General features: G+C 66.3%; 55 protein-coding genes (1 of these 55 running past the window's edge). 19 read left to right on the forward strand and 36 right to left on the reverse strand.

Annotated elements, in window-relative coordinates; translation table 11 throughout:
• The 6 genes from JHD82_RS00005 to accD form a co-directional block, all read left to right on the forward strand.
• Positions 1-2,569: FimV/HubP family polar landmark protein (locus JHD82_RS00005; protein WP_199135074.1), on the forward strand; the 2,569-nt coding region annotated here is incomplete at its 5' end.
• 113 nt (positions 2,570-2,682) lie between these two features.
• Complete coding sequence (gene truA / locus JHD82_RS00010; RefSeq protein WP_012207040.1) at positions 2,683-3,531, forward strand: tRNA pseudouridine(38-40) synthase TruA; 849 nt, start codon at positions 2,683-2,685, stop codon at positions 3,529-3,531.
• 32 nt (positions 3,532-3,563) lie between these two features.
• The gene (locus tag JHD82_RS00015) at positions 3,564-4,286 is read left to right on the forward strand and encodes a phosphoribosylanthranilate isomerase (RefSeq protein ID WP_199135075.1); all 723 of its coding nucleotides are present in this window, start codon (positions 3,564-3,566) and stop codon (positions 4,284-4,286) included.
• The gene (gene trpB, locus JHD82_RS00020) at positions 4,264-5,520 is read left to right on the forward strand and encodes a tryptophan synthase subunit beta (protein ID WP_012207042.1); all 1,257 of its coding nucleotides are present in this window, start codon (positions 4,264-4,266) and stop codon (positions 5,518-5,520) included. Before JHD82_RS00015 ends, trpB begins: the two co-directional genes overlap by 23 nt.
• Entirely contained in the window at positions 5,517-6,326 is an 810-nt protein-coding gene (trpA, locus tag JHD82_RS00025) for a tryptophan synthase subunit alpha (RefSeq protein ID WP_199135076.1), read from the forward strand. Before trpB ends, trpA begins: the two co-directional genes overlap by 4 nt.
• 65 nt (positions 6,327-6,391) lie before the next feature.
• Positions 6,392-7,267: an acetyl-CoA carboxylase, carboxyltransferase subunit beta gene (accD, locus tag JHD82_RS00030; RefSeq protein ID WP_012207044.1), complete on the forward strand. Its 876-nt coding sequence runs from the start codon at positions 6,392-6,394 to the stop codon at positions 7,265-7,267.
• A gap of 77 nt (positions 7,268-7,344) precedes the next feature.
• On the opposite strand, the gene JHD82_RS00035 is transcribed toward accD, so the two are convergent.
• Positions 7,345-7,902 (reverse strand): YggT family protein, encoded by a 558-nt coding sequence (locus JHD82_RS00035; protein ID WP_043782705.1) that lies wholly within the window; start codon positions 7,900-7,902, stop codon positions 7,345-7,347.
• Between the two features lie 90 nt (positions 7,903-7,992).
• Here JHD82_RS00035 and JHD82_RS00040 point away from each other — a divergent pair, with 90 nt between their 5' ends.
• From JHD82_RS00040 to JHD82_RS00060, 5 genes are all read left to right on the forward strand, one after another.
• Complete coding sequence (locus tag JHD82_RS00040; RefSeq protein ID WP_199135077.1) at positions 7,993-8,667, forward strand: LON peptidase substrate-binding domain-containing protein; 675 nt, start codon at positions 7,993-7,995, stop codon at positions 8,665-8,667.
• Positions 8,668-8,912: 245 nt separating this feature from the next.
• Positions 8,913-10,472 (forward strand): lysine--tRNA ligase, encoded by a 1,560-nt coding sequence (gene lysS / locus JHD82_RS00045; protein ID WP_199135078.1) that lies wholly within the window; start codon positions 8,913-8,915, stop codon positions 10,470-10,472.
• A gap of 92 nt (positions 10,473-10,564) precedes the next feature.
• Positions 10,565-11,581 (forward strand): hypothetical protein, encoded by a 1,017-nt coding sequence (locus JHD82_RS00050; protein ID WP_199135079.1) that lies wholly within the window; start codon positions 10,565-10,567, stop codon positions 11,579-11,581.
• Positions 11,582-11,692: 111 nt separating this feature from the next.
• Complete coding sequence (locus JHD82_RS00055; RefSeq protein WP_012207049.1) at positions 11,693-12,775, forward strand: diguanylate cyclase domain-containing protein; 1,083 nt, start codon at positions 11,693-11,695, stop codon at positions 12,773-12,775.
• Positions 12,776-12,883: 108 nt separating this feature from the next.
• Entirely contained in the window at positions 12,884-13,552 is a 669-nt protein-coding gene (locus JHD82_RS00060) for a mechanosensitive ion channel family protein (protein WP_013801006.1), read from the forward strand.
• Positions 13,553-13,621: 69 nt separating this feature from the next.
• Here the strand turns inward: JHD82_RS00060 and purT are convergent, their stop codons facing one another.
• The 25 genes from purT to JHD82_RS00185 form a co-directional block, all read right to left on the reverse strand.
• Entirely contained in the window at positions 13,622-14,839 is a 1,218-nt protein-coding gene (gene purT / locus JHD82_RS00065) for a formate-dependent phosphoribosylglycinamide formyltransferase (protein ID WP_016451185.1), read from the reverse strand.
• A gap of 110 nt (positions 14,840-14,949) precedes the next feature.
• On the reverse strand, positions 14,950-15,612 hold the full coding sequence (locus JHD82_RS00070) for an N-methyl-D-aspartate receptor NMDAR2C subunit (protein ID WP_199135080.1): 663 nt from the start codon (positions 15,610-15,612) through the stop codon (positions 14,950-14,952).
• Positions 15,613-15,630: 18 nt separating this feature from the next.
• Complete coding sequence (locus JHD82_RS00075; RefSeq protein WP_199135081.1) at positions 15,631-16,290, reverse strand: cold shock and DUF1294 domain-containing protein; 660 nt, start codon at positions 16,288-16,290, stop codon at positions 15,631-15,633.
• A gap of 7 nt (positions 16,291-16,297) precedes the next feature.
• Positions 16,298-17,395, reverse strand: coding sequence for a 6-phosphofructokinase (locus JHD82_RS00080; RefSeq protein WP_012207054.1), 1,098 nt, complete (start codon positions 17,393-17,395; stop codon positions 16,298-16,300).
• A gap of 111 nt (positions 17,396-17,506) precedes the next feature.
• Positions 17,507-18,598: a beta-N-acetylhexosaminidase gene (gene nagZ / locus JHD82_RS00085; protein ID WP_199135082.1), complete on the reverse strand. Its 1,092-nt coding sequence runs from the start codon at positions 18,596-18,598 to the stop codon at positions 17,507-17,509.
• 59 nt (positions 18,599-18,657) lie between these two features.
• On the reverse strand, positions 18,658-19,053 hold the full coding sequence (gene acpS / locus JHD82_RS00090; RefSeq protein ID WP_012207056.1) for a holo-ACP synthase: 396 nt from the start codon (positions 19,051-19,053) through the stop codon (positions 18,658-18,660).
• A gap of 20 nt (positions 19,054-19,073) precedes the next feature.
• Entirely contained in the window at positions 19,074-19,847 is a 774-nt protein-coding gene (locus tag JHD82_RS00095) for a pyridoxine 5'-phosphate synthase (RefSeq protein WP_199135083.1), read from the reverse strand.
• The gene (gene recO / locus JHD82_RS00100) at positions 19,844-20,614 is read right to left on the reverse strand and encodes a DNA repair protein RecO (protein ID WP_012207058.1); all 771 of its coding nucleotides are present in this window, start codon (positions 20,612-20,614) and stop codon (positions 19,844-19,846) included. Before recO ends, JHD82_RS00095 begins: the two co-directional genes overlap by 4 nt.
• A gap of 27 nt (positions 20,615-20,641) precedes the next feature.
• Positions 20,642-21,676, reverse strand: coding sequence for a GTPase Era (era, locus tag JHD82_RS00105; protein WP_199135084.1), 1,035 nt, complete (start codon positions 21,674-21,676; stop codon positions 20,642-20,644).
• Positions 21,673-22,356: a ribonuclease III gene (rnc, locus tag JHD82_RS00110; RefSeq protein ID WP_199135085.1), complete on the reverse strand. Its 684-nt coding sequence runs from the start codon at positions 22,354-22,356 to the stop codon at positions 21,673-21,675. The genes era and rnc overlap by 4 nt, the downstream gene beginning before the upstream one ends.
• A complete protein-coding gene (locus JHD82_RS00115; protein WP_012207061.1) occupies positions 22,357-22,719 on the reverse strand; it encodes a DUF4845 domain-containing protein in 363 nt (120 codons plus the stop codon). It abuts the gene before it with no gap.
• A 75-nt stretch (positions 22,720-22,794) separates the two neighbouring features.
• A complete protein-coding gene (lepB, locus tag JHD82_RS00120; protein WP_012207062.1) occupies positions 22,795-23,772 on the reverse strand; it encodes a signal peptidase I in 978 nt (325 codons plus the stop codon).
• Positions 23,772-25,580, reverse strand: coding sequence for a translation elongation factor 4 (gene lepA, locus JHD82_RS00125; protein ID WP_012207063.1), 1,809 nt, complete (start codon positions 25,578-25,580; stop codon positions 23,772-23,774). The genes lepB and lepA overlap by 1 nt, the downstream gene beginning before the upstream one ends.
• Before the next feature lie 428 nt (positions 25,581-26,008).
• Entirely contained in the window at positions 26,009-27,481 is a 1,473-nt protein-coding gene (locus JHD82_RS00130; RefSeq protein WP_043783674.1) for a DegQ family serine endoprotease, read from the reverse strand.
• 304 nt (positions 27,482-27,785) lie between these two features.
• Positions 27,786-28,502 carry a sigma-E factor negative regulatory protein gene (locus tag JHD82_RS00135; protein WP_197944086.1) on the reverse strand — a complete coding sequence of 239 codons (717 nt, stop codon included), beginning with the start codon at positions 28,500-28,502 and terminating at the stop codon, positions 27,786-27,788.
• 77 nt (positions 28,503-28,579) lie between these two features.
• Positions 28,580-29,209 (reverse strand): RNA polymerase sigma factor RpoE, encoded by a 630-nt coding sequence (gene rpoE, locus JHD82_RS00140; RefSeq protein ID WP_199135086.1) that lies wholly within the window; start codon positions 29,207-29,209, stop codon positions 28,580-28,582.
• A 38-nt stretch (positions 29,210-29,247) separates the two neighbouring features.
• Positions 29,248-29,769, reverse strand: a complete 522-nt coding sequence (locus tag JHD82_RS00145; protein ID WP_199135087.1) for a hypothetical protein — start codon at positions 29,767-29,769, stop codon at positions 29,248-29,250.
• 85 nt (positions 29,770-29,854) lie between these two features.
• Positions 29,855-31,099 carry a beta-ketoacyl-ACP synthase II gene (fabF, locus tag JHD82_RS00150; protein WP_183019849.1) on the reverse strand — a complete coding sequence of 415 codons (1,245 nt, stop codon included), beginning with the start codon at positions 31,097-31,099 and terminating at the stop codon, positions 29,855-29,857.
• Between the two features lie 39 nt (positions 31,100-31,138).
• A complete protein-coding gene (gene acpP / locus JHD82_RS00155) occupies positions 31,139-31,378 on the reverse strand; it encodes an acyl carrier protein (RefSeq protein ID WP_003058049.1) in 240 nt (79 codons plus the stop codon).
• Between the two features lie 148 nt (positions 31,379-31,526).
• On the reverse strand, positions 31,527-32,273 hold the full coding sequence (gene fabG / locus JHD82_RS00160; protein ID WP_199135088.1) for a 3-oxoacyl-ACP reductase FabG: 747 nt from the start codon (positions 32,271-32,273) through the stop codon (positions 31,527-31,529).
• Positions 32,270-33,214, reverse strand: coding sequence for an ACP S-malonyltransferase (gene fabD / locus JHD82_RS00165; protein ID WP_034398898.1), 945 nt, complete (start codon positions 33,212-33,214; stop codon positions 32,270-32,272). The genes fabG and fabD overlap by 4 nt, the downstream gene beginning before the upstream one ends.
• Before the next feature lie 56 nt (positions 33,215-33,270).
• Complete coding sequence (locus JHD82_RS00170; RefSeq protein WP_012207070.1) at positions 33,271-34,248, reverse strand: beta-ketoacyl-ACP synthase III; 978 nt, start codon at positions 34,246-34,248, stop codon at positions 33,271-33,273.
• 5 nt (positions 34,249-34,253) lie between these two features.
• Positions 34,254-35,294, reverse strand: coding sequence for a phosphate acyltransferase PlsX (gene plsX / locus JHD82_RS00175; RefSeq protein WP_012207071.1), 1,041 nt, complete (start codon positions 35,292-35,294; stop codon positions 34,254-34,256).
• Between the two features lie 113 nt (positions 35,295-35,407).
• Complete coding sequence (gene rpmF, locus JHD82_RS00180) at positions 35,408-35,590, reverse strand: 50S ribosomal protein L32 (RefSeq protein WP_012207072.1); 183 nt, start codon at positions 35,588-35,590, stop codon at positions 35,408-35,410.
• A gap of 137 nt (positions 35,591-35,727) precedes the next feature.
• Positions 35,728-36,285: a DUF177 domain-containing protein gene (locus JHD82_RS00185; RefSeq protein WP_034396686.1), complete on the reverse strand. Its 558-nt coding sequence runs from the start codon at positions 36,283-36,285 to the stop codon at positions 35,728-35,730.
• 25 nt (positions 36,286-36,310) lie between these two features.
• Here JHD82_RS00185 and JHD82_RS00190 point away from each other — a divergent pair, with 25 nt between their 5' ends.
• A complete protein-coding gene (locus JHD82_RS00190; protein WP_063328139.1) occupies positions 36,311-36,931 on the forward strand; it encodes a Maf family nucleotide pyrophosphatase in 621 nt (206 codons plus the stop codon).
• The gene (locus JHD82_RS00195) at positions 36,928-37,719 is read left to right on the forward strand and encodes an SAM-dependent methyltransferase (RefSeq protein WP_013800987.1); all 792 of its coding nucleotides are present in this window, start codon (positions 36,928-36,930) and stop codon (positions 37,717-37,719) included. The genes JHD82_RS00190 and JHD82_RS00195 overlap by 4 nt, the downstream gene beginning before the upstream one ends.
• 84 nt (positions 37,720-37,803) lie before the next feature.
• Here the strand turns inward: JHD82_RS00195 and JHD82_RS00200 are convergent, their stop codons facing one another.
• From JHD82_RS00200 to JHD82_RS00215, 4 genes are read right to left on the reverse strand one after another with little or no spacing between them, the layout of a single operon-like run.
• Positions 37,804-38,850, reverse strand: coding sequence for a S49 family peptidase (locus tag JHD82_RS00200; protein WP_012207076.1), 1,047 nt, complete (start codon positions 38,848-38,850; stop codon positions 37,804-37,806).
• A gap of 1 nt (position 38,851) precedes the next feature.
• The gene (locus JHD82_RS00205) at positions 38,852-39,220 is read right to left on the reverse strand and encodes a Rieske 2Fe-2S domain-containing protein (RefSeq protein ID WP_043782717.1); all 369 of its coding nucleotides are present in this window, start codon (positions 39,218-39,220) and stop codon (positions 38,852-38,854) included.
• A gap of 49 nt (positions 39,221-39,269) precedes the next feature.
• On the reverse strand, positions 39,270-39,956 hold the full coding sequence (locus JHD82_RS00210) for an HAD family hydrolase (RefSeq protein ID WP_012207078.1): 687 nt from the start codon (positions 39,954-39,956) through the stop codon (positions 39,270-39,272).
• A gap of 24 nt (positions 39,957-39,980) precedes the next feature.
• On the reverse strand, positions 39,981-41,042 hold the full coding sequence (locus tag JHD82_RS00215) for an RluA family pseudouridine synthase (RefSeq protein WP_034396692.1): 1,062 nt from the start codon (positions 41,040-41,042) through the stop codon (positions 39,981-39,983).
• Positions 41,043-41,577: 535 nt separating this feature from the next.
• Between JHD82_RS00215 and JHD82_RS00220 the strand changes: the two genes are divergently transcribed.
• The 4 genes from JHD82_RS00220 to queF all read left to right on the forward strand — a co-directional run bounded on the left by JHD82_RS00220 (position 41,578) and on the right by queF (position 47,601).
• Positions 41,578-44,730 carry an Rne/Rng family ribonuclease gene (locus JHD82_RS00220; protein ID WP_199135089.1) on the forward strand — a complete coding sequence of 1,051 codons (3,153 nt, stop codon included), beginning with the start codon at positions 41,578-41,580 and terminating at the stop codon, positions 44,728-44,730.
• 118 nt (positions 44,731-44,848) lie between these two features.
• A complete protein-coding gene (gene yaaA / locus JHD82_RS00225; protein ID WP_199135090.1) occupies positions 44,849-45,634 on the forward strand; it encodes a peroxide stress protein YaaA in 786 nt (261 codons plus the stop codon).
• A gap of 78 nt (positions 45,635-45,712) precedes the next feature.
• Positions 45,713-46,597 carry a 2OG-Fe(II) oxygenase gene (locus JHD82_RS00230; RefSeq protein WP_012207082.1) on the forward strand — a complete coding sequence of 295 codons (885 nt, stop codon included), beginning with the start codon at positions 45,713-45,715 and terminating at the stop codon, positions 46,595-46,597.
• Positions 46,598-46,752: 155 nt separating this feature from the next.
• Complete coding sequence (gene queF / locus JHD82_RS00235; protein ID WP_199135091.1) at positions 46,753-47,601, forward strand: NADPH-dependent 7-cyano-7-deazaguanine reductase QueF; 849 nt, start codon at positions 46,753-46,755, stop codon at positions 47,599-47,601.
• Positions 47,602-47,624: 23 nt separating this feature from the next.
• Here the strand turns inward: queF and JHD82_RS00240 are convergent, their stop codons facing one another.
• From JHD82_RS00240 to JHD82_RS00260, 5 genes are all read right to left on the reverse strand, one after another.
• Complete coding sequence (locus tag JHD82_RS00240) at positions 47,625-49,184, reverse strand: PAS domain-containing methyl-accepting chemotaxis protein (RefSeq protein ID WP_199135092.1); 1,560 nt, start codon at positions 49,182-49,184, stop codon at positions 47,625-47,627.
• A gap of 191 nt (positions 49,185-49,375) precedes the next feature.
• On the reverse strand, positions 49,376-50,707 hold the full coding sequence (dinB, locus tag JHD82_RS00245) for a DNA polymerase IV (RefSeq protein WP_199135093.1): 1,332 nt from the start codon (positions 50,705-50,707) through the stop codon (positions 49,376-49,378).
• Positions 50,708-50,749: 42 nt separating this feature from the next.
• Positions 50,750-51,688, reverse strand: coding sequence for a DMT family transporter (locus tag JHD82_RS00250; protein ID WP_013800975.1), 939 nt, complete (start codon positions 51,686-51,688; stop codon positions 50,750-50,752).
• Between the two features lie 232 nt (positions 51,689-51,920).
• Positions 51,921-52,748 (reverse strand): anti-sigma factor domain-containing protein, encoded by an 828-nt coding sequence (locus JHD82_RS00255; RefSeq protein WP_043821459.1) that lies wholly within the window; start codon positions 52,746-52,748, stop codon positions 51,921-51,923.
• 37 nt (positions 52,749-52,785) lie between these two features.
• Positions 52,786-53,370 carry an RNA polymerase sigma factor gene (locus JHD82_RS00260; protein WP_199135094.1) on the reverse strand — a complete coding sequence of 195 codons (585 nt, stop codon included), beginning with the start codon at positions 53,368-53,370 and terminating at the stop codon, positions 52,786-52,788.
• Between the two features lie 313 nt (positions 53,371-53,683).
• Here JHD82_RS00260 and JHD82_RS00265 point away from each other — a divergent pair, with 313 nt between their 5' ends.
• Complete coding sequence (locus tag JHD82_RS00265; protein WP_013800972.1) at positions 53,684-54,232, forward strand: DUF3455 domain-containing protein; 549 nt, start codon at positions 53,684-53,686, stop codon at positions 54,230-54,232.
• 14 nt (positions 54,233-54,246) lie between these two features.
• Here JHD82_RS00265 and JHD82_RS00270 read toward each other — a convergent pair whose 3' ends face one another.
• The gene (locus tag JHD82_RS00270; protein ID WP_199135095.1) at positions 54,247-55,134 is read right to left on the reverse strand and encodes a helix-turn-helix transcriptional regulator; all 888 of its coding nucleotides are present in this window, start codon (positions 55,132-55,134) and stop codon (positions 54,247-54,249) included.
• A gap of 296 nt (positions 55,135-55,430) precedes the next feature.
• Here JHD82_RS00270 and JHD82_RS00275 point away from each other — a divergent pair, with 296 nt between their 5' ends.
• A protein-coding gene (locus JHD82_RS00275; RefSeq protein ID WP_199135096.1) for a 2-isopropylmalate synthase crosses the window boundary here: on the forward strand, positions 55,431-56,264 show its 5' portion. Its footprint extends 867 nt past the window's final position; the window shows 834 of its 1,701 coding nt (coding positions 1-834); its start codon is at positions 55,431-55,433; its stop codon lies beyond the right edge, outside the window.

Raw genomic sequence — 56,264 nt, forward strand, 5'->3', positions numbered from 1 at the left:
ACCCTTTGTCGATCTGGTGATCGACGCCAGTTGGGCCTCGGGCAACCTGCAGCGCAACTACACCCTGCTGCTGGATCCGCCCAACCTGCAAAAGCTCCCGCCTGCCGTGACGGCTGCAGCCCAGGCCTCGGCACCCGAGCCTGCCGCAGCGCCGCGCCGCGCAGCCCCCTCGCAAGCCGCTGCAGGCAACACCGAGGAAAGCCGCCCCGCGCCAGCAGCCGCGCGCCGTTCCGCCCCGGCAGCCCGCGAGCGCGCCGCAGCGGCTCCCGCGCCGTCCGAAGCCTCCGAAGTCCGCATCAAGGCCGGGGACACGGCAGGCCGCATCGCCGCCGCCCACCTGCCAGCCGGCGTTTCGCTGGACCAGATGCTGGTGGCCATGCTGCGCACCAATCCCAAGGTCTTCATCAACGGCAATGTGAACCGCATGCGCTCCGGTGCCGTGCTCACCGTGCCGGACGAAGCCACGGCCCAGGCCACCTCGCCGCGCGAAGCGCGCCAGATCGTTGCCGCCCAGTCCCGCGATTTCAACCAGTTCCGCCGCCAGCTGGCCAGCGCCGCGCCGGCCGCGCCCGTGGCCTCCGCCAACCGCGAAGCATCGGGCAGCGTCCAGGCCCAGGTCGAAGACCGCAAGCCGTCCACCGCAGCACCCGACAAGCTCACGCTGTCCAAGGGCGCCGTCAAGGGCGTGGAAGCCGATGAGCGCCTGGCCAAGCAAAAGCAGTCGGACGACCAGGCATCGCGCACGGCCGAGTTGCAGCGCAACATGTCCGAGCTGAGCCAGATCGCCGCCGCCACCAAGCCCGCCGAAGGTGCTGCTGCAGCACCTGCCTCGGCAGCCAGCGGCACGGCAAACGGCGTCGCTGTGCCGGGCGCGCCGACCGTGCCTGCAGCGCCTGAAGCTGCAGCACCCCAGACAACTCCCGCGGCCCCGGCAGCGCCTGCCGATGCAACTGCTGCGGCCGCTGCGCCCACCGCTGCTCCAGACGCCGCAGCCAATGCAGCCGGCTCCGCAGCGCCCGCAGCAGAAGCCGCGCCCGCCACGCCCGCTCCGGCCGAGCCGCCGAAGCCCAAGCCGGCACCCGCTCCCGCAGCACCGATCGCCGAGCCCAGCTTCATCGATACGCTGCTGGAAGACCCCACCATCCCGCTGGCCGGTGCTGCCCTGCTGGCCCTGCTGCTGGGCTATGGCGGCTACCGCGTCATGCAGCGCCGCCGCGCCGCTGCCGCCTCCAGCGAAAGCGCCTTTGGCGACAGCCAGCTGGCAGCCGACTCCTTCTTTGGCGCCAGCGGCGGCCAACGAGTGGACACCGGCACATCGAGCCAGCTGTCCGGCACCTCCATGCATTACTCGCCCAGCCAGCTTGATGCGGGCGATGTGGACCCCGTGGCCGAGGCCGACGTCTACCTGGCCTATGGCCGCGACCTGCAGGCAGAGGAAATCCTCAAGGAAGCGCTGCGCACCGACCCCAACCGCACCGCTCTGCACCAGAAGCTGGCCGACATCTACGCCAAGCGCCATGACCGCAAGGCCTTCGAGGCCGTCGCGCAGACCCTGCATGGCCTGACCCAGGGCAAGGGCGTGGACTGGCAGCGTCTGGCCGACCAGGGCCGCATCCTGGACCCGGAAAACGCCCTCTACCAGCCTGCAGGCGCCGCGCCCCTGTCTGGTGCCGCCGCTGCCGGCGGCGCCGCAGTGGCTGCTGCCGGACTGGCTGCCGCCTCGCTGGCCAGCCGCCCCCTGGACATGGATGCGCACCGCGAAGGCCCTGCCACCCTGCCCATGGACCTGGACATGGACCTCAACATGGACCTGCCCGGCGGCCTGGCCGATGCCAGCCTGCCCGCGCAGCACGCCAGCCCCCTGCCCGCACCGGCCCCCATGCCCAGCGAACAGGACTTCGCAGCGCTGGAGCCCACGCTGCGCGCGCCGCTGGAAGCCACGCCCTCCGCAAAGGACGACACACCTCGCATCGAGCCCCACGTCGAGCCACCCGTTGCATCGCTGGACATGCCCGGCTTCCAGCCCACGGCCCACGCCTCGCTGACGGACGCCCTGAACCACAGCAATGCCATGGACGGCATGCAGCCGACCGAGATGCTGTCGCTGGACATGCCCGGCACACAGGCGGCCGACAGCTTCCCGGCCACCGAGCCCTCGCCCCTGACCAGCTCCACCACGGACGACAGCCATGCCAAGACCGAGCTGCTGTCGCTGGACGCCATGGAGTTCAACCTGGAAGGCCTGAGCACGGAGGCACCCACCCCAACGCAGGCAACGCCCCAGGCAGGCGGCGTGCTGGAGACGGCGGCCAAGGCCAAGCCCGAACCGGCCGAGTCGCTGGAATTCGACCTGGGCAGCCTGTCCCTGGACCTGGGCAACGACACCCCTGCCGTGGCAACCCCGCCCTCGGCCCCTGAAGACCCGCTGGCCACCAAGCTCGCTCTGGCCCAGGAATTCAACGCCATCGGCGACAGTGACGGAGCCCGTACACTGATCGAGGAAGTGATCGCCGAGGCCCACGGCGATCTCAAGGCCAAGGCCCAGCGCCTGCTGGCCGAGATAGATTGAAGCCCGGCGGCGCCTGCCCAGGCGCCGCACCGGTTTCGCGTGACAGGGTGGCGCAAGCCGCCATGGAAAACTGACAACTTGATGCACACCCAACCCATGCCGGAGGCCTCGCAATGCGCGTAGCCCTCGGCGTCGCCTACAACGGCCAGCGCTACAGCGGCTGGCAAAGCCAGCTGTCTGGCAACACCATTCAAGACCATCTCGAAGCGGCCCTGGGCCGCTTTGCCGCTCAGGAGGTGCACACCCTCTGCGCGGGCCGCACCGATGCCGGCGTGCACGGCCTCATGCAGGTCGTCCACTTCGACACGCCGCTGGACAGGGCCCCGTTCTCCTGGGTCCGAGGCACCAACACCTTCCTGCCGCCGGACATTGCCGTGCAATGGGCCCAGCCCGTGCCCGATGCCTTCCATTCGCGCGCCTGTGCCACGGCAAGGCGCTATGCCTATGTGCTGCTGCAATCGCCCGTGCGCCCCAGCGTGGAGGCCGGGCGCGTGGGCTGGGTGTTCCATGCGCTCGATGGTGACGCCATGCAGGCCGCCGCCCGGCACCTGCTGGGCGAGCACGACTTCAGCTCGTTCCGCGCATCGGGCTGCCAGGCCAAGTCCCCCGTCAAGACGCTGCACCGCCTGTCCATCACCCGCCGCATGGCAGGCGATGGCGCCCAGATGGCCGCAGCCAGCTCCATGCGCCCCGGCGATGCGGCCATGGAATGCTGCTACTGGCGCTTCGAGTTCGAAGGCAGCGCCTTCCTCCACCACATGGTGCGCAACATCATGGGCTGCCTGATCGCCATCGGCCAGGGCACGTATGCGCCGCAGTGGATGCAGCAGGTACTGGACGCCCGTTCCCGCGATGCCGCCGCGCCCACCTTCTCGCCCGACGGCCTGTACTTTCTGGGCCCCGTATACGATCCTTCATGGGGCCTTCCTTCGCGCAGCCCGGCCTATGATTGGCTCCCGTGAACGGACAAGCCCTCCCCCATTCTTCAGCCCCCATGCAGCGCACTCGAATCAAGATCTGCGGACTCACCCGCGAACAGGACGTGGACGCCGCCGTGGCTGCGGGCACCGATGCCGTGGGTTTTGTGCTCTACGCCCCCAGTCCGCGCGCCGTGACGGTGCAGCGCGCTGCACAACTGGCGCGGCGCCTGCCGCCCTTCGTGACCCCGGTGCTGCTGTTCGTCAATGAAAGCGCCGCCAACGTGATGGCTGCCTGCGCCGCCATCCCGGGCGCCTGCGTGCAGTTCCACGGCGACGAGTCCCCCGAGGACTGCCTTGCCGCCACATCGGGCGGCACCCGCGCCTTCCTGCGCGCCGCACGCATTCCCCTTGGTCCCGACGCCGCGCGCTTCGACCTCGTAGAATATGCCCAGCGTTACTCGAAAGCCCAGGCCATACTGCTCGACGCCCATGTCGACGGCTATGGTGGTGGCGGAAAAGCATTCAATTGGTCACTCCTTCCACCAAACGTCGCCTCTCACCTCGTTTTGTCTGGTGGACTCACGCCTGCAAACGTGACCGATGGCATCTTGCAAGTGCGCCCGCGAGGACTCTCGCTGGCCGTTGATGTCAGTTCCGGCGTCGAGGCCGATGGTCCCGACGGCAAGCCCCTCAGGGGCATCAAGGACGCCGGCAAGATACACCGATTCATCGCCGCCGTGCGCGCGGCCGATGACCAACTTTTGCAGACAAGCCATGTTCGAATACCAGTACCCTGACGCATCCGGCCACTTCGGCCGCTTCGGCGGCAGCTTTGCCAGCGAAACCCTGACACACGCTCTGACCGAGCTGCGCGATGCCTACGCCAAGTACCAGAACGACCCGGAATTCGTTGCCGAATTCCAGTCCGAGCTGGCCCACTTCGTCGGCCGTCCCTCGCCCGTCTACCACGCGGCACGCATGTCGCGCGAGATGGGCGGCGCGCAGATCTACCTCAAGCGCGAAGACCTCAACCACACGGGCGCGCACAAGATCAACAACGTGATCGGCCAGGCCATGCTCGCCCGGCGCATGGGCAAGCCCCGCATCATTGCCGAGACCGGCGCGGGCCAGCACGGCGTGGCCACGGCCACCATCTGCGCGCGCTACGGCCTCGAATGCATCGTCTACATGGGTGCCGAGGACGTGAAACGCCAAAGCCCCAACGTCTACCGCATGCGCCTGCTGGGCGCCACGGTGGTGCCGGTGGAGTCGGGCAGCCGCACGCTCAAGGACGCGCTCAACGAGGCCATGCGCGACTGGGTGGCCAACGTGGACAACACCTTCTACATCATCGGCACCGTGGCCGGCCCCCATCCCTACCCGGCAATGGTGCGCGACTTCCAGAAGGTCATCGGCGAGGAATGCCTGACGCAGATGCCCGAATTCCTGGGCGCCGACCGCCAGCCTGATGCCGTGGTCGCCTGCGTGGGCGGCGGCAGCAATGCCATGGGCATCTTCCATCCTTACATCCCGTTCGAGAACACGCGCCTGATCGGCGTGGAGGCGGCCGGCGAAGGCCTGGACAGCGGCAAGCACTCGGCCTCGCTGCAGCGCGGCAGCAGCGGCGTGCTGCACGGCAACCGCACCTTCATCCTGCAGGACGAGAACGGCCAAATCACCGAAACGCACAGCATCAGCGCCGGGCTCGATTACCCCGGCGTCGGCCCCGAGCACGCCTGGCTGCAGGAACTGGGCCGGGCCCAGTACGTGGGCATCACCGACCAGGAGGCGCTGGACGCCTTCCACTACCTGTGCCGCACCGAAGGCATCATTCCCGCCCTGGAGTCCAGCCATGCCGTGGCCTATGCCATGCAACTGGCCAAGACCATGCGCGCCGACCAGTCCATCCTCGTGAACCTGTCCGGTCGCGGCGACAAGGACATCGGCACCGTGGCCGACCTCTCGGGCGCCGATTACTACGACCGTCCCTCCATGCGCGGGCTCACGGTCAAGGGAGGAGCAGCTCAATGAGCCGCATCACCACGACTTTCGCCAAACTCCAGGAAGAAGGCCGCAAGGCCCTGATCCCCTACATCACCGCAGGCTTCCCGTTCGCGGCCATCACGCCGTCGCTGATGCACGGCATGGTGGAGGCCGGCGCCGACGTGATCGAGCTGGGCGTGCCCTTCTCGGACCCCATGGCCGACGGCCCCACCATCCAGAAGGCAGGCGACCGCGCCATCGCCAATGGCGTGGGCCTGGTGCAGGTGCTGGCCTATGTGCGCGAGTTCCGCCAGAAGAACCAGACCACGCCCGTGGTGCTGATGGGCTACGCCAACCCGGTGGAGCGCTACGACCAGATCCACGGCAAGGACCGCTTCGTGGACGATGCGGCCGAGGCCGGCGTCGACGGCCTGCTCATCGTGGACTACCCGCCCGAGGAGTGCGAGGCATTCGCCGCGCAACTGCGTGCGCGCGACATGGACCTCATCTTCCTGCTGGCGCCCACCTCCACCACCGAGCGCATGCAGCAGGTGGCGCGCGTGGCCAGCGGCTATGTCTACTACGTCTCGCTCAAGGGCGTGACCGGAGCAGGCACGCTCGACACGGCGGCCGTGGAAGCCATGCTGCCGCGCATCCGCGAGCATGTGAGCATTCCCGTGGGCGTGGGCTTCGGCATCCGCGACGCGGCCACGGCCCAGGCCATTGGCCGGGTGGCCGATGCCGTGGTCATCGGCAGCCGCATCATCGAGATGCTGGACGGCCAGCCCCACGAAAAGATCGTCCCCCTGACCATCGACTTCCTGCGCGGCGTGCGCAAGGCACTCGACGCGTAGGTCGCATAATGCAGCCCTTGCATGCGGCCCGGTGCCGCATGCCCTGCGCCTGAAAAGGAAACACCATGTCCTGGCTTGAAAAACTCCTGCCTGCCAAAATCCAGCAAACCAACCCCACGGATCGCCACCAGCAGATCCCCGAGGGTCTGTGGATCAAGTGCCCGAGCTGCGAGACCGTGCTCTACAAGGCCGATCTGGAGAAAAACCAGAACGTCTGCCCCAGCTGCAGCCACCATCACCGCATCGGCGCCCGCGCCCGCCTGAACCATTTCCTGGATGCCGAAGGCCGTTATGAAATCGGCCAGGAAGTCATCCCCGTCGATGCCCTGAAGTTCAAGGACAGCCGCAAGTACCCCGAGCGCCTCAAGGAAGCGCTGGAGAACACCGGCGAGACCGATGCCCTGGTCGTCATGGGCGGCGCCATCAAGAGCGTCAACGTGGTCGCAGCCTGCTTCGAGTTCGAATTCATGGGCGGCTCCATGGGCTCCGTGGTCGGCGAGCGCTTCGTGCGCGGTGTCGAGACCGCCATCGAGCAAAAGGTCCCCTTCATCTGCTTCACCGCCACGGGCGGTGCGCGCATGCAGGAAGGCCTGCTGAGCCTGATGCAGATGGCCAAGGCCAATGCAGCGCTCACGCGCCTGGCCAAGAAGGGCCTGCCCTACGTCTCGGTGCTGACCGATCCCACCTTCGGTGGCGTCTCCGCCAGCTTTGCCTTCGTCGGCGATATCGTCATTGCAGAGCCCAAGACCCTGGTCGGCTTCGCCGGCCCGCGCGTGATCGAGACCACCGTGCGCGTGAAGCTGCCCGAAGGCTTCCAGCGCGCCGAGTTCCTGCAGGACAAGGGCGCCGTGGACATGATCGTGGACCGCCGCGAGCTGCGCGACCGCATCGCCGCATCGCTTGCCATGCTGCAGCGCCTGCCGGCCGACGCGGTCCAGTAAAGCCTCGCGCAGACACAAAAAAGCCGCCGCAGGTTGATGCCTGCGGCGGCTTTTTCACGTCCAGGAAACCAGGGAAATCAGGCCAGCAGCATCAGGCCCGATCCCTGGATATACGCCAGCACCATCAGCGCGATCTGCAGCAGCACCAGAGCCACCAGTGCCGACAGATCGATACCGCCGATCAGCGGAACAACACGGCGGATGGGCCGCAGCATCGGCTCGGACAGGCGCTGCAGCACGCCATACATCGGTGACTGCGGCTGCACCCACGACAAGATGGCATATATCAGCAGCACGCCCACCATGCCCGACAGCGCCACGCGCGCCAGGCCGCACAGCGCCAGCCAGGGCAGGGCAACCACGGTGGACTGCCCACCCATCAACAGCCACAGCAGCACGAACTGCAGCAGCTGCAGCAGGAAGGCGGCGATCAGGCTGGACATATCCCAGCGCCCGGCCGGCTTGATGATGCGGCGCAGCGGCATCACGATCCAGTCGGACAGCGCAAACACCAGTTGCCCCACGGGGTTGCCGAAGGGCACGCGCTGGGCCTGCATGTACATGCGCAGCAGGCAGACGCCGGTCAACAGGCCAACGACCACGTCGAGCAAAAAGGAAACGATCTGAAAAAGCATGGCGTTGTAGGACTGCGGGAGGAAGATCGGACCACGGCCATCCGGCCTTGGCACAGCATGGGATGATAGCTGCCGCATCCCGCCCATCACATGACCGCCCCTACCGCACTGCACTCCCTGCCGCTGTTCCCCCTGGGCAGCGTCCTCTTTCCCCAAGGCCTGCTGAGCCTTCGCGTCTTTGAAGTCCGCTACCTGGACATGATCCGCAAGTGCGAGCGCACGGGCGCTCCCTTCGGCGTGGTGGCGCTGCAGGCCGGCAGCGAAGTGCGCAAGGCCGGCGCGGCCGCCGAGCAATTGCACGCCGTGGGCACGCTGGCCCGCATCGTCCAGTTGCAGCAGCCCCAGCCCGGCCTGCTGCACCTGCAGTGCGAAGGCACGCAGCGCTTTCGCATGCAGGAGCACCGCCAGCTGCCACACGGCCTGTGGGTGGCCGATGTGCAGATGCTGCCTGCCGATGCCGCCGTGCCCATCCCCGGCCACCTGCTCGCCACCGCCCAGGCCCTGGCCCAGGTGCTGATGCAGCTGCACGCGCGCTCCACAGACGCCGACCATGCCCGACTGCCCAGCGCCGAACAGATGGGCGACTGCGGCTGGGTGGCCAACCGCTGGACCGAGCTGCTGCCCATGCCGGTCTCCATCAAGCAGCAACTGATGGCGCTGGACAGCCCGCTGGTGCGGCTGGAGCTCGTGGCCGATGTGCTGGAGCGCAGCGGCATAGGCCATGCCCCGGGCCCGGCACCCGGCTCCCAGTCCGCCGGGCACTGACGAATTGGCAAGACTGCGACGTCATACCGCAGCGGCGTCCGGCACATTGGCAGCACCGCGCACCGAAAGCGCGCCAAAAAACTTAAAATCGCGGATTCAGCCCGCCAGCTGCGGGGCTTGCCGGTGGCATTTGCTGCCGCCTCTGCACCCTCCCGCCCTTTGCGCCTGGCTTTTTTCGGCTTTTCCCGCTTTTTTCCCCCGGCTTTTTTCCGGCCCCTCGGCGTTTTGCGCTGGCGCTCATTGTCATGACCGAACACAACACCCCATCCGCAGCGGACCAGACCGCTCCCCAGGACGAAAACCAACTCATCGCCGAGCGCCGCGAAAAACTCAAGGCCCTGCGCGAACAGGTCCGTGAACAGGGCGGCGTGGCCTTCCCCAACGACTTCAAGCCCGCCGACCGCGCCGAGGCGCTGCAGCAGGCCCATGCCGACAAGAGCGCCGAGCAGTTGGACGCCGAAGCCGTGCAGGTCAGCCTGGGCGGCCGCATGATGCTCAAGCGCGTCATGGGCAAGGCCAGCTTTGCCACCATCCAGGACGGATCGCTGGGCCCCACGCACGGCCGCATCCAGCTGTACATCACGCGCGACACCGTGGGCGAGGAGGTCTATGCGGCCTTCAAGCGCTGGGACCTGGGCGATATCCTGGGCGCCGAGGGCACGCTGATGAAGACCAAGACCGGCGAGCTGTCGGTCAAGGTGCTGACGCTGCGCCTGCTCACCAAGAGCCTGCGTCCCATGCCCGACAAGTTCCACGGCATGGCCGACCTGGAGCAGAAGGTGCGCCAGCGCTATGTGGACCTGATGATGGACGAGCAGGCCCGCCGCCGCTTCATCGCACGCAGCAAGGCCGTCTCGGGCATCCGCGAATTCATGGTGGAGCACGGCTTCCTGGAAGTGGAAACGCCCATGCTGCACCCCATTCCCGGCGGCGCCAACGCCAAGCCCTTCGTCACCCACCACAACGCGCTGGACCAGGAGATGTACCTGCGCATCGCGCCCGAGCTGTACCTCAAGCGCCTGGTGGTCGGCGGCTTCGAGCGCGTGTTCGAGATCAACCGCAACTTCCGCAACGAAGGCATCTCGGTTCGCCACAACCCCGAGTTCACCATGATGGAGTTCTACGCGGCCTACTGGAACTACCGCGACCTGATGGACTACACCGAGGCCCTGGTGCGCGACGCCGCGCAAAAGGCCGTGGGTACGCTGCAGCTGACCTACGGTGGCAAGCCCGTGGACCTGTCCCAGCCCTTCCAGCGCCTGACCATTCCCGAGGCCATCGTCAAGTTCACCGAGGCGGGCGACAAGGTGGCCGACCGCGAATGGCTGACCAATGCGCTGCGCAAGCTGGGCATGACGGAAGAAAAGGACCGCCTGTCCACCCGCACCCTGGCCAGCCTGCAGGTGCTGTACTTCGAGGAAGTGGTGGAAGAAAAGCTCTGGCAGCCCACCTTCATCATGGAGCACCCCACCGAGATCTCGCCGCTGGCACGCGCCAATGACGAGCGCCCCGAGGTCACCGAGCGCTTCGAGCTGTACATCACGGGCCGCGAATTCGGCAACGGTTTCTCCGAACTCAACGACGCCGAGGACCAGGCCGCGCGCTTCAACGCCCAGGTCCAGGCCAAGGACGGTGGCGACGACGAAGCCATGTACTTCGACCACGACTTCGTGCGTGCCCTCGAGTACGGCATGCCCCCCACGGGCGGCTGCGGCATCGGCATCGACCGCCTGATGATGCTGCTGACCGACAGCGCCAGCATCCGCGACGTCATCCTGTTCCCCGCCCTGCGCCGCGAACAGTAAAACCCACGGCATCCAGCGCCTGCGCGCGTTGCCAACTGAAGCCGCCTGCGTTCCCTTGGGAGCCAGGCGGCTTTTCCCTATACTGGCTCGCCATGCACATCCCCACCTACTGGGCGCAGGCGCGCCTGCGGCATGAAAGCCGCCCCACCCACGGCATCACCGTCCAGCGCTGGGGATGGTCCGACACCAGCCAGGAAGCCGCCCAGGCCCACGCACAGGAGCGTGCTGGCCAGGCCCTGGAAGCCGCCCGCAATGCGGCGCTTCCAAAGGGCGAGCCCCGCATGGAATGGAAGAACGAGTACGCGCTCGACGGCTTCACCACCCCCATCCGCGAAGAAGTCCTGCAGCGCCGCGACGGCACGGTGATGACGCGCAACAGCTACGGCGCCCACTGCCTGAACACCGAGCGCGTGGCCATCGCCGATATCGACCTGCCCGAGCCGCCCAGCGCCGTGCGCTTTCCCGTCGTGACCCTGCTGTTGTTGGCTTCGGTCGCCATCTGGCTGGCCCGGCTGGCACCGCACAAGAACAATTCGCGGATGGTGGCCACGGCACTGGTCGTGCTGCTGCTGTTCCTGGCCATGCGGCGCGTGCAGCGCTGGTGGGAAGCACGCCAGGCGCGCCGGCGTGCGGCCACGGACTCGCCGGCCACGCGCGCCATGGAGCGCGTCCAGACCTTCCACCAAAGCCACCCCGACTGGGGCCTGCGCGTCTACGAAACACCCAAGGGCCTGCGCGTCATCGTCACGCATGCCGATTTCGCATCGGACGATCCGGCCGTCGGGCGGCTGTTCGACGCCCTGCAGGTGGACCCGCTCTATGCCCTGCTGTGCGAGCGCCAGCAATGCTTTCGCGCACGTGTCTCCGGCAAGCCCTGGCGCATGGGCCTGACCGGCCTATCCACCTCGCTGCGCAGCTGGCCCGTTCCCGAAGACCGGCAAGAGGAGCGCCGCCAGTGGGCACTTGCCTATGACAGCAAAGCCCAGGGCTTTGCTGCCTGCAGGCTGCTGCAGCAACTGGGCAACCCGCGCATCTGCCCGGCTGCCGACGCCTTTGTGCAGTGGCATGACGAGGCCAGCCGCGCCCGCACGGATCTGCCGCTGGCCTAGCAAAAGCCCCGTTGCACACAATCGCACACGGACGCGACACCCGACTTACACTGGCGCCATCCCCACGCCGCGCACTGCGCGGCCCCTTGATCCATTCCTGGTTTCGCAACCATGAAGGCCATGCCCCCCGCTCCACCTCCCCTGCCCACCGACAGCGCTGACTCCCCCGCAATCGAGCCCAGCGGAGCACGCTTCGCCAAGCCGACGGACGAGTCCGCGCCCTTTTGCGTGCTGGTCGTGGAAGACCAGGCCTCGGTGCGCACCAGCCTGGTCAGCGAGCTGCTGCACGCAGGTGTGACCCGCGTGCTGGAGGCCGCCGATGGCCCCAGCGCCCTGGTGCTGTTCCGCGAGCAGCGCCCCGACCTGGTGCTGCTGGACATCCGTCTGCCCGGCGAGGATGGCTACTGGGTCGCCCGGCAGCTGCGCGAGGCCGAGCCCGGCGAGTGGACGCCCGTCATCTTCCTGTCCGGCCTGGACAATGACCTGGATGTGTGGCGCGGCATCGAGGCTGGAGGCGACGACTACCTGGTCAAGCCCGTCAAGCCCATCGTGCTCGTGGCCAAGCTGCGCGCCATGCGCCGCCTGCTGGATATGCGCAGGCGCCTGGTATCGCTGTCGGCCGAGCTGCACGAGGCCAACCAGAAGCTCAATGAAATGGTCGAGCTCGACCAGCTCACGGGCCTGGTCAACCGCCGAGGCTTCGACCGCATCCTGCATGCAGAGATCGCCTCGGCCCGCCGCGAAGGCCAGCCGCTGACGCTGATGCTCTGCGACCTGGACCATTTCAAGCGCTACAACGACACCTATGGCCACGTGCATGGCGATGAATGCCTGAAACAGATCGGCCGCCTGCTGCGCGAGGTCTGCGTGCGCCCCCGTGACGTGGCCGCGCGCTATGGCGGCGAGGAATTCGCGCTCATCCTGCCGCGCACACCACGCTCGGGCGCCATGACGTTTGCGCGCGCCGTGGGCCAGATGCTGCGCGTGCTGCGCATACGCCACCCCGATTCGCCCCATGAATCGGGTCTCACGCTGTCGGGCGGCATCACCACCTGCATTCCCGACGAATACACCAGCGCCGAAGCCATGCTCATGCGCGCCGACCAGGCACTGTACGCGGCCAAGGCGCAGGGACGCGACCGCTTCTTCAGCTTCGAGATGCAGATGGACACGGTGGAGCAGCGCCGCACCTGACTGCCGGGCCTTGCGCCTGCGCTTACGATCGCAGCTCAATGCCGGGCGCGCGCGAGCTGCGCATCCGGGTCCCGAAAGCGGATTCCTGTTTCCTGAATGTTTGAAGTTATGCGTCGTTTTCAAGCGCACCTGCCCACCTGGATGCAGGATTGGCTGGAGTTCATCATCCCCGGTGCCCAGATCCTGCTGATCATCGGTGCGGCCTGGCTGCTCAATCGCCTGGTTCGCCGGCTGATCGCTCGCGCAGGCCGGCACTACGGCCTGCCGCCGGAGCTGCTGGTGCCGCTGCGCGGCGTGTTCCGCTGGATTCTGATTGCCGCCACCGTGCCTCTGGTGCTGGAGCGCCTGGGCGTCTCGGCCACCGTGCTGTGGACGGCATTCACCGGCTTTGCCACCGTGGGCGCCGTGGCCTTCTTCGCAGCCTGGAGCGTGCTGTCCAACCTGTTCTGCGCCCTGCTCATCGTCATCGTCGGGCCCTTTCGCCTGGGCGACTACATAGAGGTGCTGGACACGGCTGAAAAGCCCGGTGCCAAGGGCCGCGTGATCGACATCAACATGCTCTACACCACCTTGCAGGACGCCCATGCGCCCGATGGCTCGCCCAACCTGTTGCAGATCCCCAACTCGCTGATCTTCCAGCGCGTGGTCCGGCGCTGGAAGGGCGGCCTGGGTGTGGATGGCGAGCATGCCAGCCATGGCGAGGAGGAGCGCGCCATCCGGCTGACCACGCCGCATGATGCCCAGCCCTCGCAGCCGCCCATGCACACGACCAACTAAGGCCGACACCGCATGAAAAAAGCCGCCGCCCGGCAAAGGGACGGCGGCTTCGCCATTGAGCAGCGCGCCTCAGGGCTTGCGCGGCCGGACCTTGCTGGCGGCCAGCTTGGCGTTGGTGCGCGCCTGCTCCACGTCTTGGGCGCGCGCCAGGGCCACGCCCATGCGGCGCTTGACGAAGCTCTCTGGCTTGCCGAACAGGCGCAGGTCCGTGCCCGGCACGGCCAGGGCTTCGTCCACGCCGTCGAACACCAGGCCTTCGGCATCCTGCCCGCCATAGATCACGGCGCTGGCGCCTGGGTTGCGCAGCGAGGCATCCACGGGCAGGCCCAGAATGGCGCGCGCATGCAGCTCGAACTCGCTTTGCCACTGCGTGGCCAGCGTGACCAGCCCCGTGTCGTGCGGGCGCGGCGAGACTTCGCTGAACCAGACCTGCTCGCCCTTGACGAACAGCTCCACGCCAAACAGGCCCAGGCCGCCCAGGTCATCGGTCACCGCCTTGGCGATGTCGCGCGACTTCTGCAGCGCCGCCGGGTGCATGGGATGGGGCTGCCAGCTCTCCACATAGTCGCCGGACTGCTGGATGTGGCCGATCGGATCGCAGAAATGCGTCTGCACCTGGCCGTCCGCACCCTTGGCGCGCACCGTGAGCTGGGTGATTTCGTAGTCGAAGTCGATGAAGCCTTCGACGATCACACGGCCATGGCTCACGCGGCCGCCGGCCATGGCGTAGTCCCAGGCCTTGGCCACGTCGTCCGGGCCGTCCAGCTTGCTCTGGCCCTTGCCCGAGCTGCTCATCACGGGCTTGACCACGCAGGGGAAACCGATAGCGGGCTGGCCATCGGTGCCGTCGATGGCGGCCTGCAGCTCCTGCTGCGAATCACAGAAGCGATAAGGGCTGGTGGCCAGGCCCAGCGTCTCGGCGGCCAGGCGGCGGATGCCTTCCCGGTCCATGGTCAGGCGCGCGGCGCGGGCCGTGGGGATCACGGTGACCACACCGGCTGCTTCCAGCTCTTCGAGCATGGGCGTGGCAATGGCCTCGATCTCGGGCACGACCAGGTCGGGCTTCTCGGCCTCGATCAAGGCCTTGAGCTGGGCCGGATCGCTCATGGTGATGGTACGCGCGTGGTGGGCCACCTGCTGGCCGGGCGCGTTCTCGTAGCGGTCCACGGCAATGGTTTCCACGCCCAGGCGCTGCAGCGCGATCAGCACTTCCTTGCCGAGTTCGCCGCTGCCCAGCAGCATGACTTTGGTGGCATGGGGGGAGTAAGGGGTTCCAAGGGTGGTCATCTGCGCGTCCTGTGAGCCAGGCGGAGCCTGGGCAAGATAAGAAAGAGAGGGAGGCAGGCCTGCACGGCCCGCAGCAGCCCCCGATCATAGGACGCCGACGCAGGCGCCGCCTACAAACCCAGCGCCTGCGCGAGGTTGCGCCGCGCCCGCGCCTCCAGCCGTTGCCGGAACCAGTCAGTGCAGTAGATGGCCTCGCGCTGCATGAAGCCCTGCAGCACCTCGCGGCGCTTGGCGCGGTACAGCGGCAAGGGCACCCATTCGTATTCGGCCCGCACCTGCACTTCGTATTCGGCAAACCGCAGAGGGTCGGCCGCGAGAATGCCCAGGTCGGCATCCACCAGCAGTTGGGCGTCGATTCCGGATGGCTGTGCAGCGTGGCAGGTCGCCATGATCAGGCCGTGCACGCGCCCGGCCACTTCCGCCGGCAGACCCTGCCCGCGCAGCACGGCGGCGGCCCAGTCGGCGCTGCGCGCCTCGTTGTCCTTGGCTTGCGTTTGGTAGACAGCGTCATGGAACCACAGCGCCAGAGCCACTTCGCCGGGGTGCGCGGCCAGGCCCAGCGCCGGTTGCAGCAGGCCCATGGCCTCGCCCAGATGCTGCAGCGTGTGGTAGTGGCGCTGGGGCTCGCTGTAGCTTTGCAGCAGCTCGGCCAGCACAGGCTGCGGAGCGCTGGCACCCAGTGCGGACCAGGCGCTCTCCCAAGACGCCTGCCAGGTCTGCAGCGATGCATCGTTTGCGGTGGGCATTTCGGGCCATGGTCCGGCATGGGTCATCGCCAGTTCCTTCAATTTTCAGAAGATGCCGGGCGCCAGCGCCCGCAGCGGCGCACCTGCCGATGACAGCAGCCATGCCAGCAGGCCGCAGTTGAGCACCACGGTGATCCAGAACACCAACTGGAAAGAGGCCTTGCTGGACTTGTGCCGCAGCAGCCCTTGCGCGAGCAGCGCGCCGGGCCAGCCGCACAGCAGTGCCAGCAGGTGCAGACGGCTTTCGCTGGTGCGCCAGCGGTCGTGCCTGGCGGCGGACTTGTCGAATCCATAGACCATGAAGGTCACAAAGCTTGCCGCCGCATACAGGCCGACCAGTGTCCAGGGCATGCGGCCGCTCCAGCCAACAGCCAGCAGCACGCAGAAGAAGGCAGCGGCCAGGCCCACCGCCACCGGGCCTCGCACAGGCGGCTGAGGCCGCGAAGGCATGCCGGCACGGCGTCGCCGCGCAGGCTGCGGGCGGCCGGTCCTTGGTTCGTCAATGAAGGCCACATCCTGCGCGCGCCATTTTCCCTGGGCGTTGCGGCTGGGCACGTAGCTGACGCGCTCTCCGCCCTCGGGCCTGCGGCGGCGATCGGTGAAGGACTTGATATGGACAAAGACCTGCGCGCCGCCTCCATCGGGTTCGATGAAGCCAAAGCCCTGCTCGTCCTTCCAACCCGTGAGACGTCCCTGCTGCCGCATGGCGGGCTCAGTGGCTGCCGGCTGCGGCCGGCCGCGCATCCTGCTTGCATGGCTCGCCCAGGCAAATGCCTATGTCGCGCGCCATGGTGAGCAGGCCGTGGTCCAGGGGCACGGTGCGCTGGGTGTTGGCCACGCGGGAGATTTCCACGCTGCCGATCTCGCCACCCTGCAGCGTGACCATGCGGCCGAAGCGCCCCGACAGCACCAGTTGCGCCGCATGGTGACCGTACTGCGTGGCCAGCACGCGGTCAAAGGGCGTGGGGTCGCCGCCGCGCTGTACATGGCCGAGGACCGTGGTGCGCACCTCGCTCCTGAGGTGGGGCTGCAGGCGCTCGCGCAGCACATGGCCGACACCGCCCAGGCGGACCGGGTCGGGGCTTTGCTCGATGCGCTCGCGCACCGTGAGGCTGGCGCCGCTTTCCTTGGCGCCCTCGCCGATGCAGATGATGGTGTAACGCTGGCGCTGCTCGCGGCCCCGGCAGAAATCGACGATGGCCTGCAGGTCGAAATCGATCTCGGGCAGCAGGATGACGTCGGCCGCACCGGCAATGCCGGCCTCCAGCGCCAGCCATCCGGCATGGCGCCCCATGGTCTCGACGATCATCACGCGGTGGTGGCTGTTGGCCGTGCTCTCGATGCGGCGCAGCGCCTCGGTGGCCGTGGCCACGGCGGTGTCGAAGCCAAAGCTGCGCTCGCAATTGGCAATGTCGTTGTCGATGGTCTTGGGCACGCCCACGCAGGTCAGTCCCACCTGTTCGGCCAGGCCATGCGCCAGGCTCATGGTGCCGTCGCCGCCGATGGCCACCACCACGTCCAGGCCCAGCGCCCGGACATTGCGGCCCACATGCTCCAGCGTGGCCGCATCGCGCAGGGGGTTGGCACTGTTGCTGGTGCCCAGGATGGTGCCGCCCACATGCAGGATGCCCGAGACCTCGTCCCAGCCCAGCGGCTTGACGCCGGGCGGGTCGAGCATCAGACCCTCGAAGCCGTCGGCAATGCCCAGCACCTCGCACTGGCCGTGGTTGATCAGGGACTTGGTGACCGCACGGATCACCGCATTCAGGCCGGGGCAGTCGCCACCTCCGGTCAGCACGCCAACGCGCATGGGAAAACTCTCCTGTGAAACACCGGCCGACGCGCCCTTTACGACACGCACATGCCTTTGCAAAGCCCGCCTTGGCCTTCGGAGCGGCCAGCGGCGGCGTCCTTCAATCCATCAAGGCAGCAGGTCCAGCGCCTGCAGATAGGCAGGCTGGCGCATGAGGTCGTCCCAGGGCTGGGGCACGGTCTCCGGCAGCAGGGCCACGCGGCGCGATTCGCTGTCGGCATCGGGCTGCCAGCGGCCGCTGCGCTGCGCGGCCTCCATGCCGGCCAGCAGCTCGTCCACATGCTCGCCCAGGCCCAGGCTCTGGTTGCACAGCAGCACCATGTCGCAGCCCGCCTCCAGCGCGGCCAGGGCCGCGTCGGTATAGCCGATGAGCTGGCCGTCGATGCGGCGCGCGCCCTCCATGCTCAGGTCGTCGCTGAAGATGGCGCCGTCGTAGCGCAGGCGGCTGCGCAGGATGTCCTTGAGCCACTTGGCAGAAAAACCGGCCGGGCGCTTGTCCACCTTGGGGTAGATCACATGGGCCGGCATCACGGCCGTGAGCACGCTGGACAACCAGGGATAGGGCGCGGCGTCCTCGCCCAGGATGGCGGTGAGGCTGCGTCCATCGACCGGAATGTCCACATGCGAATCAGCCTTGACGAAGCCGTGGCCGGGAAAGTGCTTGCCGCAGTTGCCCATGCCGGCCTGCAGCAGGCCGTGCATGAGGCTGCGGGCCAGCGCGGCCACCACGCGCGGGTCGCGGTGGAAGCTGCGGTCGCCGATGACGCTGCTGGCACCGTAGTCAAGGTCCAGCACCGGGGTGAAGCTGAAATCCACGCCGCAGGCACGCAGCTCGGTGCCCAGCACGTAGCCGGCCGCCGTGGCGGCATTCATGGCAGCCATGGCACCGCTGCCTTCCCGGTGCTTGCTGCCCTTGCCGTCGTCCATCCACATCTGGCCGAAGGCGCGCATGGGCGGCAGGTGCGTGAAGCCGTCAGCGCGAAAACGCTGCACGCGCCCGCCCTCATGGTCCACGCAGATCAGCAAATCGGGCTTGACCGCCTTGATATCGGCGCACAGCTGCACCAGCTGCTCGCGGCTTTCCCAGTTGCGGGCAAAGAGGATGATGCCGCCGACCAGCGGATGTGCCAGGCGCTGGCGGTCCACATCGGTGAGTGCCTTGCCGGCGATGTCGATGATGAGGGGTGCGTGCTCGGTCATGCCGGGAGTTCCTATGAATCCTGTGGAGTCAAAAAAGCCAGCGTCACGCTGGCCGGGTATCAGGCGCGGCGCTCGACCACGCAGAAGCTGGCCGCGTAGTCGCTCTCGTCGGTCACGGACAGGTGCACCTGCAGGTTGCGCGCCTCGAACCATTCCTTGAGCGCGCCGTGCAGCACGATGGCAGGCTGGCCACTGGGCAGTTTGATGACCTCGCAACTGCGCCAGGTCATGGGCATGACCATGCCCATGCCTATGGCCTTGGAAAAGGCCTCCTTGGCGGAAAAGCGCGTGGCCACGAAGCGGATGCCGCGCTCAGGCCAGCGCGCGCGGCGGGCACGCCAGGTGGCCAGCTCGCCCTCGGCCAGCACCTTCTCGGCGAAACGGTCGCCATGGCGCTCCAGGCTGGCGCGGATGCGGCGCACGTCGCAGATGTCGGTACCGATGCCGTAGATCATGGATTCGCTCCGCGAAAGCTTCAGGCGCGCGCCGCCATGCCCTGGTCTATGCACTGCTGGTAGGCGCGCACGGTTTCGGCGTAGCCCAGCTCCAGCGCGTCGGCGATCAGCGCATGGCCGATGGAGACTTCGAGCAGGCCCGGCACGCGCGCCACGAAGGCGGCCAGGTTGTCACGGCTGAGGTCGTGGCCGGCATTGATGCCCAGCCCGGCATCCAAAGCCGCCCGGGCCGCCGCCGCATAGGCGTGCAGTTGCGCTTCCTGGTCTGCCGTGCCCCAGGCAGCTGCGTAGGGTTCGGTATACAGCTCGACCCGGTCGGCACCCACGGCGCGCGCAGCGGCCATCTGGGCGGGCACGGGGTCCATGAACAGGCTGACGCGCACGCCCAGCTGGCGGCATTCGGCAATCAGCGGCTTCAGGCGCTCGGCGTCCTGCGGGAAGTTCCAGCCATGGTCGCTGGTGAACTGGTCCTCGCTGTCGGGCACGAAGGTGGCCTGGTGCGGGCGCGTGTCGCGGATGAAGTCCATGAGGTTCTGCGTCGGGTTGCCCTCGATGTTGAACTCCGCCTGCGGCCACTGTGTCATCAGCGCCTGCAGTTCATAGACATCCTCGCTGCGGATATGGCGCTGGTCGGGACGCGGATGGATGGTGATGCCCTGGGCACCGGCCTCCAGGCAGATGCGCGCGGCGCGCGTCACGCTGGGAATGCCCAGGTGGCGCGTGTTGCGCAGCAGCGCAACCTTGTTGACATTGACCGACAGCGCCGTGCGCTGCGAAGCGTGGGAAAGATTCATAGCGATTGCAGATCCATCATCAGCTGGCGGGTGCGCAGCATGGGACTGCCGCAATGGTATTGCAGCAGGGCCCTCAGTTGGGGCTTGAGGGCCAGCGCCTGCTCGGGTTGGGCCACCACATGCAGCGTGGCATTGAAGGCCTGCCGGGCCTGCAGCGCGCTTTCAATGGCCTGCCATTGCGCAGCGCCCAGCACGGCGCGCTCGCCCTGCAGCGCCGGGCGCAGGCCGCCTTCGGCCACCAGCGCATAGCGGCGGCCTTCGGCCAGCGGCGCCAGCGTGGCGCTTTCCTCGTTCAAGGCGGGTAGATGGCCCAGTTCGCGCAGCAGCAGCAGCTCGAAGGTGCGCAGCACGGGCTCGATGGCATCGCCATGCTGGCCCGCCAGCACGCGCACCACGCCGGCATAGATGTCGAAAAGCGCCGCATAGGGATCGTCTCGCGCCAGCAGGCGCATCAACAGTTCGTTGAGGTACAGGCCCGACATCAGGGCGTCGCCCTGGGGCATGACATGGCCGCCCACCCACTCGGCACCCTTGAGGGTGTGGATCTCGGCATTGCCCTCGCCGCCCAGGCTGTAGCTCAGGCTCAGCGGCTGCAGCGGCAGCAGCACGGGGCGAAAGTTCGAGGTCGGGCGCTTGACGCCCTTGGCTGCCAGCGCCACGCGGCCCCGGTGCCGCGTGAAGACCTCGAGGATCAGGCTGGACTCGCTCCAGTCATAGCTGTGCAGTACATAGGCCGGCTCATCCGAGACACGCTTGGCGCTAGCCATGGACAGAGGGCCTTGCGGGGAGGTTTCTCACTCGTAGCCGAAGGAGCGCACGCGGGCCTCGTCGTCGGCCCAGCCCGAGCGCACCTTGACCCAGACTTCGAGGAAAACCTTGGCATCCATGAGCTTTTCCAGCTCCTGGCGGGCCTCGGTGCTGATGCGCTTGAGGCGCTCGCCCTTCTCTCCGATGATCATGGCCTTGTGTCCGTCGCGCTCGACAACGATGGTGGCCGCCACGCGGATGAAGCGCTTGTGCTGCTTGCTGGCCTCTTCCTCGAACTTGTCGATGACCACCGTGGAGGTGTAGGGCAGCTCGTCGCCCGTGAAGCGGAACAGCTTCTCGCGCACGGTTTCCGAGGCGAGGAACTTCTCGCTGCGGTCGGTCAGCTCGTCGGGCGCATACATCCAGTCCTGCTCGGGCAGGTACTTCTCGCAGATGCCGAACAGGCGCTCGATGTCGCCCTTGCTCTTGGCCGACATGGGCACGAACTCGGCAAACGGATGGCGCTCCTGCATGCTCTTGAGCCAGGGGGCGATCTCGGCACGGCGGCCCACGGTATCGAGCTTGTTGGCGATCAGCAGCGTGGGAATGCCGGGCTTGAACAGCGACAGCACCTTGGCATCGGCCAGCGTGAACTGGCCGGCTTCCACGACGAACAGGATCAGGTCCACGTCGCCGATGGCGCCCATCACGGTCTTGTTGAGCGACTTGTTCAGCGCCGTGCTGTGCTTGGTCTGGAAACCCGGTGTATCGACGAAGATGAACTGCGTCGCGGCGCGCGAGCGAATGCCCGTGATGCGGTGGCGCGTGGTCTGCGCCTTGCGCGAGGTGATGCTGATCTTCTGGCCCACCAGCGCATTCATCAGCGTGGACTTGCCCACATTGGGCTTGCCGACGATGGCGATCAGGCCGCAGCGCTGCGGGCCCGTCGGCACCTCGGGCGCCTGGGCTTCATCAGGGGCGGAGGCCGTGCGTGCTGTGCCGGCGCCGGGCTTGGCCGCGGCCAGCAGGGCATCGAGTTCGGCGGCGGTCTGTGCCGGCGCCGGAGGTTTGTCTTGGTTCATGCGTGTCTTGCTTTCAATAGTTCCAGCATGGCTGTGGCAGCCGTCTGCTCTGCGGCTCTGCGCGAGGCACCCGTTCCCCGGGCCTGCAATTGCAGCTCGGCAATCGTGCAGGCCACTTCAAAGGTCTGGCGGTGGGCGGCTCCCGTGGTGGCGACCACCTCGTACTGCGGCAGCTTCATGCGCCGTCCCTGCAGCCATTCCTGCAGGGCCGTCTTCGCATCCTTTTCGGCTGCGCGCATGTGGGGGTTGATGTCCACGCCCTCGAAAAGATGGTGTACCACCTTCTCGCCCGCCGCGTAGCCGGCATCCAGATAGACCGCGCCGATCAGGGCCTCGACCGCATCGGCCAGGATGGAGGGGCGTTGCTTGCCGCCCGACTTGGATTCACCCTCGCCCAGGCGCAGCAGATCGGGCAACTGCAGCCTCAGCGCGATCTGGTGCAGCGTGCCTTCCTTGACCAGGTTGGCGCGCACGCGGGACAGATCGCCCTCGGGCATGGAACTGAGCCGCTGGTAGAGCAGGCTGGAAATGGCAAGGTTCAGCACCGAGTCACCGAGGAATTCCAGGCGCTCGTTGTTGTCTGCCGAGAAGCTGCGGTGCGTGACGGCACGCTGCAGCAATGCAGGCTCGGCAAATTGATGCTGCAGCCTCAGCTGCAGCGCATTCAGTAAGGGAGGCACCTATTGGGTCTGCTTCTTAAAACGGTAAGTCAGGTAGGCGGGGCCCACGAGATGGATCTCGCGCGAATATTCAAACCCCACCACCACGCGGTCATTGATCTTGGTCACTTCGAGATCGCCACCCTTGACGGACGTGAAGTCATCGATGGCAGCGGAACGCTCGAAGCTGGCTTTCACCTCGGCCACGGAATTGCCCTCGCGGGCCGCCTTGTTGGCGGCCTTGACGATGGCCTGGTACTCCAGGAAGACCGGCACGGATTGTGCGCCCACGGCCACCACGCCCACGCCCAGGGCAATCACAAACACCAGTCCCAGAAAGGACAGGCCGCGCTGGCGCGAACGCCGGTTGTTCGATGTCAACATGCTTTTTCCTCCTCCGATGTGAATCCCTCGCGCATGCCCGGGCCACTGCGGTCCTCAGGCATGCATGTGATGTGATCAATGGAAGCTGCCGATGCGCTTGAAATCCCCGAAGTTCATCCAGACAAAGAAAGCCCGGCCCACGATGTTCTTGTCGGGCACAAAGCCCCAGTAGCGGGAATCCAGCGAGTTGTCGCGGTTGTCGCCCATCATGAAGTACTGGCCTTCCGGCACCTTGCAGGTGATGCCTTCGACGCTGTAGCGGCAGTTCTCGCGGAACTCGAAGCCGCTGGCGCCCTGGATGAAGGCGGGCACGTCCTGGTTCACGATCATGCGGTGCGGCTTGTCGCCCAGCGACTCCTCGTACTGCTTGAAGTAGCGCATCGCATCCTTGTCGAAGAAGTCGGGCAGTGCATTGACCGGGACTTCCTTGCCATTGATCGTCAGCCGCTTGTTCAGGTAGGCGATCTCGTCGCCCGGCAGGCCCACCACCCGCTTGATGTAGTCCAGGCTGGGCTGGGGCGGGTAGCGGAACACCACCACATCGCCACGCTGCAGCGGCGTTCCCTGCGTGATCTTGGTGTTGATCACCGGCAGGCGCACGCCATAGGTGAACTTGTTCACCAGGATCAGGTCGCCCACGAGCAGCGTAGGGATCATGGAGCCAGACGGGATCTTGAACGGCTCGAACAGGAACGAGCGCAGCACGAAGACGATCGCGATCACCGGGAACAGGCCTGCCGTCCAGTCCAGCCACCAGGGCTGCATGAGGATGCGGCCCTTGGCCTCTTCCGACACCTCGATGTCGGTCTTGGCGATGCCCATGCGGTCGAGTTCTGCGCGGCGTGCCACGGCAGCCTCCTCGATGGCCACGGCAGCGCGGCGGCGGCGCGGCAGGAAGTACAGCCGCTCGGCCACCCAGTACAGGCCTGTGACCACGGTGGCCAGGAACAGCAGCAGCGCGAAGTTGCCCTCGATGAAACCTGTGTACCAGGCGCCGATATAGCCCACGAAGGCCGCGAGTACGACGGCCGTAATCCATTGCATGGCTTGCATCAATCCTCCACTTGCAGGATGGCCAGGAAGGCCTCCTGGGGCACTTCCACCGATCCGATCTGCTTCATGCGCTTCTTGCCGGCCTTTTGCTTTTCCAGCAGCTTGCGCTTGCGGGTGATGTCGCCGCCGTAGCACTTGGCCAGCACGTTCTTGCGCATGGCCTTGACGGTTTCCCGCGCAATGATGTTGGCGCCGATGGCGGCCTGGATGGCCACATCGAACATCTGGCGGCTGATGATCTCGCGCATCTTGGCCACCACGGCCCGGCCGCGGTACGTGGCCTGGGAGCGGTGCACGATGATGGACAGCGCATCGACCTTCTCGCCATTGAGCAGGATGTCCACCTTCACCACATCGGAGGCGCGGTACTCCTTGAACTCATAGTCCATGGAGGCGTAGCCGCGCGAGACCGACTTGAGCTTGTCGAAGAAGTCCAGCACGATTTCGCCCAGCGGCATCTCATAGGTGAGCATCACCTGGCGGCCGTGGTACTGCATGTTGATCTGCACGCCGCGCTTCTGGTTGGCCAGCGTCATCACCGGGCCCACATAGTCCTGGGGCATGTACAGGTGGACGGTGACGATGGGCTCGCGCACCTCCTCGATACGGCCGGCATCGGGCATCTTGGACGGGTTCTCGACCTGGATGACCTCGCCATCGCCCTTGACCACTTCGTAGACCACGCTGGGCGCGGTGGTGATCAGGTCCTGGTCGAATTCGCGCTCCAGGCGCTCCTGCACGATTTCCATGTGCAGCAGGCCCAGGAAGCCGCAGCGAAAGCCGAAGCCCAGCGCTTGCGAGACTTCAGGCTCGAACTGCAGGGACGAATCGTTGAGCTGCAGCTTCTCCAGCGCATCGCGCAGCTGGTCGTACTCGCTGGCTTCGGTGGGATACAGGCCGGCGAACACCTGGGGCTTGATTTCCTTGAAGCCGGGCAGGGCCTCGGTGGCAGGACCCAGATTGTTGGGAAGCTTCTTTTCCAGCGTGATGGTATCGCCCACCTTGGCTGCCTTGAGCTCCTTGATGCCGGCAATGATGTAGCCCACCTCGCCGGCGCGCAGCACGTCGCGCGGCACGTCGGCCGGGGTGAACACGCCCAGGTTGTTGGCTTCATAGGCAGCGCCCGAGGCCATCATCTTGAAGCGCTCGCCACGCTTGAGTTCACCATCGACCACGCGCACCAGCATCACGACGCCGACATAGGTGTCGAACCAGCTGTCGATGATCATGGCGCGCAGCTGGCCATTGGGATCGCCCTTTGGCGGCGGCACTTTGGCGACCACCGCCTCCAGGATCTCCTCGATGCCCATGCCGGTCTTGGCCGAGCAGGGAATGGCGTCGCTGGCATCGATGCCGATGACATCCTCGATCTCGGCCCTGGCATTTTCGGGATCGGCCTGGGGCAGATCCATCTTGTTGAGAACAGCCGTCACTTCCACGCCGAGTTCCAGCGCGGTGTAGCAGTTGGCCACGGTCTGCGCCTCGACGCCCTGCGAGGCGTCCACCACCAGCAGCGCTCCCTCGCAGGCGGACAGCGAACGCGAGACTTCATACGAGAAGTCCACGTGGCCGGGCGTGTCGATGAGGTTGAGGTTGTAGACCTGGCCATCCTTGGCCTTGTACTGCAGGGCTGCGGTCTGCGCCTTGATGGTGATGCCGCGCTCTTTCTCGATATCCATCGAGTCCAGCACCTGGGCTTCCATGTCACGGTCAGCCAAGCCTCCGCAACGCTGGATGAGGCGGTCAGCCAGCGTCGACTTGCCATGGTCGATGTGCGCAATGATGGAAAAATTTCTGATGTGGTTCATCAACGGGAAGGACTGCTAGTGAAAGTGGAAAACGACAGGGCCGGCGCGCAAGAAAAAAGGGCGCGTCCATGAACGACGCGCCCCGAACCAACAATCTCTGGCAACTGCGATAGTTGGGACTTTATTGTAGGCAAAACGGGCTGAAAACCAAGCCCTGACAAGGCCTGCAAAGGTCCGGGCTTGATCTGTCACAATTATTTATCAACAGTTTATCAACAGAACCGCCGAGCCATTTCTCGCCCGTCGATCACCGGATAGCGCGGTGCTTTTGCACCGCAACAATCCCCTTTGAAAACAGGTTTCTGACGCCTTGAGCCGTCACGCTTTGGTGGGGCATTTTACCCAATGCCCCAAGGGGCATGGGCGGCTCCGGGTCAGGATTCCGAGGGTATTCCCCAGGATCCGGAAAACCGCCCTCCCCTGGGGCCTCAGCGCGCCGGACGGATCAGCACGTACTGTGCCCATTCCCCACGGCGCACCAGCAGGTTCACGGGCTTGCTCTTGTCCACCTTGGCCAGCGTGGCCTCGAAGCTCTTGAGCCCCGTGATCTCGACATTGGCCAGCTGCAGGATCACGTCGCCTTCGCGCAGGCCCGCACGTGCCGCAGCCTCGACGGCCGCCGTCACGCGCACGCCGCCCTTGATGCCCAGCTCCTTCTTCTGGGCATCCGTGAGCTCGGCCAGCGTCAGGCCCAGCGGCTGGGAAACCAGGGTGCTGCCCTTGCCGGTGGCCTTGGCCTGCGGAGCCGCGCCGTCCGGCTCGACCTCGGCGATCACCATGGTCAGATCCTTGGCTGCGCCGCGACGGAAGACGGTGATGGTGCTGCGTGTGCCGGGCTTGGTATTGCCCACCAGGCGCGGCAGGTCGGCCACCTTGTCGATGGCCTTGCCGTCGAACTTGATGATCACGTCACCGGCCTCGACGCCCGCCTTGGCAGCAGGCGAATCCGGCTCGACGGCCGAGACCAGTGCGCCCTGCGCCTTGCCCAGGCCAATGGATTCGGCAATGTCCTTGGTGACCGGACCGATCTGCACGCCAATGCGGCCTCGCGTGACCTTGCCGGTGGCGCGCAGCTGGTCGCTGACACGCACGGCCTCATCGATCGGAATCGCGAAGCTGATGCCCATGAAGCCGCCGGAGCGCGAATAGATCTGGCTGTTGATGCCCACGACCTCGCCGCGCATGTTCAGCAACGGGCCGCCCGAGTTGCCGGGGTTGATGGCCACATCGGTCTGGATGAAGGGCAGATAGTCGCCCGTGTCGCGCTGCTTGGCACTGACAATGCCCGCCGTGACGGAGTTGTCGAGGCCGAAGGGCGAGCCGATGGCCATCACCCACTCGCCGACCTTGAGGCGGTTCACATCGCCGATCTTCACGGCCGGCAGCCCTGTGGCGTCGATCTTGACCACGGCCACGTCGGTGCGCTTGTCGCTGCCCACGATCTTGGCCTTGAACTCGCGCTTGTCGGTCAGCGTGACGATCACCTCGTCAGCGCCTTCGACCACGTGGGCATTGGTCATCACAAAGCCATCGGCCGTCAGGATGAAGCCGGAACCCACGCCGCGCGGCTGCTCCTCGTCAGGCTGTGAACGCGGTTGGGGACGTTGGCGCGGCACATTGGGCACGGGCAGCCCGAAGCGGCGGAAGAATTCGAGCATGTCCTCGTCCATGCCCAGCGCCTCGGCGGAGTTGGCAGATACCTTCTCCAGCGTGCGGATGTTGACCACGGACGGGCCGACCTGCTCGACCAGATCGGTGAAGTCCGGCAGCCCCCGCACCACGGCGCCACTTTGCGCATGGGCGGCACTCACCGGCACCAGCATTCCTGCGCTGCCTGCAGCCAGCGCCAGAACGCCGGCCAGTGTGCAGGACTGCAGCGTCTTCCATCGAACAGTGGTCATGGTCATCCTTTCCATCTCAATCATTACGTTGCCCCGACGCCATCGCGCCCAGGCGGTTTGTTCGGACACATGGCAGCCGACTTGCTTTCGGACGAACGTCACATTCTGGCGCAGTCCTGGCGAGCATCGGCCAGACGATGGCTCAGAAGCCTGAAAGACGCGGTTAGTTCCCGAATCGGCAGCATGCATGGGGCGCGAGCCGCCGTGCATGGAGCACAAATGACTGCACCCGCATCCATTTCAATGCCGAAAGGCTGGACGCGGGTGCAAAAGAAGGCAGGAGAGCAATGCTCTCCTGTGAGATTCAGCGCTGGTTGGCGCGCGGTGCCGAGGCGAAGTTGGCGTTGCGCAAGAAGCTGGCAGGCATCTGCAGCGTGGCCGGCCCACTGTATTGCGGATGGGAGGCCAGCAGCGCATCCAGGCGCGGATCACGCAGCATCACGCTCTGCCCGTAGGGTCCGGCCACCGCCACGACCGAGGAAGACTGGGCCGTATCGCCAAGCGGGAAGTCCTGGGCATTGCCAGCCACCGCAACCGGCGCCGACGGAGCACCCGTCTCAAGGGCCGCCAGGGCCCGGCCCGGCGCCGCGCCGGGACCGGCAGGCGCGCCCAGCATCACGCTCCAACCAATGGCAGCCACGGCCGCCACGGAGGCAAAGCCCGCCGCCATCTTCCAGCGGAATACCGAGGCATTGGCCGCATCGCGCAGCGGCGCTCCATTGATCACAGCCCGGTCCTGCGCCGGATGCGCAATTTGCGCCAGCTCTTCAGTGGCCACGGAAACCAGCGGACGGCGAGGCTCGTTGGCCAGTTGGGCGCGGATTCCGGAGAGCACATCGTGCCGGCTGTGATGCGCCAATTCCGGGGAACGCAGCACATCGCCCACGAGGTGGTACATGCGCCACTCCTGCTGGCCTGCATCGCTTTCCGCATAGGCCAGCGCGGCCTGCAACTCTGCGGCAGAGAGCTCACCATCAGCCAATGCCGACAACTGTTCGCGCTTCGTCAGATCGTCATTCATGATCAATCACCTGCTTGTCTGCTTTGAGACCCTGTACCCAAAAAATGCACCACCCGGCGGCCACAACCCCGTCACGCCTACCAACGCTTGCCCGACTGGCGCTCCAGCAAAGGCTTGACCCTGACTGAAATCGCCTCCCGTGCGCGAAAAATCCGTGAGCGCACGGTGCCGATGGGGCAACCCATGGCGTTCGAGATTTCCTCGTAGCTCAGGCCTTCGATTTCCCGCAACGTGACAGCCTGTCGGAGATCCTCGGGCAAAGCCTCCATGGCGGCGTTGACTGCCTGGGCAATTTCCTGGGCTGCCAGGATCGTTTCGGGCGTTTCTTCGGTGGTTAGTTCCTGGCTGACCCGGGAAGTTTCATCATCGTCATCCCCGTTGTGTAACGCGCTTTCGGTGATCAGCGGCGAGCGCTTCATGTCCAGCAGCGCCTTCTTGGCAGTATTCACGGCAATGCGGTACAGCCAGGTATAGAACTGGGCATCACCCCTAAACTGGTGCAGGGCCCGATAGGCGCGGATGAAGGTTTCCTGAGCAATGTCCGGCACCAGGTCCACATCGCGCACCATACGGCCGATGAGGCGCTCGATGCGGCGCTGGTACTTGATGACCAGCAGCTCGAAGGCCCGCATGTCTCCTGCGTTGGTGCGCTCGACCAGAGCCAGGTCGCTATCGGCAGAAGAAGGCGGGAATTCGGGAGGCGTCATGAAATCGGTGAAGACGGGCCGCAGCGGCCCTGGCGCAGTCATTGCGCCCGTTCTGTAGGTCTGGCCGGGGAATATACAGCACGCCGCAAATCACCCCAGGTTTCCGGACTCTGTCTGCACAACAGGAGAAGCCAGCGGGAGCTGCGCCAACGCAAGGGCCCCGCCGGCACCATGGAAACCAGCGGACGGACCTGCACCCACAACCACGATCCACCATCGGCTCGCACCTGCAGCAGCACCGGCTGCGCAGCCTGGCCTGGGTCCGCCTCGCCGATCGACCACTGCACGCCATCCCAGGCGATGAAACCTTTACCCAGGCTGTGCCATCCATGCCACATGCCTGCAGCAGCAACCAGGCAAACCGCAACGGCCACGGCTGCAGGCCACCACCCTGACTGGAGATTCAAGGCCCATGCCAGCAAAAGCATGGCGGCCAGCAGCCAAAGCGCACAAAGACACACTGCCATGGTGCGCGATGGCTTCAGCGGATGGCGAACTGCGGGCGGCGCATGGCGAGACGGCATGCCTGCAGTGTCGCAAAACCGCAGCATGACCGACATTTATCATGCTTTCACCTGGCACATGCGTGAAATAAAAAAGCCCGCTCCCTAGCGGGGCGGGCTTTTCATGTGCGTTGTGCAGGCCTCAGATCCGCTTGAACACCAGCGTTCCGTTAGTGCCTCCGAAGCCGAAGTTGTTCTTCACCGCCACCTCGATCGTCGCGTCCCGTGCCGTATTGGCGCAGTAGTCGAGATCGCACTCCGGGTCCTGATTGTCCAGGTTGATGGTCGGAGGAATCTTTTGCTCGTGCAGTGCCAGCACGGTGAAGACGCTCTCGATGCCACCAGCACCGCCCAGCAGGTGACCTGTCATGGACTTGGTCGAACTGACAACGATGTTCTTGGCGTGATCGCCCAGAGCCGCCTTGATGGCGTTGGTCTCGTTGAGGTCGCCCAGCGGCGTGGAAGTGCCGTGCGCGTTCAGATAGTCGATCTGGTCGGCATTGATGCCGGCATTTCGCAAAGCTGCCAGCATGGCGCGGCGCGGGCCGTCCATGTTGGGTGCCGTCATGTGGCCGGCGTCGGCACTCATGCCGTAGCCGCACAGTTCAGCGTAGATCTTGGCACCGCGGGCCTTGGCATGCTCGTACTCTTCCAGCACCAGCACGCCCGCGCCTTCGCCCAGCACGAAGCCGTCGCGGTCCTTGTCCCAGGGGCGCGAAGCGGCCTTGGGATCATCATTGCGCGTGGACAGGGCGCGCATGGCGGCAAAGCCGCCGACGCCCAGGGGGGAGACCGTGGCTTCCGTGCCACCAGCCACCACCACATCGGCATCGCCGTATTCGATCATGCGTCCTGCCTCGCCTATGCAGTGCAGCCCGGTCGTGCAGGCAGTCACCACGGCAAGATTCGGCCCCTTGAAGCCGAAGCGCATGGACACATGGCCAGCCACCATGTTGATGATGGAGGCAGGCACGAAGAACGGCGTGATGCGGCGCGGTCCGCGCGCAGCCAGTTCCGCGTGGGTGTTCTCGATCAGCGGCAAGCCGCCGATGCCCGAACCGATCACACAGCCGATGCGCGTGGCCAGATCATCCGACAAGGCCTCGCCCGTGGGCAGACCTGAGTCCTGCACGGCTTGCGCCGCAGCAGCGATGCCGTAATGGATGAAGGTGTCCATAGAGCGCGCATCCTTGGCGCTCATGTACGACTCCACATCGAATCCCTTGACCTCGCCTGCAATCTTGCAGGCAAAGTTCGAGGCATCGAACTTGGTGATGAGGTCAATGCCGGACTGGCCGGCCAAAAGATTGGCCCAGGCGTCGCCCACCGTGTTACCCACGGGGGAGATGCAACCCAGGCCGGTCACGACAACGCGACGACGGCTCATGCGTAAAACCTTCTGCTGATCGCTCGGGTCAGGGCCCTATCAGGCCTTCTGGTGGGTGTTGGCGTAGTCGATGGCGTTTTGCACCGTCGTGATCTTTTCCGCGTCTTCGTCGGGGATCTCGATGCCGAATTCATCTTCCAGGGCCATCACCAGCTCCACCGTGTCCAGGGAGTCAGCACCCAGATCAGCCACGAAGGCCTTTTCGTTGGTGACTTGAGACTCTTCAACGCCGAGTTGTTCGGCAATGATTTTTTTGACACGTGCTTCGATATCGCTCATGGTTTCCCTCTGGGGGTTGTGAATGAACCCGCGATTCTAGCTGCTTCGGGCCTCAGGCCCTCTTCAGCCGGCCGTCGCGAGGAAACGGCCTCTTCTGTTGCAAGCAACGCCGGCTTCTGGCAGGGGTCTGCCGAAGCCGCCGCATCACTTACATGTACATGCCGCCGTTGACGTGCAATTCCTGGCCGGTGACGTATCCCGCACCCGCAGATGCGAGGTAGGCCACGGCATGGGCGATGTCGCTGGGTTGACCCAGATCGCCCATGGCGATCTGCGATTTGAGGGCGTTCTTCTGCTCTTCGGGCAGCTCCGCCGTCATGTCGGTGGCAATGAAGCCAGGCGCCACGCAGTTGACCGTGATGCCGCGGCTGCCCAGTTCACGGGCCAGCGCACGCGTCATGCCGGCAACGCCGGCCTTGGCGGCTGCATAGTTGGCCTGACCGGGGTTGCCGGAGGCGCCAACGACGCTGGTGATGCTGATGATGCGGCCAAAACGCTGCTTCATCATGGGCCGAATGGCCGTACGGCTGACTCGGAAAACCGCCTTGAGATTGGTGTCGATCACCGCATCCCAGTCGTCGTCCTTCATGCGCATGGCCAGGGTGTCGCGTGTGATGCCGGCGTTGTTGACCAGCACATGCAGGCCGCCGTCATTCTTGACGATGCTGTCGATCAAGGCATCGACGGCCGCCCCATCTGTGACATTGAGGTTCACGCCGCGGCAGCCCTCATGGGCCGACAGGGCCTGGCCGATCTTTTCCGCGCCACCGTCGGTGGTGGCCGTGCCGATCACGCGGTAGCCGCGCGCTGCCAGCTCCTGGGCAATGGCAGCACCAATGCCACGCGAGGCACCCGTCACCAGGGCAACCTGGGGCTTGTTCTGGTTGTCAGTCATGCGAGGGATTCTTTCACGTCGGCCAGCGTGGCCGGATCATAGAGGGCAGCGGCCGTCAGGTCCGCGTCAATCCGCTTGGTCAGGCCCATGAGCACCTTGCCGGGACCGCACTCGACGAGATGCACGATGCCGCGCGCCTTCATGGCCTGAACGCATTCCACCCAGCGCACCGGGCCAAAGGCCTGGCGATACAGCGCATCGCGGATGGCGTCGGCGTCTTGCTCGACCGCCACGTCGATGTTGTTGAGCACGGGAATCTGCGGCGCAGCCAGCGCCGTGGCAGCCAGCGCCGCCTTGAGCTTTTCGGCCGCAGGCTTCATCAGGCTGGAATGGAAGGGCGCCGACACGGGCAACGGCAGGGCACGCTTGGCGCCTGCGGCCTTGAGGGCTTCGCAGGCCTTTTCGACAGCAGCCTTGCTGCCGGCGATCACGGTCTGCGAAGGATCGTTGAAATTGACGGCTTCGACGACTTCAGCGCCACCCAGGGCAGCCGTGACCTCGGCGCAGCCTGCGCGCACTTTGTCGGCGTCCAGACCCAGGATGGCCGCCATGGCGCCCGTGCCCACGGGCACGGCCTCCTGCATGGCTGCAGCACGCAGGCGAACCAGCGGGGCAGCCTGGGCCAGCGTCAGCACGCCCGAGGCGACCAGGGCGGAATACTCGCCCAGCGAATGACCTGCCACGGCATCGGGCAGCGCGCCGCCTTCGGCCTGCCACACGCGCCAGGCGGCCACACCGGCCACCAGCATCACGGGCTGGGTGTTGGTGGTGAGCGCCAGGGCTTCCTTCGGTCCTTGCTGGATCAGCTGGCCGATGTTTTCACCCAGCGCCTCGGAGGCTTCGGCCAGCGTCTGCGCCACAACAGGATGGTCACCCCATCCGTCGAGCATGCCCACCGATTGCGAGCCCTGGCCAGGAAAGACGAATGCAAACTTCTTCATATTTTCAAAAATAAAAGCCGCGCCATGGGAGCCTGCCGACAGGCAGGCATCCCGCATCACATCTTGAGAAGCACCGCACCCCAGGTGAAGCCACCGCCCACGCCCTCCAGCAGCACGGTCTGCCCAGGCTTGACCTGGCCATTGCGCACGCCGTGGTCCAGCGCCAGCGGGATCGAGGCGGCCGAGGTATTGCCATGCTGGTCCACGGTCACCACCACCTTGTCCATGGACAGCTTGAGCTTGCGCGCCGTGCTTTGCATGATGCGGATGTTGGCCTGGTGAGGGATCAGCCAGTCGATGTCGGCATCGGTGAGCCCGGCCTTGTCCAGCGTCGCGCGGGCGGCCTTTTCCAGCACGCCGACCGCCAGCTTGAACACGGCCTGTCCATCCATCTTCAGCAGCGGATCGCCGAGCACCTGTCCGCCGGATACATTGCCCGGTACGCAGAGGATGCCGACATGCTTGCCATCGGCATGCAGGTCGGACGCCAGGATCCCAGGCTGCTCGGACGCCTCCAGCACCACCGCGCCGGCGCCGTCGCCGAACAGCACGCAGGTCGTGCGGTCGTTGAAATCAAGAATGCGGCTGAAGACTTCGGAACCCACCACCAGCGCGCGGCTTGCGGCGCCGGACTGGATCATGGCATCGGCCACCGTGAGAGCGTAGACAAAGCCGCTGCACACAGCCTGCACGTCAAAGGCCGCGCAGCCGTTGGCGCCAAGCTTGTTTTGCAGGATGCAGGCAGTGGACGGGAAGACCATATCGGGCGTCGAGGTGGCGACGATGATCAGGTCGATGTCCTGTGGCTGGCAGCCAGCGGCCTCCAGCGCCTTCTTCGACGCCTCCAGGGCCAGATCGCTGCTGGCCACGTCGGGCGCGGCAAAGTGACGGGCATGGATGCCGGTGCGCTCGACGATCCACTCGTCCGAGGTCTCTATGCCACGCTGGGCCAGTTCGGCAGCCAGATCGTGATTGGTGAGTCGGCGGGGTGGCAGGTAGCTGCCCGTGCCGGTGATGCGTGCGTAGCGTCTCATCTGTATTAGGGCGCCGACGGTCCTGATTCCGACTGCGCAGCCAGCAAAAGAGGCAGGGCTGCGGAGATGCGGGTACGGACACGGTCGAGCAGGTTGTTGCGGGCCGCATCATACGCGCGGTTCAGCGCGTGCTCGAAAGCCAAGGCATCGGCTGACCCATGGCTTTTGAAAACCAGCCCACGAAGGCCCAGCAGCGCCGCACCGTTGTGACGCCGATGGTCCACGCGCTTCATCAGCGCAGTTAACACCGGATAGGCAACGATTGCAGCCATTTTGGTGAAGATGTTGCGCTTGAACTCCTGCTTGAGGGCATTGGAGATCATGGACGCCACCCCCTCGGAAGACTTGAGGGCCACGTTGCCCACAAAGCCGTCACAGACCACGACCTGGGTCGTGCCCTTGAAGATATCGTTGCCTTCGACGTTTCCGTAGAAGTTCAGGTGACCGGCCTTGCCGGCCGCACGCAACAGTTCGCCCGCACGCTTGATGACTTCGCTGCCCTTGATCTGCTCTTCGCCGATATTGAGCAGGCCCACCGAAGGCGCCTCTTCGTTGTTCAGCGCAGACACCAGGGCCGAGCCCATGACGGCGAACTGCAGCAGATGCTCGGCCGAGCAATCCACGTTGGCACCCAGGTCCAGCACCGTGGTGGCACCACCCTTGGCATTGGGCAACTGGGGAGCGATGGCGGGGCGATCGATGCCATCCAGTGTCTTGAGCAGGTAGCGCGAGATGGCCATCAGCGCACCCGTATTCCCAGCAGACACGGCAGCAGCAGCCTGGCCATCCTTGACCTGCTGGATGGCGACGCGCATCGAGGAATCCTTCTTCCTGCGCAGCGCCACCTCGATCGGGTCATCCATGCCGACGACTTCCGAGGCCGGCACCACGCTGGCGCGCTCATGCGCAAAGCCAGCCAGCGCATCGGGCTGGCCGACCAGCAGCAGCCGGGCGTCGGAATGGGAATCGAGGAACTGGCGGCACGCCGCGAGCGTGACGCGGGGGCCGTGATCACCCCCCATGCAGTCAACGGCCAAAGTGATCATGAGCGACTGGCAAGCCTGTTGCAAGGCCTGGAAAGATAGGAACGGCCATCAGAAAAAGCAAAAGCCCGCGCTACGAAAACTGTAGCCGCGGGCTCTGCGGGAACGGTCGAAGGTCAGGCTTCGGACTTGTTCTTCAGCACTTGACGGCCGCGGTACACGCCGTTGGGGCTGATGTGGTGACGCAGGTGGGTTTCACCCGTGGTGGGTTCCACGGCGATGCCAGGCACATTCAGTGCATTGTGCGAACGGTGCATACCGCGCTTGGAGGGGGACTTCTTGTTCTGCTGAACAGCCATGATGGCTCCTGTGTATCTGAAAAGGGTTGGTAAAAAACGCGATCAGCCCATTAAAGACACGAGGGGGTTTCGCGCGAAGCCCTTGATTATAGCGCAATCGCTTTTCCCGGCCTCGACCTTTTTTCCGGGCATCTCGATCAGTCTGCGGATTTGCCCACATCCAGGCCGCGCAGGACGGCGAACGGGTTGGGCTTGTCCTCGATGGCCTGCTCGAAGTCCGCGTCGCTGGACTGCAGGCTCACAGACTCGGGGCAGACATCGTGACGCGGCACCACGGGCAGTTCCATGAGCAACTCGTCCTCTATGAGTTCGAGCAGATTGAACTCGCGGCTGAGCACCAGCAGGTCCTCATCGCTTTCATCGTCCTCGGACTCGGCCGTGGCTTCATCCGCAACAAAGCGAAAAGACCGATCAACCTGCAGGGTGATGGGCGCCAGGGCCAGGCAGCGCTGGCACACCATGGGCACGACGGCATCGGCCTGCAGATGCAGCCACACCTGACCGGGGCCGCCGGTCTGCTCGACCAGCTCGCCGTCCGCCTGCCAGTGCACCTGGCCATGCGTGTCACCGGCATCCGGCTGCGCATCCTGGGCCAGACGCGGGAAGACTGACAGTGTTGTCTGGTCCTGAAGATGGCCCTGCGATTGCGCGAAAGCGCGAACATCGAGGCGGGCCGCAGAAAATTCCTTGCTCATGCGGGCAGTGTAAGAGAATCCGGGCATGCAAGCTCCCCACCCCGCCTTAGCCCAGGCTCCCGGCCTGGCGCGTCCCCTGATTCTTGGCTCCACCTCACGCTACCGCCGCGAACTCCTGGAGCGGCTGCGGCTGCCATTCCAGACCGTCTCCCCGGAAGTCGATGAAACACCTCTGGCAGGAGAGACACCGCACGCCCTTTCCCTGCGCCTGGCCCTGGCCAAGGCCCAGGCCGTGGCTGCGCTGCACCCCGGCGCCGTTGTCATCGGCTCCGACCAGGTGCCCGAGCTCGATGGCCTGCCGCTGTCCAAGCCCGGCAACCATGAACGCGCCACCGAACAGTTGCGCCAGATGAGCGGGCGCCAGATGAACTTCCACACTGCCGTGAGCGTGGTCTGCCAGGAAACCGGCTTTTCCGAGACCGACGTGGTGACGGTTCAGGTGCGCTTTCGCGATCTCAACGATGCGGAAATCGAGCGCTACCTGCGCGCCGAGCAGCCTTATGACTGCGCAGGCAGCGCCAAGAGCGAGGGTCTGGGCATTGCCCTGCTCGACGCCATCGTCAGCGACGACCCCACGGCACTGATCGGCCTTCCGCTGATCCGCACATGCCAGTTGCTGCGCGCCGCAGGAGCCGTGCTGCCATGAGCGATGCCATCACCAAGCCCCTGACAGGAACGCTCTACCTGGTGCCCGCTCCGCTGGACTTCGGCTGCGATGAGCAAACGCCGCTGACGCAGGTCCTGCCCGATGGGACACTGCGCACCGCTGCGCGGCTGACCCACTGGATTTGCGAAAACGCCAAGAGCACACGCGCCTATCTCAAGCGCATCGACGCGCTGCATGCACTGGCCCAGCCCTTGCAGACCCAGCAGATCACCGAGCTGCCGCGCGAGGCCCACAAGAAGGGGGACCATGGCGACAAGGGTGCCGCCGTCTTTGACGCCAAGCCACTGCTCGCCCCCTTGCTGGCCGGACACGACATGGGACTGGTCAGCGAGGCCGGAATGCCCGCCGTGGCCGACCCCGGCAGCTCCATCGTGCGCGCCGCGCACGATTTGGGCATACGTGTCGTGCCGCTGATCGGACCCGTATCGCTGCTGCTGGCACTGGCCGCCAGCGGGCTCAACGGACAAAACTATGCCTTTGTGGGATATCTGCCCCAGGATGCCGGCGGACGGGTACAGCGCATCAAGGAGCTTGAAGCCCTGGCATTGCGCCAAGGCCAGACCCAGCAGTTCATCGAGACGCCCTACCGCAACGCCGCGCTTTGGCAAGCCCTGCTGCAGACGCTGCAACCCCATACCCGTTTGGCGTTGGCCTGCGGCCTGACGCTGGAGAGCGCCCGCATCGAAAGCCGGCTGGTGCGCGAATGGCGCCAGCACAAGGAAGCGCCGGACAACCGCACGCCGGTGGTGTTCTCCATCGGCCGCTGAAGTCGCCCACCAGCGAAAAAGCCCGCCTTCGACAGGAAGGCGGGCTTTTTCGTCTTGGCAGACCGAGCGGGAACCCCGCAAGAATCAGCGCAGAGCCGGGAGGCTGGAACGCAGTGCCTGCACCGCACCGCCGCCAAAAGCCGCGCCGAAACGCTTGGCCAGGCGCTCGGCCACGTTGTCACGGCGCGTGTAATCCACCACCTCTTCCGCCTTGACCACTTCACGGGCCACATAGTCAAGACTGCCCAGCTTGTCGGCCAGGCCCATCTCCACCGCCTGCTGGCCGGTCCAGAACAGGCCGCTGAAAGTCTCGGGCGTCTCATGCAGGCGGTCACCACGGCCAGCCTTGACCACGTTGATGAACTGCGAGTGGATCTGGCCCAGCATCTTGTGGGCATGTTCGCGCTGCCCTTCGGACATGGGGCTGAACGGGTCCAGGAAACCCTTGTTCTCCCCAGCCGTCAGCAGGCGGCGTTCCACGCCAAGCTTTTCCATGGCGCCGGTGAAGCCAAAGCCATCCATGAGCACACCGATGCTGCCCACGATGCTGGCCTTGTCCACAAAGATCTCATCGGCGGCGGCGGCAATGTAGTAGGCGGCCGAAGCGCAGGTCTCTTCCACCACGGCATACAGGGGCTTGTCGTACTTGCCCTTGAGCCGCACGATTTCGTCATTGATGATGCCGGCCTGCACAGGGCTGCCGCCCGGCGAGTTGATCAGCAGCACCACGGCGCGCGAGCCCGAATCCTCGAAGGCACTGCGCATGGCGGCCACCACGAATTCCGCGCTGGCGTCGGCACCTGCGGCGATCTCGCCCTTGACCTCGACCACGGCCGTGTGCGGGGAGGAACTGGTCGTGGTCGCCGTGTCCTTGGCAAACAGCACCCACAGCACCACGAGGATGAGCGCCGTCCACAACAGGCGGCCAAACAGGCGCCAGCGGCGGGAGGCACGCTGCTCGTTGATGGTGGCGAAGACCAGCTTTTCCAGCACCTCCCGCTCCCAGCCGCTCGATGCCGCCGTGCGCGCATCGGCAGCCGCCGTGGCGGGCGTGGCCCGGGCCCACAGGTCCGCCCCGGGGGATGGGTGTGATGCGGAGCCAGGATTTTCCGGAGGTATGGGGGAAGTCATGTCAGAACTCGACGGGTTTCAGGTTATCGGCAGTATGCCAGTGCACCAACCCCGCGCTTTCGCTCAGGGAGATTTTCACAAGGCCGCCACGGCAGGGCCCGCCAGCGCAGGCGCCGCTGTCGGGCGCGTAGGCCGCTCCGTGGGTGGCACACAGCAGCCAGCGTCCGGTGTCATCGAAAAAGCGGTCCGGCTGGTAGTCCATCTCCATGGCCACATGGGTGCAGCGATTCAGATAGGCATGCACCTGTCCCTCGAAGCGGATGGCGAATGCGCGGCAGGCATGACCCGCGTAGACCACGTCGAAAGGCACGGCATTCGCCCCTTCCTGCAGGGCATCGCTGGCGCACAGAACGATGCGTTCAACGGTCAACGGCACACCTCACGAGCATGAATCCACGCGCTGACGCGGGCATGACGACTCAGCCATGGGCCAACAGCCACTGATGCAAATCCGCAACACTCTGCGCCACATGCAACGGCTTCAGCACGCCAAAGCCGTCGGTGGGATGCGCGCCATAGCCCACACCTACGCTGGCACAGCCTGCGTTGCGGGCCAGTTCCAGGTCGTGCGTGGTGTCGCCGATCATCAGCACCCGCGAAGGGTCCGCACCAAACTCGGCCATCAACTCCTGCAGCATCAGCGGATTCGGCTTGCCGGCGGTCTCGTCCGCCGTGCGCGAGCTGTCGAACATGCCGCGCAACTGCGGGTCCTGCAGCGCATCGTTCAGACCACGGCGGCTCTTGCCCGTGGCCACGGCCAGCAGGTGCCCTCGCTCGCGCAGCGCCGCCAGCATGGGCAGCACGCCGGCGAACAGGCTGATGTCGTCCTGGTGCTTGATGAAATGGTGGCGATAGCGGTTGCCCAGCTCGGGGTATTTTTCGGGCGGCACATCGGGCGCTGCACGCGCCAATGCGGGCATCAGCGCCATGCCGATCACATAGGACGCCGCCTCATCGCTGGGAGGCGTGCCCCCCACATCGGCCACGGCCGCCTGAATGCACTTGACGATCACCGCGGTGGAATCCGACAGCGTCCCATCCCAGTCGAAGGCAATGAGATCGAAGCGGCGCGCACGGTGCATCTCGGAAGAACCAGGATTTGTCATATCTACAAGGAGTCGGAGCCAGCGTCAGCCGGCGAAACGGGCCAGTTCTTCGGGAAGCTCGGCGCGCAGCTCCACCCGCTCGCCACTGGCCGGGTGGGTGAACTGTAGCCGCCATGCGTGCAGGAACATGCGTTTGAGACCCTGTTTCTGCAGGCGTCGGTTCAGGTCGAAGTCGCCATATTTGTCATCGCCCGCAATCGGGTGCCCCTGGCTGGACAGGTGCACGCGGATCTGGTGCGTGCGCCCGGTCTTGATGGTCACCTCCAGCAGGCTCATGGCCGGCAGTCCCAGCAGGGGCTGGGGCGCCAGCGTGCTGCGAACGCGCACCAGCGTGACGGAGCGCATGCCGTCAGGATCATCGGCCGTGGTCACCCGCACGCGGCGCTCGCCGTCGGCCTGCAGGTATTTGTGCAGCGGCAGATCAATCACCTTGTGGTTGGCCGGCCAGGTGCCCTGGACCAGGGCCAGATAGGTCTTGCCGGTCTCGCGCTCGCGGAACTGGTCCTGCAGATGCGTCAGCGCCGAGCGCTTCTTGGCCACCAGCAAAATGCCGGACGTCTCGCGGTCGAGCCGATGCACCAGCTCCAGAAAACGGCTTTGCGGCCGCGCCTGGCGCAGTTGCTCGATGACACCAAAACTCACACCCGAGCCGCCATGCACGGCCACACCGGCGGGCTTGTCGATGGCGATCAGGTGCTCGTCTTCCAGCAGACTGGGGAAATCCCTGGCTGGCGCTGGCCGCTCGGCCTTTTCGGCGACTTTTTCGGAAATGCGCACGGGCGGTATGCGGACGATATCGCCGGTAGAAACGCGGGTTTCCGCACTGACGCGCCCTTTGTTGATGCGCACTTCTCCACTGCGGATGATGCGATAGACATGGGTCTTGGGAACGCCCTTGAGATGGCGTATGAGAAAGTTGTCCAACCGCTGTCCGGCCGAATCGTCATCGACTTCAATCAGCCGCACTGCGGCAGTGGCTGCGTTCAGGGAACGGTCGTCTGCCGGTTTGCCCTCTATAATGTGTTTCACCTGTGCCGAACTATTTATAAGTGGTTGATTCTCATGGAGTTTAGTCCAAACAACCATTTCCCCGCACAGGCAGGTCGATGCCATCCGGTGTCATGCACGCGAAACAGCAGGAAAAGATGGCCTGCGAAGTTCGTCGTTGCATCGGTTGTGGCTGACGAATTGAAACACTGATACGGAATCTCAAGCTGGCAGAAGGGGTCGGACCCGGCGTCCACCGCTGCCAGCGGATCAAAAGCGAGCATGTGGATCTTTTGGGCATGGATGGTCACGCTGTGGAGCAGGAAAACGCCTGCGCCCAGGATCATTGCCGCCCCCAAGCCTCCCGCCTGCCCCGCACGTGCAGCAGCTTCGCTTGAAGCTGGACGGCGTGCCTCTCTCATCGCTCTCGTCCCCCTGCCCTTGCCCCCATTGCTGACTTGAGCCAGGTCTCAAGCATCAAGGCATCCGGCGATTCCTTTCGTTTCGACGCGTCAGTCCGGCATCTCGGCTCCCTCGCGAGCCTGTCTTTGATTACAAGTCAAAGGCGTGACGGTCTGGCAGCAGAGGCTGCACTCCGGCGCGCCCCAGAGAAAACGAATAAAGGAAACGCATCATGAAACGGATGCTCATCAACGCCACGCAGTCGGAAGAACGTCGCCTTGCCATCGTCGATGGCCAGAAGCTGCTCGACTACGAAATCGAAATCGAAGGGCGCGAGCAGCGCAAGGGCAACATCTACAAGGCCGTGGTCACGCGCGTGGAGCCCAGCCTCGAGGCCTGCTTCGTCGATTACGGCGAGGACCGCCACGGCTTCCTGCCCTTCAAGGAAATCTCCAAGCAGTATTTCGCCGAAGGCGTCTCCCCCAGCCAGGCCCGCATCAACGAAGTCATCCGCGAAGGCCAGGAACTGATCGTCCAGGTCGAGAAGGAAGAGCGCGGCAACAAGGGCGCGGCCCTGACCACCTTCATCTCGCTGGCCGGCCGCTACGTGGTGCTGATGCCCAACAACCCGCGCGGCGGTGGTGTCTCGCGCCGCATCGAGGGCGAGGACCGTGCCGAACTCAAGGAGGCGATGGACCAGCTTGAGTACCCCAAGGGCATGTCCATCATTGCGCGCACCGCCGGCATCGGCCGCACCGCGCCCGAGCTGCAGTGGGACCTGAACTACCTGCTCAAGCTGTGGAACGCCATCGACGGCGCCGCCAAGTCGGCCAAGGGCGCCTTCCTGATCTACCAGGAATCGAGCCTGGTGATCCGCGCCATCCGCGACTACTTCAACGGCGACATCGGCGACATCCTCATCGACACCGACGACATCTACGAGCAGGCGCAGCAGTTCATGCAGCACGTCATGCCCGAGCATGCCGCCCGCGTCAAACGCTACCGTGACGACGCTCCGCTGTTCAGCCGCTTCCAGATCGAGCACCAGATCGAATCGGCCTACGCGCGCACCGTGACCCTGCCCTCGGGCGGCGCCATCGTCATCGACCACACCGAAGCGCTGGTCTCCATCGACGTGAACTCGGCCCGCGCCATCAAGGGCGGCGACATCGAGGAAACCGCCACCCGCACCAACCTGGAAGCCGCCGACGAAGTCGCGCGCCAGATGCGCCTGCGTGACCTGGGCGGCCTGATCGTCATCGACTTCATCGACATGGAGGAGAGCAAGAACCGCCGCGAGGTCGAGAACCGCCTGCGCGACGCGCTGCGCCAGGACCGTGCCCGCGTGCAGTTCGGCACCATCAGCAAGTTCGGCCTCATGGAGATGAGCCGCCAGCGCCTCAAGCCGGCCCTGTCCGAAGGCGCGCACATCAACTGCCCGCGCTGCGGTGGCTCCGGCCACGTGCGTGACACGGAAAGCTCGGCGCTGCAGATCCTGCGCATCATCCAGGAAGAGTCCATGAAGGACAACACGGCCGCCGTGCACTGCCAGGTGCCCGTGGAAGTGGCCAGCTTCCTGCTCAACGAAAAGCGCGGCGAGATCACCAAGATCGAACTCAAGCAGCGCGTCAACGTGATCATGGTTCCCAACAAGTCCATGGACACGCCGCACTACAAGCTCGAGCGCCTCAAGCACGACGACGTGCGCCTGGAAAGCATGGAAGCCAGCTACAAGCTGGCCGAGGAGCTGGACGCGGAAACCACGGTGACGCGCCGCTCGCAGGAGCCCACCAACAAACAGACGCCCATGATCAAGGGCGTGCTGCCCGACATGCCGGCCCCCATCGCCGAGCCCCGTCCCGAAGGCAGCCGCAACCGCCCGGCCAACGGCCAGCAGCGCGATGCCAAGCCTGCGGCAACTGCTGCAGCGCCCGCACCGGCCGTCGCCCCCGTCGTGGTACGCGAGCAAGGCTTCTTTGCCTGGCTCAAGAGCCTGTTCGGCTTTAGCGCGGCACCTGCGCCAGTCGCAGCGCCCGCTCCGGCCGCCGAAGCCCCCGCTCGCGAAGCACGCCGTGACGGCCGCAACGACAACCGTGGCCGCCGCAACGAACGCAATGGTGAGCGTGGCGAGCGTGGCGAGCGCTCGGAGCGCAATGGCGAGCGCGCTGGCGCCCCCAATGCCGAACGCCAGGCCGGCAACGGTGACCGCAACCGCCGCAATGCCGAGCGTGGCGAGCGCACTGAACGCGGTGAACGCCCGGAGCGTGGAGAGCGCCCGGATCGTGGCGAGCGCGCCGACCGTGGTGAGCGCGCCGACCGCGGCGAACGCCGTGGCCGTGGTGAACGCAACCGTGACGGTGAAAGCCGCCAGCCGCTGGAAGCCGTGAACGGCGTGGCCGCTGTCGCTGCAGATGGCAGCACCATCGAGCAGCGTCCCGAGCGCGCCCCGCGTGGCGAGCGCCAGGAGCGCGGTGAAGGCCGCCGCGAACGTGGCGAGCGCGGTGAACGTGGTGAACGCGCCGAACGCAGCGAGCGCCAGCCCCGCCAGTTCGAAGTCGCTCCCGAGACCGAAGAGAACCTGGACAACCAGGCCCAGCAACAGGACCCGTCCCTGGACAACGCTGCCCCCGCCTCCGGCGAAGAGCAGCCGCGCCAGCGCCGTTCGCGCGACCGCTATGGCCGTGACCGCCGCGAGCGTGGCGATCGCGGTGACCGTGCAGAGCGCGCACCGCGCGAAGCGGAGGGCGAAGCCGTCCAATCCTTCGAAGCCGCCGCTCCCGAGCAGGACCAGCCTGCCCGCCGCAGCTACTTCAACGCAGCCAGCCCTGCCGCCGAAGCCCAGGCTCCTGAAGCCATGGCCGAAGCGCAAGTGCCTGCGCAGCCCGCAGCAGCTGCAGCAGCCCAAGCGGTGCAGCAACCCGTCGCGGCCCCCGTGCCCGAGCAGCAGATTGCCGCTCCCGCGCCCGTGGCTGCGGTGACCCCCGCGCCGGTCGCACCCGCCACCGTGGTGGCACCCGTGGCAGCACCTGCACCCGTGGCCGCTCCTGCCGCAGTGGCAGTCGCGCCCGCAGCAGCCAAGGCCGTTGAAGCAACCGCCGAACGCGGCCTGCCCAAGGTCCAGGCCTACCAGCTGCCCATGTCCGAGCTGCAGGCGCTGGCCGCCGCTTCGGGCCTGCAATGGGTGGGCTCCGATGCCGACAAGGTGGCGGCAGCCCAGGCAGCCATCGCCGCCGAAACGCAGCCCGAGCGCGTCGTGCGCGAGCGCCCGCCCGTGGTCGCTCTGGATGACGGCCCGCTGATCCTCGTGGAAACACGCAAGGACCTCAGCGAGCTGCAACTGCCGTTCGAGCAGCAGCCGCAGCCACAGGGCGCGGCCCAGGTCTGACCACAGACAGTGACAACACAGGGGCCCTCGCGGCCCCTGTTTGTTTCCGCCTCCGCCCTCACCTCATCCGTCTCCCCACGCCTTCCGTCCACCTCTTTCCAGGAGCTTCCGTCCCGCCATGCTGTTGCTGCTCTCCCCCGCCAAATCGCTGGACTACGACACGCCACTGCCCCCGAAACTGCCGCACACGCTGCCCGTCTTCTCCGAACAGCCGCTGGAGCTGATCGAAGTGCTGCGCCGCCAGTCGCCCCAGCAACTGTCGGAACTGATGGGTATCAGCGACAAGCTGGCCGCACTCAACGTGGCGCGCTACGAGGCCTTCAGCCCGCGCTTCACGGCCACCAACGCCCGGCAGGCGCTGCTGGCCTTCAACGGCGATGTCTACGAGGGCCTGCAGGCACGCAGCCTGGATGCCGAGGACATGGACTGGGCCCAGCAGCACCTGGCCATCCTCAGCGGCCTGTACGGCGTGCTGCGCCCGCTGGACCGCATGCAGCCCTACCGCCTGGAAATGGGCACGCGGCTGGAAACCGCGCATGGCAGCAACCTCTACCAGTTCTGGGGCAGCCGCATTGCCGAGCACCTGAACCAGCGCGCGGCCAAGCAGCCGGCGGGCGAGCGCGTCATCGTCAACCTGGCTTCGCAGGAATACTTCAAATCGGTAGACTTGAAGCACCTCAAGCCCCCGGTGGTGGAATGCGCATTCGAGGATTACAAGAACGGCGCCTACAAGATCATCAGCTTCCATGCCAAACGTGCGCGCGGGCTGATGGCACGATTTGCCATACAACGACGCGCTCGCAGCGCGGCTGAACTCGAAGCCTTCGATCTGGAGGGCTACGCGCTGGCGCCAGCTTCCTCGACGCCTGCGCGCCTGGTGTTCCGTCGCAAGACCGCTGACTGAGCCTCGCCGGCCACCGGCCGGCCCCGGCCTCGATGCCTTTGGAGTCCATTCACTGCGGCAAGGGCCGCACTGCACGCCATGAGCCTCAAATCCTCACCAGATTCCCAGACCGCCGCGCAGGACCTGCCCGTCGGTCTCACGCCCGAACTCATGCAATGGGTTCGCGACCAGCGCGCATCCGGCATAGGGCCTGCGGCCCTGCTGCGCTCCATGCGCGACGTGGGCTGGAGCGAAGAACTGGCAAGGCGGGCGCTGGACCTGCCCGAACAGGGCGAGGTGTCGCCACCGGCCGTCGTGGTCTCGGCCTCGAGCCTGCCCGAACCGGACCTTGCCCAGGACCCCAGCAGCATTGATGTCGGCGACCGCCAGGTTCAGGTACTGGTCAGCATGCGCAACCCGCGCATCGTGGTCTTCGGCAACCTGCTCTCGCATGAGGAGTGCGACGCCATCATCGCCGCCGCGCGTCCGCGCATGGCGCGATCGCTCACCGTGGCCACGCAAAGCGGCGGCGAAGAGATCAATGACGATCGAACCAGCAACGGCATGTTCTTCCAGCGCGGGGAAACCGGCATCGTCAGCCAGCTGGAAGAACGCATCGCCCGCCTGTTGCGCTGGCCGCTGGACCATGGCGAGGGCCTGCAGGTGCTGCACTACGGCCCTGGCGCCGAATACAAGCCCCACCACGACTACTTCGCGCCCGGCGAACCCGGCACGCCCACCATCCTCAAGCGCGGCGGCCAGCGCGTGGGCACCCTGGTCATCTACCTGAACGAGCCCGAGCGCGGTGGCGCAACCATCTTCCCCGAAGTGCCGCTGCAAGTCGTGCCGCGCCGGGGCAACGCCGTCTTCTTCAGCTATGAGCGCCCCGACCCCTCCACGCGTACCCTGCACGGCGGCGCGCCCGTGCTGGCCGGCGAAAAATGGATCGCCACCAAATGGCTGCGCGAACGCGAATTCCACTGAGCACCATCGGACCCGGGCGCACCAACCCTTATTGACCTTATATGGCCGCCCATGCCTGCGGGCATGGAAATTCAGTTAGCTTCAAAGCCTGGGTCCACGCGCTCCGCGCGGACCGTCCAGGCCTGACCAGCGCCGGCACGGCCGGCCCTTTTTCCATGAACACTCCCGAACAATCCCAGCTGGGCAAAAGCTCCGCCTACATCGACCAGTACGACCCCTCGCTGCTGTTCCCGTTGCCGCGTGCGCCCAAGCGCGAAGAAATCGGCATTCAGGGCAGCCAGATGCCCTTCTTCGGCGCCGACCTGTGGACGGCGTTCGAGCTGTCCTGGCTCAACCTGCGCGGCAAGCCGCAGGTGGCGCTCGTGCATTTCACGATTCCCTGCGAGACCCCCAATCTCATCGAAAGCAAGTCGTTCAAGCTCTACCTCAACAGCTTCAACAACACCCGCCTGGCCGACGCGGCCGAAGTCCAGGCACGCCTTCGCACCGACCTGGCCGAAGCGCTATGGCGAGGCAGCGAGCAAAAGGGCAGCATCGGCGTGAAGATCATCGGCCTGGACCGCTTCGACCAGGAAATGGTGCAGGAACTGGATGGCCTGCTGCTGGACCGCCTGGACGTGGAATGCACGCAGTACCAGCCCGCCCCAGAGCTGCTGCACGCCAACCACGAGGAAGCGCCCGTCACCGAGACCCTCGTCAGCCACCTGCTCAAGAGCAACTGCCTGGTCACGGGCCAGCCCGACTGGGGCAGCGTGCAGATCCGCTACAGCGGCGCGCAGATCGACCAGGAAGGCCTGCTGCAATACCTGGTGAGCTTCCGCAACCACAACGAATTCCATGAGCAATGCGTGGAACGCATCTTCATGGACATCTGGACCCGCTGCCGCCCCCTCAAGCTCTCGGTCTACGCACGCTACACGCGCCGTGGCGGCCTGGACATCAACCCGTTCCGCACCAGCCATCCTGGCGCCTTGCCGGCCAACGTGCGCTCGGCGCGGCAGTAAAAGAGGCGGCCGGCCCCTTTCCCTCACCGCAACGTAAACACCTCCAGCGACCGCTCCAGCGACTGGGCGCTGGCGCGCAGCGAGCCCGCTGCGCCGGCCGATTGTTCGACCAGGGCGGCGTTTTGCTGGGTGACGGAGTCGAGCTGGGCCACGGCGTCGTTGACCTGGGCGATGCCTACGGATTGTTCGCGCGTGGCGATGCTGATCTGATGGACCAGGTCGCTGACTCGGCCCACGGCGTCGACCATGCCGTCGATGGTGCGGCCTGCGGCGTCCATGCGGGCGTTGCCGTCGTTGATGCCGTCCACGGTGCGGTTGATGAGGCCGCTGATTTCCTTGGCGGCGGAGGCGCTGCGCTGGGCCAGGGCGCGCACTTCGCCGGCCACGACGGCAAAGCCGCGGCCCTGCTCGCCTGCGCGTGCCGCTTCGACGGCGGCATTCAGGGCCAGCAGGTTGGTCTGGAAGGCAATGCTTTCGATGACGCCGATGATCTCGCCCATGCGGCGCGAGGAGCCGCGGATGTGCTCCATGGCAGAGCCCACTTCCTGGATGGCGGCGCCGCTCTTGCCCGCGACCTGGCGGCTCTGGTCGCTTTCATGGGCCATGAGCTGGGCCGTGTCGGCGGTCTGCGCCACGGTGCCCGATATCTCTTCCATCGAGGCCGCCGTCTGCTGCAGGCTGGTGGCCTGGGATTCTGTGCGCTGCGCGAGGTCGAAGCTGCCCTGGGCGATCTCGTGGGCCGTGGTGGCAAAGCCGCGCATTTCGGTGCGCACGTCGCCGACCACGGCGCGCAGGTTGATCTGGATCTGCTGCAGCCGCTGCATCAGGGCGCCCATGGGGCCGCTGTAGTCGTGCTGCATGTTGGTGCCCAGCTGGCAGCTGGCAATGTCGGCGGCAAAGCCGCTGGCCTGCTCCAGGCCCGCCACGCAGCGCTGCTGGAAGCGCCACAGCACAAAGCTGCCCCCCGCCAGCAAGGCGGCCAGGCGCGTGCCCCAGGCTGCGGCGCCCTGCCAGCCCAGCAGGTCGGGCAGCATGGCCGCCAGGCCCACGCCGCCCAGCATCAGCGCCATGCGGGCTGTCAGGCCCAGGTCGCTGCGGCGGTCCCACAGGCCTGCCAGGCCCAGGCGGCGCAGTTCACCGCCGCGCAGTCGCAGGGTTTCCTGGCCGGCATCGGCTTCGGCGCGCATGCGGGCATAGAGGGCTTCGGCGGCTTCGACCTCGTCCGGCCGGGGCTTGGTGCGCACCGAAAGGTAGCCGCGCGGACGGCCGCCTTCCATGATGGGCGTGACGTTGGCGCGCACCCAGTAGTGGTCGCCGTTCTTGCGCCGGTTCTTGACCAGGGCAGTCCACGGGTAGCCGTGGGCGATGGTGCGCCACATGTCCTTGAAGGCGGCGGCAGGCATGTCCGGGTGGCGGATCAGGTTGTGCGGCTGCTCGATCAGTTCCTCGTAGGAATAGCCGCTGACCCGCACGAAGGCCGGGTTGCAATGGGTGATCTCGCCCTTGGTGTTGGTGACGGATACCAGCAGCTCATCGCCCGGAAAGTCGTAGTTGAGCTGGCTGACGGGCAAATTCACGCGCATGGGTACCACTCCTTTGGGATGTCTCTTGTTCTTGTGAAATGGCATGGCAAAACGCTCAGAAGCCACCGGAATCCATCAAACGGAAACACAAATTCACATTTCCAAATCATCTCACAGCACGGCAACCGCAGTCTCATGCTCGGAACTGGTGCATGGTTTTACAGCGTATGCGCCAGATTTGTGGTGATGATTCAGAACAGTTGAGGTGTAAAGGGATCGCTGTCCGGCGCAGGCTGGGCCGGTCCCCTGAGCAGTTGCTCGCGCGCAAGCGGGTCGTGGGCGGTGGCGTTCCAGTCGGCCGTGCGAACGAGGTTGCCCACGCGCACGCCCAGCAGGCGCAGCCGCTTGGCCAGGGGCACGCGCTTGAGGCATTGGCCTGCGGCGCGGCGCAGGGTGGCGGCATCGGCCATGGGCAGCTCCAGCGTGTGGTCGCGCGTGGCGGTCTTGAAGTCGTCGTAGCGCAGCTTGATGCCGACGGTGCGGCCCATGTAGCCCTTGCGCTGCAGGTCGTGGGCCAGGCGTTCGCACAGGTCGGTGAAGATGGCGCTCAGTTCGGCCCGGTCGCGCACGGCGTGCAGGTCGCGCTCGAAGGTGGTTTCGCGGCTCATGGAGACGGGCTCGCTGTGCGTGACCACGGGCCGCTCATCGCGCCCCCAGGACACGCCATGCAGCCAGTTGCCGTAGGCGCGGCCGAACCATTGCACGAGCTGGGGCAGGCTTTGCTTGGCCAGCTCGCCAATGGTCTGTATGCCCAGCGATTGCAGCTTGGCATCGGCCTTGGGGCCTATGCCATTGATCTTGCGGCAGGCCAGCGGCCAGATCACGGCCTGCAGATCGTCGGGCTGGACGATGGAGATGCCGTTGGGCTTGTTGAATTCGCTGGCCATCTTGGCCAGCAGCTTGTTGGGCGCCACGCCGATGGAGCAGGTCAGGCCCGTGGCGTCGGTGATGGTTTTCTGGATCAGCCGCGCCAGCACGCGCCCGCCTTCGCGCTGGCCGCCGGGCACGTCGGTGAAGTCGATGTAGACCTCGTCCACGCCGCGGTCCTCCATCAGCGGGGCGATGGAGACGATGATTTCCTTGAACATGCGCGAGAAGCGCCGCACCTCGGCAAAGTCCACGGGCAGCAGAATGGCCTGGGGGCACAGGCGCGCAGCCTTCATCATGCCCATGGCCGAGCCCACGCCGAACTGGCGCGCCGGGTAAGTGGCCGTGGTGATCACGCCCCGGCCCACGTAGTCCTTGAGGCGCGAGAACTCGTCCACCGGAATCTCGTGCAGCCGGCCGGCGTAGCGCGCATCCAGCGCCTCGTCGTGCGCGCGGCGTCCGCCGCCGATGACCACGGGCAGTCCCTTGAGCTGCGGATAGCGCAGCAGCTCCACCGAGGCATAGAAGGCGTCCATGTCCAGGTGGGCGATGCGGCGCGGGGGCGCAGCATCAGCAGGGCTTGCGGGTGTCGTGGGTGTCGTGGGTGTCGTGGGTGTCGTTTCAGGCACGCCGCCATTATTGCGGCAACTGTGCATTCATACAGCCTCCAGGGCCTGTTTACACAGGCCCTGGACCATTCATCCCTGCAGGCAGATCAGCACCAGTCCCAGCACCATCAGGCTCATGCCGATCTTCTCCTGGCGGCTCAGGCTTTCGCTGAGCACGCGGCGCGAGACGATGTAGCTGAACACCACCTCGACCATGCCCAGCGTGCGCACGGGTGCCGCGCCCTGCATGGCGTAGGCGGTGAACCAGGCCAGCGAGGCGGCCGCGCCCATGCCGCCGGCCAGCAGCGAGACGCGCCAGGCGCGGAAGATGGGGCGCAGGCCCTGCGCGTGGGTGCGCGCGATCCAGGCGCCCAGGCCCAGGGTCTGCATGAGCTGGGCGATCAGCACGCCCCAGGCGCCCGACAGCCAGGGAGATATCTCGCCCAGGCGCGCCAGTTCCACGGCGCCGCCCCGGTAGCCCACGGTGGCGATGGCAAAGCAGGCACCGCAGGCCAGGCCGTAGAGCGCCGATCGGCTGGCCCAGGCCGACAGCGACAGCATCTGGCCGCGCGGCGGCAGCGACAGGATGAGCACGCCGAAGGTGGCCAGCGCCATGGCCGCCAGCGCCACTGCGGTGGGCAACTCATGCAGGAAGATGCCGGCGAACAGGGCCACCTGCAGCACCTCGGTCTTGGACAGGGTGACGGCCACGGCGAAGTTGCGCTCCTTCATGGCCAGCAGCAGCGCCGCCGTGGCCGCGACCTGGAAGAAGGCACCCAGCGCGATCCAGCCGAGGTAGGCCCATGAGAACCGGGGCAGCGACCAGGCGCCATCGCCTCCCAGGTACAGCGCCAGCAGGTAGATGCCGGCAAACGGCAGGCCGTACAGAAAGCGCACCAGGGTGGCCGGCAGGGTGCCGAGCTCGGCGGTCAGCGAGCGCTGCGCCGTGTTGCGCACGGTCTGGGCGGCTGCGGCGAACAGCACCACGGGCACCCACAGCCAGGTCAGGTCTTGGAGGGAAGAAAGCATGTCGGCAAAAAAGGGAAGGCACCGCCGGCAAGGCGCGGGCGACTGAGTGCCGGCCAGCATAGCCGCCGGTCGGGCACCAGGCGCACGCGCTTGGAGAAGGCTGCCGCGCCCGGCAGCGAAACAGAGGCCGGCCAGCCAGCGCTGCACGCGCGCCCTGCTCTGGCCAGGGCAAGCAGGCTGCGTTGTGCAGCAGCACGGCCGTCGCCAATGGCGAGCGGGCCTGCGCGGCGCGCTACAGGTCGCGCCGGATCAGAGCGCCCTTGAACAGCACCGGTCCCGTGGGCCCGGTCTGGCTGGGCACGCCGCCCTTGGGCTCCAGGCTGATGGCCAGGGCAGGCACGCCCTGGACCTCGGCGGCCGCGGCGGTCAGCTTGACCAGCTTGTCGCGTCCCAGCACGCCCAGCGATTGCGGGCCGCCCTGGGGCGGCAGGGCCCACAGCTGCAGTGATTTGTCGGAGGCCTCATGGAAGTCGCCCACGCGCTGCAGCACCAGGGTGTTCTTGCCGGGGTCGAAGGTCACGAGCATGGAGGCATCGGCCTTGTCGTCAGCCAGCACGGCCACGTACTGGATCTGGGGCGCGGCCTGCAGCGCAGCCTGGGTGGCCTGCAACTGGTTGTTCAGCACGGCCAGCTGGCGTTCGCCGCTTTGGCGCAGGTCCTGGTGCGACCACAGCCCCACGGCCACGGCCGCCACGGTGGCGCAGGCGCCCAGCACGGCGGCGCCGCGCCACCAGGCCAGGGCGCGCCCCACGGCGGATTCCGTGCGCCGGGCCATGCCAGGCGCATCGTCGGCGCGCCGCCGGTGCGCCTGGGCGGCGCGGGCCTTTTCGGCCTGCAGCAGGTTGTCGATACGGACCCAGACCGCATCGTCAGGGCGCACGGGCGCCTGCATTTCGGACAGGGCCGACCAGCGGCCCTGCCACAGCAGGGCGGCGGCGCGCACCGGGGCCTGGTCACGGGCCAGTTGCTCGAAGCGGCGGCGTGCCGCGCCCCGCAGCGTGCCCAGGGCGTAAGCGGCGGCCAGCCGGTCCAGCAGTTCGGGGTGTCGGGAAATATTCATGGCAAATCCTTTGGCCGCTCAGAGCATGTCAACTGCTTCACGCATGGCGTGACAGGCAGCGGCGCAGCTGCTCCAGGCCGCGCCGTATCCAGGTCTTGACCGTGCCCAGCGGCAGTTGCAGCTGGCCCGCCAGCTCGCCATGGCTGAGGTCGCGCAGATAGGCCAGGCTGACCACCTCGCGCTGGCGGCCTTCCAGCCGCTCCAGGCACTGGTACAGCGCCACGGCCTGTTCGCTGGCCTCGGCCAGTTGCAGCGGGCCCTGGCTTTCATCGTCCCCGCCGCCATGGGCCGCCAGTTGCGCCTCGTCGAACTCTTCGTTCAGGTGCAGGCGTTCGGCGCGGCGCCGGCGCAGAAAGTCCAGGGCCCGGCTGCGCACCACCAGGCCCATCCAGGCCAGCGGCGGGCTCAGCGTGCCCCGGTAGCCCGAGGCGCTGCGCCAGATGTGCAGGTAGCTGTCCTGCAGCACGTCTTCGGCCCAGTCCTTGTGCCGCAGGATACGCAACGCCAGCCCGTACAGCCGGGACGAGGTGGCCTCGTACAGGCTGCGGAGCGCGGACTCGTCCTGCGCTGCGATGCGGTCCAGAAGGTCCATCAGCTCTTGGTCGGTTGGTGTGGTGCCCATGCACGCATTGTGGGCGAGCGGTCGGCCCCGTGGCCCGCACTGTTGCGTGGCCGCCCGGGGGCTTGTTCTGTCTTTCGATCGGATTCAAGGGGCATATCGGTGCTCAGCCGGGGGGTTGCAGAAGGTCTGGCGGGGGTCTCCCGGCTTGCACCGGCTCTCCGTGAGCAATACGCAGCGCATTGCGAACCGGATGCGGATAAATTTTTTTTCCATTCAGGTGAATCCAGTCGCTGCCTTGCTGCGTATTCCCTGTGTCGCGCCCCGGACAGCGGTTCAAGGCGACACCCCTCAACCCATCGACCTGGAGACCTTCATGAGCTACATCCTCCCCCTCGGCCTGGCCACCATGGCCGCACTGACCCTTGGCGCCTGCTCCTCCATGGACATGGGCAAGAGCTATTCCCAGTCCGACCTGCCGGCCGCCGTGCAGGTGCCCGCAGGCCACAAGGTTGCCATGGAGACGGTGGGCATAGGCCAGATCACCTATGAATGCCGCGCCAAGAAGGACCAGGCGATGGAGCAGGAATGGGCCTTTGTCGGCCCGGATGCGCGTTTGACGGACCGCCAGGGCCGCGTCATCGGCCGCTACTTCGGCCCGCCCGCCACCTGGGCGCACCAGGACGGCTCCAAGGTCACGGCCACCCAGGTCGCCGTGGCGCCGTCCAGCGCGGGCAACATCCCCATGCAACTGGTCAAGGCCGAGCCCGCCACCGGCATGGGCGCCATGCAGGGCGTGACCTATATCCAGCGCGTGGCCACGCGCGGCGGCGTGGCCCCTGCCATGGCCTGCAACAGCTCCACGCTGGGCCAGAAGCAGGTCGTGCAGTACCAGGCCGACTACATCATCTGGAAGGCCGCCTGACGCGGCCCGGCCCCCTACGGCCTGTCGCCCCTGCCCCCGAAGGCCGAGGGCGGCATGCCGAACTGGCGCCTGAAGGCCAGCGAATAGGCGCTGTGGCTTTCATAGCCGGCCTCCAGCGCCACCTGCACGATGGGCCTTCCGGCCAGCAGCGCCTGCATGGAGGACAGCAGCCGTGCGCGCTGACGCCAGCGGCCAAAACTCATTCCCGTGGCCTGCAGAAAATGGCGGTGGAAGGTCTTCTCGCCCATGGCCAGCCGTGCGGCCCAGTCGGCGGCTGTGGCAGTTGCGGCGCCTATGGCAGTTGCGGCGGCTGTGGCGGCTGTGGCGGCTGTGGCGGCAAGGCCATCCGCCCCGTCTCCTTCGGCCAGCGCATGGCAGACAGCGGCCATGCGCGCATCCTGCGGCCAGGGCAGGTGAAACGGCACCACGGGCGGCTGGCGCAGCTCCTGCAGCAATAGCTCGACCACCATGGATTCGCGCCGCCCCGGCGGTGCCGATGCAGGCCAGCGCGCCACCTCGCTGATGAGCTCGCGCAGCAGGGGAGAGACCTCGATCACGCAGTCCGTACCCGGCAGATCTGCAGCGGCCTGCGCATCGACGAACAGGCTGCGCACCTGTACCGCGCCGCGCATGCGCAAGCCGTGGGGCACGCCCGAGCGCAGCCAGACGCCGCGCGTGGGCGGCACCACCCAGCGCCCGCTGCCTGCGCGCACCTCCAGCACCCCCTGCACGGCGTAGAGCAGCTGGCAGCATTCGTGGGAGTGTTCCTCCACCTCCAGCCCCGCCGGATAGTCGGCGGCCACGCCCGTGACCGGCAGCGGTGCGGCGGCCTGCAGCTCGGGCAGCCCGGCATGGCTGCAGGGAACGGCGGCTGCCGAAGCCGGGGCATGGGTCGTGCGCATATTGTCCAGATCCATATAGAAAATGAGAAATTCTATAAAGACAGACAGGCACCCTGCCCGCAAACTGGCACCCGTTCCCTGTGATTCACCGCCATCGCACCATGCACCGCCTGCCCTCGCCCTTCCTACCACCCCTGGCCCATGGCCGGGGTCCGGGCGCCTGCGCAGGCGCCGCATTTCGCACCGACTCTCCCTGATCCCGGCCTGGCGCAGCTTCCCCACACCGGGAAGCCAGGAGAGCGGGGCCGCCGGCCGATCCGGTGGCTGCAAACCCCAGCGTTTCCTGCGAGGCCCGCATGCTGAAGAATCCCGCGTCCCGATACCTTCCCTTCCCCGCCGTCGACCTGCCCGAGCGCCAATGGCCCTCACGCCAGCTGAGCCAGGCGCCCGTGTGGCTGTCCACCGACCTGCGTGATGGCAACCAGGCCCTGTTCGAGCCCATGAACCGCGAGCGCAAGCTGCGCCTGTTCCACGAACTGGTGCGCATAGGCTTCAAGGAGATCGAGGTGGGCTTTCCCTCGGCCTCGCAGACCGACTACGGCATCGTGCGCCACCTGATCGACAACGGGCTGATCCCCGGCGACGTGACGCCCATGGTCATCACCCAGCTGCGCGAGGACCTGATCCGCGCCACGGTGGACAGCGTGGCCGGAGCGCGGCGCGCCATCGTGCACTTCTACAACGCCATTGCCCCGGCCTGGCGCGAGATCGTCTTCGGCATGCAGGTGCCCGAGATCATCGCCATGGTGGAGTACCACATCGCCCTGCTGCGCGAACTGACCGATGCCCACCCCGAGACCGAATGGGTGCTGCAGTACTCACCCGAGACCTTCTGCATGGCCGAGCTCGACGTGTCGCTGGCCGTGTGCAACGCGGCTATCCGCGCCTGGGATGCAGGCCCCGCGCGGCCCATGATCATCAACCTGCCGACCACGGTGGAAGTGAGCACGGCCAATGTCTTCGCCGACCAGATCGAGTGGATGCACCGCCGCCTGGAACGGCGCGAGCACATCGTGCTGTCCGTGCACCCGCACAACGACCGGGGCACGGGCGTGGCCTGCGCCGAGCAGGCGCTGCTGGCGGGAGCCCAGCGCGTGGAAGGCTGCCTGTTCGGCAACGGCGAGCGCAGC

Origin of the sequence: Delftia sp. ASV31, from assembly GCF_016428765.1 — a bacterium.
Taxonomy (GTDB): Bacteria; Pseudomonadota; Gammaproteobacteria; order Burkholderiales; family Burkholderiaceae_C; genus Comamonas; species Comamonas acidovorans.

Coding starts and splice junctions, on each gene's coding strand:
- truA (WP_012207040.1), top strand. CDS start 2,683: ATGCGCGTAGCCCTCGGCGTCGCCTACAACGGCCAGCGCTACAGCGGC.
- JHD82_RS00015 (WP_199135075.1), top strand. CDS start 3,564: ATGCAGCGCACTCGAATCAAGATCTGCGGACTCACCCGCGAACAGGAC.
- trpB (WP_012207042.1), top strand. CDS start 4,264: ATGTTCGAATACCAGTACCCTGACGCATCCGGCCACTTCGGCCGCTTC.
- trpA (WP_199135076.1), top strand. CDS start 5,517: ATGAGCCGCATCACCACGACTTTCGCCAAACTCCAGGAAGAAGGCCGC.
- accD (WP_012207044.1), top strand. CDS start 6,392: ATGTCCTGGCTTGAAAAACTCCTGCCTGCCAAAATCCAGCAAACCAAC.
- JHD82_RS00035 (WP_043782705.1), bottom strand. CDS start 7,902: ATGCTTTTTCAGATCGTTTCCTTTTTGCTCGACGTGGTCGTTGGCCTG.
- JHD82_RS00040 (WP_199135077.1), top strand. CDS start 7,993: ATGACCGCCCCTACCGCACTGCACTCCCTGCCGCTGTTCCCCCTGGGC.
- lysS (WP_199135078.1), top strand. CDS start 8,913: ATGACCGAACACAACACCCCATCCGCAGCGGACCAGACCGCTCCCCAG.
- JHD82_RS00050 (WP_199135079.1), top strand. CDS start 10,565: ATGCACATCCCCACCTACTGGGCGCAGGCGCGCCTGCGGCATGAAAGC.
- JHD82_RS00055 (WP_012207049.1), top strand. CDS start 11,693: ATGAAGGCCATGCCCCCCGCTCCACCTCCCCTGCCCACCGACAGCGCT.
- JHD82_RS00060 (WP_013801006.1), top strand. CDS start 12,884: ATGCGTCGTTTTCAAGCGCACCTGCCCACCTGGATGCAGGATTGGCTG.
- purT (WP_016451185.1), bottom strand. CDS start 14,839: ATGACCACCCTTGGAACCCCTTACTCCCCCCATGCCACCAAAGTCATG.
- JHD82_RS00070 (WP_199135080.1), bottom strand. CDS start 15,612: ATGACCCATGCCGGACCATGGCCCGAAATGCCCACCGCAAACGATGCA.
- JHD82_RS00075 (WP_199135081.1), bottom strand. CDS start 16,290: ATGCGGCAGCAGGGACGTCTCACGGGTTGGAAGGACGAGCAGGGCTTT.
- JHD82_RS00080 (WP_012207054.1), bottom strand. CDS start 17,395: ATGCGCGTTGGCGTGCTGACCGGAGGTGGCGACTGCCCCGGCCTGAAT.
- nagZ (WP_199135082.1), bottom strand. CDS start 18,598: ATGACCGAGCACGCACCCCTCATCATCGACATCGCCGGCAAGGCACTC.
- acpS (WP_012207056.1), bottom strand. CDS start 19,053: ATGATCTACGGCATCGGTACCGACATCTGCGACGTGCGCCGCATCCGC.
- JHD82_RS00095 (WP_199135083.1), bottom strand. CDS start 19,847: ATGAATCTTTCCCACGCTTCGCAGCGCACGGCGCTGTCGGTCAATGTC.
- recO (WP_012207058.1), bottom strand. CDS start 20,614: ATGGCTAGCGCCAAGCGTGTCTCGGATGAGCCGGCCTATGTACTGCAC.
- era (WP_199135084.1), bottom strand. CDS start 21,676: ATGAACCAAGACAAACCTCCGGCGCCGGCACAGACCGCCGCCGAACTC.
- JHD82_RS00115 (WP_012207061.1), bottom strand. CDS start 22,719: ATGTTGACATCGAACAACCGGCGTTCGCGCCAGCGCGGCCTGTCCTTT.
- lepB (WP_012207062.1), bottom strand. CDS start 23,772: ATGCAAGCCATGCAATGGATTACGGCCGTCGTACTCGCGGCCTTCGTG.
- lepA (WP_012207063.1), bottom strand. CDS start 25,580: ATGAACCACATCAGAAATTTTTCCATCATTGCGCACATCGACCATGGC.
- JHD82_RS00130 (WP_043783674.1), bottom strand. CDS start 27,481: ATGACCACTGTTCGATGGAAGACGCTGCAGTCCTGCACACTGGCCGGC.
- JHD82_RS00135 (WP_197944086.1), bottom strand. CDS start 28,502: ATGAATGACGATCTGACGAAGCGCGAACAGTTGTCGGCATTGGCTGAT.
- rpoE (WP_199135086.1), bottom strand. CDS start 29,209: ATGACGCCTCCCGAATTCCCGCCTTCTTCTGCCGATAGCGACCTGGCT.
- JHD82_RS00145 (WP_199135087.1), bottom strand. CDS start 29,769: ATGTCGGTCATGCTGCGGTTTTGCGACACTGCAGGCATGCCGTCTCGC.
- fabF (WP_183019849.1), bottom strand. CDS start 31,099: ATGAGCCGTCGTCGCGTTGTCGTGACCGGCCTGGGTTGCATCTCCCCC.
- acpP (WP_003058049.1), bottom strand. CDS start 31,378: ATGAGCGATATCGAAGCACGTGTCAAAAAAATCATTGCCGAACAACTC.
- fabG (WP_199135088.1), bottom strand. CDS start 32,273: ATGACTGACAACCAGAACAAGCCCCAGGTTGCCCTGGTGACGGGTGCC.
- fabD (WP_034398898.1), bottom strand. CDS start 33,214: ATGAAGAAGTTTGCATTCGTCTTTCCTGGCCAGGGCTCGCAATCGGTG.
- JHD82_RS00170 (WP_012207070.1), bottom strand. CDS start 34,248: ATGAGACGCTACGCACGCATCACCGGCACGGGCAGCTACCTGCCACCC.
- plsX (WP_012207071.1), bottom strand. CDS start 35,294: ATGATCACTTTGGCCGTTGACTGCATGGGGGGTGATCACGGCCCCCGC.
- rpmF (WP_012207072.1), bottom strand. CDS start 35,590: ATGGCTGTTCAGCAGAACAAGAAGTCCCCCTCCAAGCGCGGTATGCAC.
- JHD82_RS00185 (WP_034396686.1), bottom strand. CDS start 36,285: ATGAGCAAGGAATTTTCTGCGGCCCGCCTCGATGTTCGCGCTTTCGCG.
- JHD82_RS00190 (WP_063328139.1), top strand. CDS start 36,311: ATGCAAGCTCCCCACCCCGCCTTAGCCCAGGCTCCCGGCCTGGCGCGT.
- JHD82_RS00195 (WP_013800987.1), top strand. CDS start 36,928: ATGAGCGATGCCATCACCAAGCCCCTGACAGGAACGCTCTACCTGGTG.
- JHD82_RS00200 (WP_012207076.1), bottom strand. CDS start 38,850: ATGACTTCCCCCATACCTCCGGAAAATCCTGGCTCCGCATCACACCCA.
- JHD82_RS00210 (WP_012207078.1), bottom strand. CDS start 39,956: ATGACAAATCCTGGTTCTTCCGAGATGCACCGTGCGCGCCGCTTCGAT.
- JHD82_RS00215 (WP_034396692.1), bottom strand. CDS start 41,042: ATGGTTGTTTGGACTAAACTCCATGAGAATCAACCACTTATAAATAGT.
- JHD82_RS00220 (WP_199135089.1), top strand. CDS start 41,578: ATGAAACGGATGCTCATCAACGCCACGCAGTCGGAAGAACGTCGCCTT.
- yaaA (WP_199135090.1), top strand. CDS start 44,849: ATGCTGTTGCTGCTCTCCCCCGCCAAATCGCTGGACTACGACACGCCA.
- JHD82_RS00230 (WP_012207082.1), top strand. CDS start 45,713: ATGAGCCTCAAATCCTCACCAGATTCCCAGACCGCCGCGCAGGACCTG.
- queF (WP_199135091.1), top strand. CDS start 46,753: ATGAACACTCCCGAACAATCCCAGCTGGGCAAAAGCTCCGCCTACATC.
- JHD82_RS00240 (WP_199135092.1), bottom strand. CDS start 49,184: ATGCGCGTGAATTTGCCCGTCAGCCAGCTCAACTACGACTTTCCGGGC.
- dinB (WP_199135093.1), bottom strand. CDS start 50,707: ATGCACAGTTGCCGCAATAATGGCGGCGTGCCTGAAACGACACCCACG.
- JHD82_RS00250 (WP_013800975.1), bottom strand. CDS start 51,688: ATGCTTTCTTCCCTCCAAGACCTGACCTGGCTGTGGGTGCCCGTGGTG.
- JHD82_RS00255 (WP_043821459.1), bottom strand. CDS start 52,748: ATGAATATTTCCCGACACCCCGAACTGCTGGACCGGCTGGCCGCCGCT.
- JHD82_RS00260 (WP_199135094.1), bottom strand. CDS start 53,370: ATGGGCACCACACCAACCGACCAAGAGCTGATGGACCTTCTGGACCGC.
- JHD82_RS00265 (WP_013800972.1), top strand. CDS start 53,684: ATGAGCTACATCCTCCCCCTCGGCCTGGCCACCATGGCCGCACTGACC.
- JHD82_RS00270 (WP_199135095.1), bottom strand. CDS start 55,134: ATGCGCACGACCCATGCCCCGGCTTCGGCAGCCGCCGTTCCCTGCAGC.